The following is a 44441-nucleotide window of genomic DNA, read 5'->3' on the forward strand; positions in this document are numbered from 1 at the left end:
TGTCGATACCGACGGTCGGGACCCGGGGCGCGGTGAGCAGCGAGCGGTCGGGACACCGGCCAGACCTCCCCACGTATCCGCCGCCGGACGAAGGTCCTCCACATCCGGCTTCACATACCAACGCTTCGTGGTCTTGACGTTGGTGTGCCCCCCACCGGGCAAGGAGGTGATCCGGCACCCCGTTGTTCGCGAGGTACGTGAAGCAACTCGCGCGGGCATCGTACAAGCGGACCCGCCGCAGCAAGTTCTCGGCCATGATCTTGTACGCCCGCACACGCAGATGCCGCCCGTTGAGCGCTCTGCCGAGTTCGTCAACAAACACGTACCCGCTGTCCGCATACGCCTCCCCCGCCGCCAGCTTCTCGGCCACCTGCCTACCCCTGAAGCGCTCCAGAGCCTCCCTGACCAGGTCCGGGCAGCACAGCTGCGGAGCGAGACCGTGGGTGGTATTCGACGCTGGTATAGCCGACCTCACGGCGGTTCGGCCAGCGCTCAGCGGTGATCCTCCACTGCGGCAGTCGGCTCCGCGGGCCTGGGGCCCAATAACGGGCGGCCAGTTGAGGTCGTCTCCCCTGACTCCGGCGCCGAAGGTCTCGTAGCGGGCACGGAGACCATGGACGACTCCGTGCCTTTCAAGGAAGCGCCGCACAGCCTCCACGGGGATCGTGTCCCCGCACAGTTCCTCGGGGCCCAGGAGGAGCTGCCCTTCCGTCTCGGTAAGCACAGACGACAACTCCCGGACCCGTTCCAGGAACCGGGTCAGTGTGTCGTCGACGGTGGAGTGCTCGCCGGGCCAGCCCTGCCCGAACATGGCCCGCCCCGCGTCGAACCAGCCCGCCCGGGTCGGCACGCAAAGCTTCTTCAGCGGGGATGTCCTGCGGCCACCGTTTTCCAGTGCCTGGGAGACCACGCACGCGTAGCGCAGGCATGCGAGGCGTACGCCGTCGTCCTCGCCGTCCGCGCTCAGCGCGGAGGCGACGACCTCGAGCACCCGGTCAGCCCCGTAGTCGTGGACGAGGTTCGCGGTCCTGAGCCACTTGCGGCCCTGGGCTCTTCGTTCGCGGCCCTTGCCGGACCAGGCGATGCCCTCGTGCACGAAGTACAGGCGGTCGAACAGCCCGTCGGGCAGGGGTGGAAGGGAGCCGCCCTGCGGGGTTTCACGGTCGAAGAAGACACCTTCCCCGCCGGCCGGTGCCGTCGTCGACCGGGAGCTGATGATGATCCGCTTGCTTGCCAGGGCCGACCCGTCGGGGAACGCCTGGGTGAGGTCGTAGTAGAAGTCCGCCCACCATTCAGGATCGAAAGGGTCGCGTACGGCGGCCTCGGCAAGCCGTTCCCGGCAACTTGCCAAGAGACTGTCGGACCAGCGGCGCGATGCGCCTGATGGCCCATCAGGACGAGCGTCATATGGGCGTCAAGATGCCTCGCAGAGCGTCATTTCAGCGTCAAGATATCGCCCGTAACGCCCACAGTGCGCATAACACACAGCACCTGAACGTGCCGGTCAGGCGCCCTTCGCGACCGGCTCAAGGATCGCCACGCACTCCACGTGGTGCGTCATCGGGAAGAGGTCGAAGGCCCGCAAGGTGCGGGGGCGGTAGGCGGAGTCCCGGAAGTAGGCCAGGTCTCGGGCCAGGGCCGCCGGGTCGCAGGCCACGTGCGCGATGCGGCGGGCGCCCAGGCGGGCGAGTTGGGTGACGGTCTGTTTGCCGGCGCCCGCGCGGGGCGGGTCGAGGACGATCAGGTCCGCCTCGGTGATCCGGGTGCGTGGGAGCACCTGGTCGACCTTGCCCTGTTCGATACGGACGCGGGGGAAGTCCTGGAGGTTGTGCCGGGCGTCCTCCACCGCGCGCTTGCCGGACTCGATGCCCAGGACCGCGCCGGTCTCCCCCACCCGTTCCGCGATCGCCCCGGCGAACAGCCCGACGCCGCAATAGAGATCGAGCGCCGTCTCGCCCTTCCTCGGCATCAGCCCCTGCATCACGGCCTCGACAAGGAGCTGCGGAGCCTGCGGGTGCACCTGCCAGAAGCCGCCCATGCCGACCCGGTACGTACGGCCGTCGGCCCGCTCGCGCACGAAGTCGCGGCCGTGCACCCGGTGCACTCCCCCGTCGCGCTCCTCGACCCGCAGTACGGACACCGGCCGGTCCAGCTCCACCAGCGGCAGCCGGCCGCCCTCGCGCGGGGTGAGGATCACCTGCCGGTCGCCGGAGCCCGACGCGGCGATCGCCTCGACCGTGGCGATCCCCGGCCATTCACGCCGCTCGACGCCCAGTTCACTGACGCCCTCGGTGGCGATCAGGCAGTGCTCGACCGGCTCCACCTCGTGCGAGCGGTGCCGCCGCAGCCCCGCGCGCCCCTGCTCGTCGACCGCGTACTGCACCCGGGAGCGCCACGCGGGCACCTCGCCCGTCGGCAGCTTGTCGCCGGGCGCGGGCACGACCGTACCGTCCCAACCCGCCTCCTCCGGGGTGAGGCCCGCGATCCTGCGGAGCTGCTCGGCGATGACCTCGCCCTTCAAACGCCGCTGCGCTCCCGGCTTGGCGTGCTGCCAGTCGCAGCCGCCGCAGCGGCCGGGACCGGCGTACGGGCACGGCGCCTCGACCCGGTCCTTCGAGGCGTCGAGGATCTCCACCGCGTCGGCGCGGAGATAGCGGGAGTCCGGGCCGCCCTCCGTCACCCGGGCGCGGACCCGCTCGCCGGGCAGGGCGTGCCGTACGAAGAGCACCCGGCCCTCTTCGGTGCGGGCCACGCAGTGGCCGCCGTGTGCGACGGGGCCTACCTCGACCTCGTACTCCTCCCCGACCAGCGAAGCCTGCGGTTCTGTTTGCATGACGGGGTGGCTCCAAAGGATCAAGGTGTCAAGAATTTACGAGTACGCAAGTCAAGCGGTACGGCGGAACGCCAGCCCACCAGTCTACGTGCGTGTCAGCGCCGCGCCGACCGCTCAGCGCTTCGTCCCGCTCCCCGACGCCGAGCCACTGCCCGACGCCTTCGTACCCGCACCGGCACCACCGCCCGCGTCCCCCGGCCGCGCGTCCACAGGTCCCCGCCGGACCGCGCCCGGCGCCACGTACACGCGCCGCTTCTTCGCCCGCTGTTTCGCCAGTTCCGAGGATTCGAGCTGGTACGGCACCGAGGTCACCATGACTCCCGGCGTGAAGAGCAGCCGCCCCTTGAGCCGCAGCGCGCTCTGGTTGTGCAGCAGGTGCTCGTACCACCGGCCGACCACGTACTCCGGGATGTAGACACTGATCGCGTCGCGCGGATTCTCGGTCCGCAGGCCGCGTACGTACTCGATGACCGGCCGGGTGATCTCGCGATAGGGCGAATCGAGGATCTTCAGCGGCACATTGATGCCACGCCGCTCCCACTCGTCCTTGAGCGCCTTCGTCTCGGCCGGATCGACGCTGATGCTGAGGGCCTCCAGGGTGTCCGAGCGCATCAGCTTGGCGTACGCGAGCGCGCGCAGCGTGGGCTTGTGGACCTTGGAGACCAGCACGATGGAGTGCACCCGGGACGGCCGCACGCTGTCGTCGGAGGGGCCCTCGGCGGCGGCGATCTCGTCGGAGACCCGGTCGTAGTGCTTACGGATCGCGGTCATCGTCCCGTAGAAGATCACCATGCCGAGCAGCGCGACCCAGGCGCCGTGCGTGAACTTGGTGGCGAGGACGACGATCAGCACCAGGCCCGTGAAGAAGGCGCCGAAGGTGTTGATCGCCCGGGAGCGGATCATATGGCGGCGCTTGGCCGCGTTGCGCTCGGTCTTGAGATGACGGTTCCAGTGCCGGACCATGCCGGTCTGGCTCAGGGTGAACGAGACGAAGACGCCGACGATGTAGAGCTGGATCAGCCGGGTGGAGTCCGCGCCGTACAGCCCCACCAGCAGGGCGGCGGCCCCGGCCAGCAGCACGATGCCGTTGGAGAAGGCCAGCCGGTCGCCGCGGGTGTGCAACTGCCGTGGCAGATAGCGGTCCTGGGCGAGGATCGAGCCGAGGAGCGGGAAGCCGTTGTAGGCGGTGTTCGCGGCCAGGAAGAGAACGAGCGCGGTGGCCGCGGCGAGCAGGACGAAGAAGAAGGTGCCGTTCCCGAAGACGGCGGCGGCGACCTGGGAGATCACCGGGTTCTGCACATAGTCCGAGCCGACCGGCACACCGTTGCGCAGCAGATCCGTCCCCGGGGACTCCGCCATCTTCACATCGGTGGCCATGGCCAGGCCGATGATGCCGCAGAACATGGTGACGGCGAGGCCGCCCATCAGGGCCAGCGTGGTCGCCGCGTTCTTGCTCTTCGGCTTGCGGAAGGCGGGTACGCCATTGCTGATCGCCTCGACGCCGGTCAGCGCGGCACAGCCGGAGGAGAAGGCGCGTAGCAGCAGGAAGACCAGCGCGAAGCCCGCCAGACCCTGTTCCTCGGGCTTGATCTGGAAGCCGGCCGTCGGCGCCCTCATGGTGTCGCCGAAGGCGAGTCCGCGGACCGCGCCCCAGACGATCATGATGAACACGGCGCCGACGAAGACATACGTCGGAATCGCGAAGAGCTTGCCGGACTCCCGGACACCGCGCAGGTTCATCAGCGTCAGCAGCACGATTATCGCGATGGCGCAGAGGACCTTGTTCTCCACGACGAAGGGGATCGCGGAGCCGAGGTTCTCCACCCCGGAGGAGATCGACACGGCGACGGTGAGCACATAGTCGACCAGCAGGGCGCTGGCGACGGTGAGTCCGGCCTTGGGGCCGAGGTTGGTGGTGGCCACCTCGTAGTCGCCGCCGCCGCTCGGGTACGCGTGCACGTTCTGCCGGTACGAGGCCACGACCGTGAACATCAGGACCACGACGGCCACCGCGATCCACGGGCTGAAGTGGTAGGCCGACACACCCGCGATGGACAGGACGAGGAGGACCTCTCCTGGCGCGTACGCCACCGAGGACAGCGGGTCGGAGGCGAATACGGGCAGCGCGATGCGCTTGGGGAGGAGCGTTTCCCCAAGTCTGTCGCTACGCAGCGCCCGCCCGATGAGAATCCGTTTGGGCACGTCGGTCAGTTTGGACACGACAGGATGCTATGCGCTCGCGCAGTGGCCCGTGAGGGCAGCACCCCCTCTTCTCCTGCCGCTCCCCTTCTTGTCCTGCGCTCTTTTCCGGAGGCTCTCCTGACCGGGTCTTCTGACGCGCTCCCGCCGCGCTCCTGTCGCGCTCCCGCCGGGCCGGGCCCGGCCTCTTGCCGAGCCGGGCCCCCACGTGGATGACTGGATTGTCACCCCTGCCGCATAAGCTCGACTCGGGGGACCGTCGTATACGGTGTCCCGCTGGATGCCCGGCAGGTCGAAAAGGAAGAGTGAACAGGGTGTTTTCGCAGGTCAGCAAGGCGACCAGGAGTGCGGGGTAAGTCCACGTGCACATCGTCATCATGGGCTGCGGCCGGGTGGGAGCCGCACTCGCGCAGACCCTGGAGCAACAGGGGCACACCGTCGCCGTCATCGACCAGGACCCCACCGCGTTCCGTCGGCTCGGCTCGGGTTTCGGCGGCCGCCGCGTCAACGGGGTCGGGTTCGACCAGGACACCCTGCGCGAAGCCGGGATCGAGGAAGCCGGTGCCTTCGCCGCCGTGAGCAGCGGGGACAACTCGAACATCATCGCCGCGCGGGTCGCCCGCGAGATGTTCGGCATAGAGAATGTCGCCGCCCGGATCTATGACCCGCGGCGGGCCGAGGTCTATCAGCGCCTCGGTATCCCGACCGTGGCGACGGTCCGCTGGACCGCCGACCAGATGCTGCGCCGGCTGCTGCCGTCGGGCGCCGAGCCGCTGTGGCGGGACCCGAGCGGCGGGGTGCAACTGGCCGAGGTGCATACGGCACCGAGCTGGATCGGCCACAAGATCAGCACGCTTCAGGAGGAGACCGGGGTGCGCGTCGCGTTCCTCACCCGGCTCGGCGAAGCGATGCTGCCGACGTCCCAGACCGTGCTTCAGGAGGGCGATCTCGTCCACGTGATGATGCGCACGGACGATATCGAGAAGGTCGAGGCGGCATTCGCCGAGGGCCCGGACGGAGGCGGGAACTGATGCGGGTCGCGATTGCCGGGGCAGGCGCGGTGGGCCGTTCCATCGCGGGCGAGCTGCTGGAGAACGGACACGAGGTGCTGCTGATCGACAAGGCGCCGACCGCGATCTCGGTGGAGCGGGTGCCGCTGGCCGAGTGGCTGCTTGCCGATGCCTGTGAGATCACCTCGCTCGACGAGGCGGCGCTCCAGCGCTGCAATGTGGTGATCGCCGCGACCGGGGACGACAAGGTCAATCTGGTCGTCTCGCTGCTCGCCAAGACGGAGTACGGCGTGCCGCGGGTGGTGGCCCGGGTCAACAACCCCAAGAACGAATGGCTGTTCAACGAGGCCTGGGGGGTCGATGTCGCGGTGTCCACGCCACGGCTGATGTCGGCGCTGGTGGAGGAGGCGGTGAGCGTCGGCGATCTGGTGCGTCTGCTGCGCTTCAGCCATGGCGACGCCAACCTGGTCGAGCTGACGCTGCCACCGGAGTCGGCCGTGACGGGCACGCTGGTGGGCGATGTGATCTGGCCCGAGGACACCTCGCTGGTGACGATCATCCGCGGTACGCGCGTACTCACGCCGAGTCCGGAGGAGACGCTGGAGGCGGGCGACGAGCTGCTGTTCGTGGCGGCGCAGGCCCGAGAGGAGCAGTTGGAGGACCTGCTGTCGGTACGCAGGGAGGACGCGGCGGGCTGAGCGCCGGCCGCGCCCGGGGTACGCGCGTACAAGACGCGGCGTACGCGCGCTTACAAAGCCGGCGTACGCGCGCGTACAAGGCCGGCGCACGCACGTACAAGAAAGGGCCCGGCACCTGGGAACGGTGCCGGGCCCTTGCCGCCCTTGAACGGCCGCTGCTCTTGAACGGCCGCTCGTGAATGCCGGGTTGGCCGAACGCCGGCTCAGCGCTCGCGGCGGTGGCTGGTCGGGCCGTCCGGGGTGGTGACGGCGGCGGCCTTACGGGCCCGCTCCGCCTCCTCCTCCGCCTCCATCTCGGCGAAGACATCGATCGGCGGCGGCGCCTTCGCCAGGAACACCCAGGTCAGATAGACCGCCAGCAGGAACGGCGGGATCTTCAGCGTGATCAGCACCCAGCCGAGCTGTGTCGTATCGGCCCACCAGTAGAGCGGGAACAGGATCGCGCACTTGGCGAGCAGGATCAGCCCCCACGCCCAACTCGCCTTCGCGTATGCCGTCTTGCGGCCCGGATTGCGTGTCCGCCAGGAGAGGTTCTCCTTGAAGACCGGGCCCAGGATCAGCCCGATCAGCGGCACGCCCGCCAGCGTCGTGATGATGTACGCGAGCGACAGCCCCAGCGTGTAGAGCATGCCCGGCAGATAGAAGTCCTTGGCGTTGCCGGTCATCATCGCGAAGACCACGCCGAAGGCCACCCCGAAGACCCCGCTGAACGCGTGCTTGACGGTGTCCCGGCGGATCAGCCGGACCACGACGAGCAGCAGCGAGACCGCGAGCGCGGCGACCGCCGAGGTGTGCAGGTCCTGGTTGATGGTGAAGATCGTGACGAAGAGCAGACCCGGCAGTACGGTCTCCACCATGCCGCGCAGGCCCCCGAAGGCCTCGAACAACGCCGCCTCGGTGACGGCTTTCGCGTCACCGTCCGGGCTGTCCGGGCCGTCAGGACCCTCGGGTGAGGCACCGGAGACGGAGGCGCTGGAAACGTTCGAGGCGGCGGGCTTGTCGAATGACGTCACCGGCTACTCCTGTCCGAGCGGTCGGAGTTCGTATTTGGGATTGAACAGCACCCGTCGGCCGTGGCTCAGGGAGATCCGGCCGGAGGCGATCAGTCTGCGGCCCGGCTCTATGCCCACGATGGAGCGCCGGCCCAGCCACACCACGTCCAGCGGCGCGGTGCCGTCGAACAGCTCCGCCTCCAGAGCGGGCACTCCGGCCCGCGGACGCAGGGTGACCGTCCGCAACGTACCAGTCACCCGGACGATCTGGCGGTCGTTGCAGTCGGAGATCTTCGTGCACCCCGACGCCTGCGCGTCCTCCCGCAGCTCCTCGGACTCCAGATCCTCCTGGGAGCTGGACAGCCGGTCGAGCATCCGGCGGAAGCGGCCGGTCGGCTTCTCAGCACTCATGGTTAGAGCGTACCGGGGCGAGGGGCCACCGGATCCAGGGGCGCGGGATCCGGAGCGGGACCGGATCAGCTCCGGAGCGGGACCGGATCGGCTCCCTCCAGATCAGCTCCCTCCGGAGCGGGGTACGGACCGGCGCGCCCCCGGAGCGATCCGGATCAGCGCTCGAAGCGGTAGCCCATGCCCGGCTCGGTGACGAAGTGCCTGGGGTGCGAGGGGTCCGTCTCCAGCTTCCGGCGGAGCTGGGCCATGTAGACCCGCAGGTAGTTGGTCTCCGTGCCGTACGAGGGCCCCCAGACCTCCTGGAGGAGCTGTTTCTGGCTGACCAGCCGCCCCGTGTTGCGTACGAGCACCTCCAGCAGGTGCCACTCGGTCGGGGTGAGCCGTACGTCCCTGCCCTCGCGGTGCACCTTCTTGGCGGCCAGGTCCACGGTGAAGCCCTCGGTCTCGACGACCGCGGTCAGGTCGTCGCCGTCCCCGCCGACCGGCTCGGCCCGCCGGACCGCGGCGCGCAGCCGGGCCAGCAGCTCGTCCATGCCGAAGGGCTTGGTCACGTAGTCGTCGGCGCCGGCGTCCAGCGCCTCGACCTTCTCGTCGGAGGTGTGGCGGGCGGAGAGCACCAGGATCGGGACGCGGGTCCAGCCGCGCAGCCCCTTGATGACCTCGACCCCGTCCATGTCGGGCAGCCCGAGGTCGAGCACGACGACGTCGGGGTGGCGCGCGGCGGCGAGTTCGAGCGCGCCCGCCCCGTCGGAGGCCGCGTCCACCTCGTACTTCCGCGCCCTGAGGTTGATCACCAGGGCGCGTACGATCTGCGGCTCGTCGTCGACCACGAGCACCCGCGTCATAGCGGTCCGCCTTTCTGCTGTCCCGGTCATGAGCTGATCCGGGCCGGTGGTTCGGGGCGTACCGGGGCGATCCCGGCCGCCGCTGTGAGGGTGAGGACCATGGTCAGGCCGCCGCCGGGGGTGTCCTCGGCGGTGAGGGTGCCGCCCATCGCGTCGACGAAGCCGCGCGCGACCGCGAGCCCGAGGCCGACCCCGGCACCGCGCGGCGCGTCGCCGTGGCGCTGGAAGGGCTCGAAGATCCGTTCCTTGGCGTCCTCGGGGACACCGGGGCCGCGGTCGACGACCCGTACCTCCACCCGGTCCCCCAGCGCGCTGGCGGCGACGGTGACCTTCCGGGCGTCGGGGCTGTACTTGACGGCGTTCTCGACGATATTGGCGACCGCGCGCTCCAGCAGGCCCGGGTCGACGGCCACCATGGGCAGCGACTCGGGGATGTCCAGCTCCACGCTGTCCTCCGGTACGCCGCCGAGCGCCATCGGAACCACCTCATCGAGGTCGATCTCCCGGATCAGCGGGGTGACGGTGCCTGTCTGCAGCCGGGACATGTCAAGGAGATTGCCGACGAGATGGTCGAGCCGGTCGGCGCCGTGCTCGATGCCTTCGAGCAGCTCCGCCCGGTCCTCCTCGGACCATTCGACGTCGTCGGAGCGGAGTGAGGAGACGGATGCCTTGATCCCGGCCAGCGGGGTCCGCAGATCGTGGCTGACGGCCGCGAGCAGGGCCGTACGGATACGGTTCCCCTCGGCCAGTTCGCGGGCCTGCGCGGCCTCGCCCACCAGGCGCTGCCGGTCCAGTACGACGGCGGCCTGCGCGGCGAAGGCGGCGAGCACCCGGCGGTCCTCGGCCGGCAGGACCCGGCCGGAGAGCGCCAGCGCCATGTGATCGCCGACCGGCATGTCGACATCGGCTGACTCCGGGCGGTCGACGGGCCGCGGGCCGACACTGCCCGCACGGGTCCAGGGGTCGACATCGCTCTTGCGTTCGAGCAGCGCCACGGACTCCATGGAGAAGGTCTCCCTGACCCGCTCCAGCAGCGCGTCCAGCGTGGTCTCGCCGCGCAGCACACTGCCCGCGAGGAAGGAGAGGATCTCGGACTCGGCTCTGAGCCGGGCCGCCTGATGGGTACGGCGTGCCGCCAGGTCGACCACGGACGCCACCGACACGGCCACCGCGAAGAAGATCACGATGGCGACCAGGTTCTTGGGGTCCGAGATGGTCAGGGTGTGGGTGGGCGGCGTGAAGTAGAAGTTGAGCAGCAGCGAGCCCACCGCGGCGGAGGCGAGCGCCGGCCGCAGCCCGCCCAGCAGCGCCGACATCACGGTCAGGAAGAGGAAGAGCAGGACATCGTTGGCGAGCCCCGGGGAGTTTCCCACCATGGACAGCAGCAGCGAGAGCAGTACGGGCGCGACGACCCCGGCCAGCCAGCCCCAGATGATCCGGGATCGGCCGAGCCTGGCTCCGCGCGCCACCGGCAGCCCGCGGCCCTTGGCGGCCTCCTCGTGCGTGACGATGTGCACGTCCAGATCGGGGCCGGACTCCCGGGCGACGGTGGCGCCGACGCCGGGGCCGAAGATGTACTGCCAGGTCTTGCGGCGGCTGGAGCCCAGCACGATCTGGGTGGCGTTGACCCCGCGCGCGAACTCCAGCAGCGCGGAGGGGACGTCGTCGCCGATGACGTGGTGGAAGGTGCCGCCGAGATCCTCGACCAGGGTGCGCTGGACGGCCAGTTCCTTGGGCGAGGCGGCGGTCAGGCCGTCGCTGCGGGCTATGTAGACGGCGAGGATCTCGCTGCCGGAGCCCTTGGCGGCCATCCTGGCGGCGCGGCGGATGAGCGTACGCCCCTCCGGGCCGCCGGTGAGGCCGACGACGATGCGTTCGCGGGCCGACCAGGTGGTGCGGATGTTGTGCTCGCCCCGGTACTGCTGGAGGTATTCGTCGACCCGGTCGGCGACCCAGAGCAGGGCCAGTTCGCGCAGCGCGGTGAGATTGCCCGGCCTGAAGTAGTGGGAGAGCGCGGCGTCCACCTTGTCGGGTTTGTAGACATTGCCGTGCGCCAGCCGTCGGCGCAGGGCCTGGGGCGACATGTCGACCAGCTCGATCTGGTCGGCCCGCCGGACGATCTCGTCAGGAACGGTCTCCTGCTGCCGCACACCCGTTATGGATTCGACGACGTCACCGAGTGACTCGAGGTGCTGGATGTTGACGCTGGAGACGACCTCGATGCCCGCCTTGAGCAGTTCCTCGACGTCCTGCCAGCGCTTGGCGTTGCGCGAGCCGGGCACATTGGTGTGCGCCAGCTCGTCGACGAGGGCGACGGCCGGGCGGCGCTCCAGTACCGCGTCGACGTCCATCTCGGTGAAGGTCGTGCCGCGGTACTCGATGGACCGGCGGGGCACTTCTTCGAGGCCGTGCAGCATGACCTCCGTACGGGGGCGGTCGTGGTGCTCGACGAAGGCCACGACGCAGTCGGTGCCCCGCTCGACCCGGCGGTGCGCCTCGGAGAGCATCGCGTACGTCTTCCCGACGCCCGGTGCCGCGCCCAGATAGATACGTAGCTTGCCGCGTCCCATGGCCCCATTGTCTTCCAGAAGAGCCACCGCGTCCGACAAGGTGGCGACCTTGGTCCCGGTACGGACGTGTCCGTACCGGGACCGGTGTACGAAGGTCAGCCGACCAGCTCCTTGAGCGCGACGTTGAGCTGAAGGACATTGACCCGGGGCTCGCCCATGAAGCCGAGGACGCGGCCGTCGGTGTTGTCGTCGACGAGCTTCTCCACCTGCTTGACGTCCAGGTTGTTCTTCTCGGCGACGCGGTGCACCTGGAGTTCGGCGTACTCGGGCGAGATGTGCGGATCCAGGCCCGAACCGGAGGAGGTGACGGCGTCCGGGGGCACGTCCTGGGGCATGACCCGGTAACCGGGGGTGGAGTTGTCCTTGACCACGGCGGCCTTGGCGTCCTTGACCCACTGGATCAGATCCTCGTTGTCGCCGGAGCGGTTGGTGGCTCCGGAGAGTATGAGCTCGTACTGGGTGTTGACGCTGTTGGTGCCCAGGCCGTTGGACGGGCGGGGCTGGAACCACTTCAGGTCCGGCTCCGGGGTGTCCTGGCCGTCCTTGAGCGGCAGGTCGTACCGCTGCCCGATGAGCGAGGACCCGACCACCTTGCCGTTCCGGGTGAGCTCGGAGCCGTTGGCCTTGCCCGGGAAGAGCCCCTGGGCGACGCCGGTGACGGCGAGGGGGTAGAGGACGCCGCAGAGGACGGTCAGGACCAGCAGGGCGCGCAGCCCGGCGCCGAGCAGCCGTGCAGTGTTTCCTACGGAGTTGTTCATGGCGTGATCAGCCGATTCCAGGGATGAGGGAGATGAGCAGGTCGATGATCTTGATGCCGATGAACGGGGCGATCAGCCCGCCGAGACCGTAGATCCCGAGGTTTCTGCGGAGCATCCGGTCGGCGCTGGCGGGCCGGTAGCGCACGCCCTTCAGGGCGAGCGGTACGAGCGCGACGATGATCAGCGCGTTGAAGACGACCGCGGAGAGGATCGCGGACTCGGGCGAGGAGAGGTCCATGATGTTGAGCCTGCCGAGGCTGGGATAGACCACGGCGAACATCGCGGGGATGATCGCGAAGTACTTCGCCACGTCGTTGGCGATGGAGAACGTCGTGAGCGCGCCCCTCGTGATGAGGAGCTGTTTGCCGATCTCCACGATCTCGATCAGCTTGGTGGGGTTGGAATCCAGGTCCACCATGTTCCCGGCCTCCTTGGCGGCCGAGGTGCCGGTGTTCATGGCCACCCCGACGTCCGCCTGGGCCAGGGCGGGCGCGTCGTTCGTACCGTCCCCGGTCATGGCGACCAGCTTGCCGCCGGCCTGCTCGCGCTTGATGAGGGCCATTTTGTCCTCGGGCGTGGCCTCGGCGAGGAAGTCGTCGACACCGGCCTCCTGCGCGATGGCCTTCGCGGTCAGCGGGTTGTCACCGGTGATCATGACGGTCTTGATGCCCATCCGGCGCAGCTCGTCGAACCGCTCCCGCATCCCCTCCTTGACCACGTCCTTGAGATGGATCACCCCGAGGGCGCGGGCGCCCCGTTCGTCCTCGACGGCCACCAGGAGCGGTGTGCCGCCGGCCTGCGAGATCCGGTCGGTCAGTCCCTGGCAGTCCCGGGCCACGCTGCCGCCGCGCCCGGCGACCCACGCGGTCACCGCGCCGGTGGCTCCCTTACGGACCTGGCGCCGCGTCCCGTCCTCGGTGAGGTCGACACCGGACATCCGGGTCTGGGCGGTGAAGGCCACCCACTCGGCACCGGCCAACTGCCCCTGGTGGCGCTCCCGGAGCCCGTACTTCTCCTTCGCCAGGACGACGATGGAGCGGCCCTCCGGGGTCTCGTCCGCGAGCGAGGAAAGCTGGGCGGCATCCGCCAGCTCCGCCTCGGTGACGCCCGGGACGGGGAGGAATTCGGCGGCCTGGCGGTTGCCGAGGGTGATGGTGCCGGTCTTGTCGAGCAGCAGTGTCGACACGTCCCCGGCGGCCTCGACGGCGCGCCCGGACATGGCGAGGACATTGCGCTGGACCAGCCGGTCCATGCCTGCGATGCCGATCGCGGAGAGCAGCGCCCCGATGGTCGTCGGTATGAGACACACCAGCAGGGCGATCAGCACGATCATCGACTGCCGCTGCCCGGCGTAGACCGCGAACGGCTGGAGGGTGACCACGGCCAGGAGGAAGACGATGGTGAGGGACGCGAGCAGGATGTTCAGCGCGATCTCGTTGGGTGTCTTCTGCCGGGCCGCACCCTCGACCAGCTTGATCATCCGGTCGATGAACGTCTCGCCCGGCTTCGTCGTGATCCTGATGACGATCCGGTCGGAGAGCACCTTCGTACCGCCGGTGACAGCCGAGCGGTCACCGCCCGACTCCCGGATCACGGGCGCCGATTCGCCGGTGATCGCGGACTCGTCGACGGAGGCGACGCCTTCGACCACATCGCCGTCGCCGGGGATGATGTCCCCGGCCTCGCAGACCACCAGATCACCGACCCGCAGGTCGGTGCCGGGTACGCGCTCCTCGTCCGGGCCGATGACACGCCGGGCGACGGTGTCGGTCCTGGCCCTGCGCAGGGTGTCCGCCTGCGCCTTGCCCCGGCCTTCCGCGACCGCCTCGGCCAGATTGGCGAAGACGGTGGTCAGCCAGAGCCAGGCGGCGATCGCCCAGCCGAACCAGTCGCCCGGATGGATCGCGGCGAAGACCGTGGACAGCACCGAGCCGACCTCGACCACGAACATCACGGGCGACTTGACCATCACCCGCGGATCGAGCTTCCTGACCGCCTGCGGGAACGACGTGATCAGCAGACGGGGATCGAACAAGCCCCCGCCCACCCGCGCCTTCCCGCCCGGACCGTGTCCGGGGGATACCGGCGGGTGCGGCGCACGGGACGGAGTGACTGCGGACATCGTGCCCTCTTGCTTCAGACGAGTGCTCATGACGCCAGCCCTTCGGCCAGCGGGCCCAGCGCGAGGGCCGGGAAGTAGGTCAGCCCGGTGACGATCATGATCGTGCCGACCAGTAGTCCGGTGAACAGCGGCTTGTGGGTACGCAGAGTGCCCGCGGTCTCGGGTACGGGCCGCTGCGCGGCCAGCGCGCCGGCCAGCACCAGGACGAACACCATCGGCAGGAAACGGCCGAGCAGCATGGCCAGGCCGATCGTGGTGTTGAACCACTGGGTGTCCGCGTTCAGCCCGGCGAAGGCCGAGCCGTTGTTGTTGGCGGCCGAGGTGTAGGCGTACAGGATCTCCGAGAACCCGTGCGGCCCGGAGTTGGTCATGGAGTTGCCCGGGGTGGGCAGGGCCATCGCGGCAGCGGTGAAACAGAGCACCAGCGCCGGGGTGATGAGGATGTAGCTCGCGGCCAGCTTGATCTCACGGCTGCCGATCTTCTTGCCCAGATACTCGGGCGTACGGCCGACCATCAGCCCGGCGATGAACACCGCGATGATCGCCATGATCAGCATCCCGTACAGACCCGAGCCGGTCCCGCCGGGCGCGATCTCACCGAGCTGCATCCCCAGCATGGTGATACCGCCCCCGAACCCGGTGAACGAGGAGTGGAACGAGTTCACCGCGCCGGTCGACGTGAGCGTCGTGGCCACCGCGAAGATCGACGAGCCGCCGACCCCGAACCGGGTCTCCTTGCCCTCCATCGCACCACCGGCCAGGTCGAACGCCGGGCCGTGGTGGGCGAACTCGGTCCACATCATCAGCCCGGTGAACCCGATCCAGATGGCGGCCATCGTGGCGAGGATCGCGTACCCCTGCTTCACACTGCCGACCATCGTCCCGAACGTCCGCGTCAGCGCGAACGGGATCACCAGGATCAGGAAGATCTCGAAGAGGTTGGAGAGCGGGGTGGGGTTCTCGAAGGGGTGGGCGGAGTTGGCGTTGAAGTAACCGCCGCCGTTGGTGCCCAGCTCCTTGATCGCCTCCTGCGAGGCCACCGCACCGCCGTTCCACTGCTGTGAACCGCCCAGGAACTGCCCGACCTCATGGATCCCGGCGAAGTTCTGGATCGCGCCACAGGCGACCAGCACGATCGCGCCGATCACGGAGAGGGGCAGCAGGATGCGGACGGTGCCGCGCACCAGATCCGCCCAGAAGTTCCCCAGCTCCCCGGTACGGGAGCGGGCGAAGCCCCGTACCAGCGCCACCGCCACGGCCATGCCGACCGCGGCGGAGACGAAGTTCTGTACGGCCAGGCCACCGGTCTGCACGACATGGCCCATGGCCTGCTCGCCGTAATACGACTGCCAGTTCGTATTCGCGACGAACGACGCGGCGGTGTTGAACGCCTGGTCCGGATCGATCGACGAGAAGCCCAGCGACCCGGGAAGAACCCCCTGCACCCGCTGGAGCAGATACAGGAACAGCACGCTCACCGCGGAGAACGCGAGGACGCCACGGAGATAGGCGGGCCAGCGCATCTCGGTCGCGGGGTTCGCGCCGATCGCGCGGTAGATCCACTTCTCGACCCGCAGATGCTTCGTCGAGGAATAGGTCCGGGCCATGTAGTCGCCCAACGGGCGGTACGCCAGACCCAACGCGACAACCAGCGCCAGCAACTGAAGCACACCGGCGAGGACGGAGCTCATCACTCAGAACCTCTCCGGGAAGAACAGCGCCAGGACGAGATAACCCAGCAGGGCGACCGCCACCAACAGCCCGACCACGTTCTCGGCCGTCATAGCTTCGCCACCCCCCTGGCGATCAGGGCCACCAGCGCGAACACCGCGATCGTGGTGACAACGAAGGCCACATCGGCCACCGCGCACTCCTAGAAGAGTCGGGAAAAACTGACTCCCTGAGGAAACCGGCTGATCCGCCCGGTCAGGCTCGCGTTGACGGGTCCCATACGGCCGGTGCCACGGGCTTGACGGACTTCATATGGCCGCGGCCGTGCCTTGTGATGTGCCGCATACGGCAAGGCATCCGCCATGGCTCGCAGGCGCCACGGCGTTCGGGCAAACGAAAGGCCGGTAGGGGTGCAGACGAAAGGCCGGTGGGCCGCTTCCCCGTCCAGGGATGCGGCCCACCGGCCTTGTCGCTCAGGTCTGTGCCGGTCAGGTCCGTGCCAGTGCGGTCGGTGCCGGTCCGGTCCGTGTCCGGCCGGAGCGCCGACGGAGGCTCAGCGCACCTCGGTGATCTCGGGACCGCGCTGAAGCTGTCCCATTCCACCGGAGAAGCGCGAGCCCTCCTGCTCGTCCTGCTGGACGCCCTCGGCCACCATCTGCGCGTCGTCCGGCAGCTTGAGGACGATCGGGTCCCTGGGCGCCATCGGCCCCTCGCCCCGTACGACCACGGTGTCCCGGAAGATCTGCTCCAGCAGCCCAGCGGCCGCGGGCTGTACCGCGCCCTGCCCGGAGATCACACCGCGCAGGAACCAGCGCGGTCCGTCGACGCCGATGAAGCGCACGAGCTGCACGCCGCCGGTGCCGTCCGGAAGCTGTACGGGAACCTGGGCGCGCAGCTCCCAGCCCAGCGGCCCCTCGACCTCGTCGATGATGCCGCCCTGCCGGGTGATGCCGGAGGCGATCTCCTCGCGGACCTCGCCCCAGATGCCTTCCTTCTTGGGCGCCGCGAACGCCTGGAGCTGTACGGCGCTGTCGCGCACCACGACCGTGGCGGCGACGATCGCGTCACCGGCGACTTCGACGCGCAGCTCCATGCCCTCGACCCCGGGAACGAAGATCCCGCCCAGATCGACCCGGCCCTCCCCGGGCCTGGAGACCTCGGAGATGTCCCAGGGCCCGTCCGGCCTGGGGGCCGGCGGAAGGTTCACCCTGCGGGGCGCGGCCACCCCTTCGGAGGCCGTGTCGGCACCGGCGTCACCGGCATCGTCGGTGAACTGCTCGGCCTCGCCCGCTGCGTCCGCCGCGTCCGCTGCGGAACCACTCTTCTTGCGACGTCCGAACACGTCACTGTCCTTCCCGGTCGGATACGACCGAAGCGTATCGATTCCCGCCCTGTACGCCGCCCACGGCGGCATGACCGCCGGTGGACCCGAAGCCCCCGTCGCCCCGCGCCGACCCGGGAAGCTCCGCCACCTCGTGGAAGCGGACCTTCTCGACCTGCTGGACGACCAACTGGGCAATCCGGTCGAACCGCTCGAACCGAACGCTCTCGCGCGGGTCCAGATTGACCACGATCACTTTGATCTCTCCACGGTACCCGGCATCCACCGTCCCCGGGGCATTCACCATGGCGACGCCGCAGCGGGCCGCCAGTCCGGAGCGCGGGTGCACGAAGGCGGCGTACCCGTCGGGCAGGGCGATGGACACTCCCGTGGGCAGTACGGCCCGCTCCCCGGGGGCCAGTTCGGCGGCCTCGGTGGTGACCAGATCGGCCCCGGCGTCGCCCGGATGCGCATATCCCGGAAGCGGAACCTCCGGATCAAGGCGGCGGATCAGTACGTCCAGGGGGGCAGCGGGGGTACGGCTCATGGGTTCACCTCGACGGCGCGGGCGCGCCCGGCCTGGTCCGGGAGGCGTCCCCGGGGGTGGCGCGCTGCTCACAGGCGCAGACCTTACCCGCGCGGTCGCCCGGCTTCCGCACCATGCCAAGCTTGGCTCCATGGAGCCTTCCGCCGCGAGCTACGACGAACGTCTCACCGCCCCTCCCTCCTGGTGGGCCGTAGCGGCCCTCGTCGCCGTGGCGGGGGGTCTGATCACGCTGCCGCTGGGGCCGTTGCCGCTGCTCGGCGGGGTGATCGGCGCGGGAGCGCTGGCGGCGGCCGGGGTCAGTTCCTACGGCTCGGCGCGGATCAGGGTGGTGGCGGGCTCGCTGGTCGCGGGCGATGCCCGGATCCCGGTCTCGGCGCTGGGCGAGGCCGAGGTGCTCGACGCCGAGGAGGCGCGGGCCTGGCGGCTGCACAAGGCCGACCCCCGGGCGTTCATGCTGCTGCGCAGCTATGTGCCGACGGCGCTGCGGGTGGAGGTCACGGATCCCGAGGACCCGACTCCGTACGTCTATCTGTCGACCAGGAACCCGCAGGGTCTGGCGACGGCGCTGAACGCGGTACGGACGGGCTGAGCGCGACGACAACGCCGAGAGGCGCGGCCCGCCGCGGAAGCGGCTGATGTCACTGCGGGCACGCGCGCCCGGCAGGATCCACAAGACAGGCCCTAGCTCTCCAGTTCCTTCGGCAGCTCCGCGGGGAGTTCCTCCGGCCGCTCCAGCGGGGGCAGCTCCGGAAGCGCGTCCCAGGGGATCTGGCGGGTCCGCAGGTCCTTGCGGACGTGCTCGGCGACCTTCTTGGTGTCCCGCCGGTTCATCATCGCGCCGACGGCCGCCCCGATCATGAAGGGGACCAGGTTGGGCAGGCTGCGGACCGTGCGCTTCATGATCTGCTGGCGCAGCTCGCGCTTCATGCGCCCGCCCAGCGCGCCGTTGAAGGTCGACGGCTTGGTGACATCGACCCCGCGCTCCTCCGTCCAGGAGGTCAGATAGGCGGCGCTGCGCTGCTTGAGCGCGCCCGGCGGGCGCAGTCCGTAGACCTCGTGCAGCTCGGCTATGAGCTTCAGCTCGATCGCGGCGACCGCCGTGATCTCGGCCGCCAGCTCGGCGGGCATCGCGGGCGGTACGGGCAGCATCGCGGCCGCGCCTACACCCGCGCCGACCGTGGCACTGCTGTTCGCCGCGCCGGCGACCAGTTTGTCGGCCAGTTCCTCGGGGCCGAGGCCGGGGAACTGGCCGCGCAGGGTCGCGAGGTCACGGACGGGTATCCGGGGCGCGTTCTCGATGATCCGGTCGGCGACATATCCCAGCGCCGCCTTGGCACCCGCGCCGCCCTTCCGCACACCCCGTTTGACGGCGTCCAGCCGCCGGCCCCCGGTCACGGGGCCGCCGTGGTCCTCCTGGGCTGCTTCGAGCGAGGCCGGGAGGCCTCGCTCGTCGTCATGTGCGCCGTGCTGGGGCAGGAGAGCGGAGTGCTCGGCAGCGGGCTGAACGCCTTCTGCCGGGCCCGAGCCGCCCCGATACGCCTCCGGTGCCCTCTCGCGCCGGAAGCGTCGTTTCCGAAACGGTGTGTCGCCTGCCACGGCCGACCCGACCTCAGTCGCAGTCGCGGCAGATCGGCTGACCGTTCTTCTCCCTGGCGAGCTGGCTCCTGTGGTGCACCAGGAAGCAGCTCATGCAGGTGAACTCATCGGCCTGCCGGGGCAGCACCCGGACGGACAGCTCCTCGTTGGAGAGATCCGCGCCGGGCAGTTCGAGCCCTTCGGCCTGCTCGAACTCGTCGACGTCGACCGCCGAAGTCGACTTGTCGTTCCGACGGGCCTTCAGTTCCTCAAGGCTGTCCTGATCGACGTCGTCATCGGTCTTGCGTGGGGTGTCGTAATCCGTTGCCATGTCGCTCTCCCCCTCTGGGTGTCTGTGGTGTCTCCAGCGCACGTAACGCGTGAGAGGCCGGACTTGTGCCCGACCTGAGGCGGAGATTTTGCCTCACATCAAGGTCTGTTACTCAATCGACACCCAACCGGACCCCTGTGGAGTGATCGGCTTCGGGTGGCGAAGGGGACCGTACACGGTCCCGCTGTTGTGCCTCACGGGCGCCACCCCGTGTACTTCCCGTGATCCCGGCCCCCGGAAACCCGGACGATACCGGCTTTCCGATGAAGGCCTGATCACGCAGAGTGGATAGGCGTGAATTCGCCCTTGTGATCGATCACACACGGATTCGCCGGAAATCCGTCCCGGAAATTCCGCGCAAAGCGAACAAAGGCAGCTGCTCCCCGGATACCGCGCGCAGCATCTCAGACCGGGAGAGTGACACGCATCACCAGTCCCCCGCCCTCGCGGGGTTCCGCGAAGATCCTGCCGCCATGGGCGCGCGCCACGGACCGCGCGATCGAGAGACCGAGGCCGACCCCCTTGTCGCTGCCCGTACGCTCCGTACGCAGCCGCCGGAACGGCTCGAAGAGGTTGTCGATCTCGTACCCCGGGACCACCGGGCCCGTATTGGACACCACCAGGACCGCCTGGCCCTGCTGGACCTCCGTGGAGACCTCCACCCAGCCGCCCTCGGGGATGTTGTACCGCACGGCGTTCTGCACCAGGTTCAGCGCGATCCGCTCCAGCAGCACCCCGTTCCCCTGGACGACCGCCGGCGAGCACTCCGTACGGATCTCGACGCCCTTCGCCTCCGCCTCGCCGAGACACTGGTCCACACCGCGGGTGGCGACCTCCGCGAGGTCGACGGGTTTTCGCTCGACGATCTGGTTGTCGCTGCGGGCGAGCAGCAGCAGGCCCTCCACGAGCTGCTCGCTCCGCTCATTGGTGGCCAGCAGCGTTCTGCCGAGCTGCTGGAGTTCCGCGGGCGCCCCCGGATCGGAGAGATGGACCTCCAGCAGGGTGCGGTTGATCGCGAGCGGTGTGCGCAGCTCGTGCGAGGCGTTCGCGACGAACCGCTGCTGCGCGCTGAACGCCCGCTCCAGCCGGTCCAGCATCTCGTCGAAGGTGTCCGCCAGCTCCTTCAGCTCGTCGTCGGGACCGTCCAGCTCGATCCGGCGCGACAGGTCGGAGCCGACCACCCGGCGCGCGGTACGGGTGATCCGGCCCAGCGGCGACAGCACCCGCCCGGCCATCGCGTAACCGAACGCGAAGGCGATGACGCTCAGGCCGACCAGCGCGAACAGCGAGCGGCTGAGCAGATCGTCGAGCGCCTGCTTGCGCTGGTGGTTGACGCAACTGTTCATGGCCGCGTTGAACTGCTCCGGTGGCGCCTGGTCCGGGAAGTTGCAGACATCGCTGCTCACCTTGCCGGTCACGATCTTGAAGGGCAGCTCACTGCCCACGTGCAGCGCCTGCGCGGCCAGCAGATAGATGATCGAGAGCAGCAGGATGCCGGCGATCAGGAACATCCCGCCGTACAGCAGCGTCAGACGTATCCGGATGGTGGGGCGCACCCAGGGCAGCGCCTGGTCGGGCCTTCTGGGGTCCCAGGTGGGCTTGGGCGGTGCCGCGGGCGGCATCGGGGTCGCGGCCACGGGCATCAGATCCGGTACCCGGAGCCGGGCACCGTGACGATCACGGGCGGCTCGCCGAGCTTGCGGCGCAGGGTCATCACCGTGACCCGTACGACATTGGTGAACGGGTCGGTGTTCTCGTCCCAGGCCTTCTCCAGGAGCTGCTCGGCCGAGACGACCGCGCCCTCGCTGCGCATCAGGACCTCCAGCACCGCGAACTCCTTGGGCGCGAGCTGGATCTCCCTGCCCTCGCGGACGACCTCGCGGCGGTTGGGATCGAGCTTGATGCCCGAGCGCTCCAGGACGGGCGGCAGCGGTACGGTCGTACGCCGGCCGAGGGCCCGCACCCTGGCGATCAGCTCGGTGAACGCGAAGGGCTTGGGCAGATAGTCGTCCGCGCCCAGTTCGAGGCCCTCGACCCGGTCGCTGACATCGCCCGAGGCGGTGAGCATCAGGACCCGGGTGGGCATCCCCAACTCGACGATCCTGCGGCAGACGTCGTCGCCGTGGACGAGGGGGAGGTCCCGGTCGAGCACCACCACGTCGTAGTCGTTGACCCCGACCCGTTCCAGGGCGGCGGCGCCGTCGTACACCACGTCGACGGCCATGGCCTCCCGGCGCAGTCCGGTGGCCACCGCATCGGCGAGCAGTTGCTCGTCCTCGACGACGAGTACACGCACGTCGCAGTCCTTCCTCTGGGCCCGTCACCCCGGAGCGGGGCAGGTTGTAGCACTGGCTGTGCGGCCCCATCCTGCCCGTTACGGCCATAAACCGGCGGTAAGACGATGCCGGGTGACCTGGGACATCCGGGAATGGAACGGATTGTTTGACGCGTTGAGGTTTCTCGGAGTCGGCCCCTGGGGAAGACGACTTCACACCCGAGATCACGCCCTGTTTGTGGCACGCCACACCCTTTCTGTCATCCAGAGGCAGTGGGTGCGTGATCTACCCGCCGTCGGCACACCCCCGTGCCACTGACCCACGACGAGGGGGCGCAATGGACGCGTTCACCGCCGGGCTTCTGCAGCGTATAAAGGCCACGGAAACGGATCTCAACCGAGCCCGGGAGACGGGCGACGACTTCCTCGTGGATGTCGATCAGGAAGAGCTGGAAGACCTTCGCCGGCTTGCGGCCGAGCACGGTGTGGAGGTCGGCGCGGCAAGCGCCTGACCGCATGCCTTGGCCCTATTCAAATATCAGAGCTGTGACAACGACCTAGTGAGAAGGGCCCCGGCGCCGAGGGGACGGCGCCGGGGCCCTTCCGTACGACCGGCCGCGCCGCCGGACCGTACCCGGCGGGGCCTACGGCTCCCTAGTCGTGCCAGGCGCCGTACTCGTCCAGCAGGCCCTGGAGGGGCTCGAAGACACCCGGGGTGGCCGCCACCGTGAGTTCGAAGCTCGGGCGGGCGCCGGGGCGTCCGCCGGTGAGCGCGCCCGCCTCGCGGGCGATGAGATCGCCGGCCGCGAAGTCCCAGGGGTGCAGCCCGCGCTCGTAGTAGCCGTCCAGCCGGCCCGCCGCCACATCGCAGAGGTCGGTGGCCGCGGAGCCGCCCCGCCGGATGTCGCGCAACTGCGGGATCAGCCGCTGGGCGATCCCGGCCTGGTGGGCGCGGACGGCGGTGACGTAGTTGAAGCCGGTCGAGACCAGGGCGCGGTCCAGCGGGGGCGCGGGGCGGCAGTGGACAGGCCGGTCGTTGAGGAAGGCGCCGCCACCGCGCACGGCACGGAAGGTCTCGCTGCGCATCGGGATCGCGACGACTCCCGCGAGGGTCTCGCCGTCGCGTTCCGCGGCGATGGAGACGGCCCAGGTGGGCAGTCCGTACAGATAGTTGACGGTGCCGTCCAGCGGGTCGATGACCCAACGGATGCCGCTGCTGCCCGTCGAGCTGGCGCCCTCCTCGCCGAGGAAACCGTCGTCGGGGCGGCGATCGGAGAGAAGGCCGGTGATCAGCTTCTCGGCGGCGATGTCCATCTCGGTGACGACATCGATGGGGCTGGACTTGGTGGCGGCGACGGCCAGATCGTCGGGGCGGCCGTCGCGCAGCAGCTCGCCCGCGCGGCGGGCGGCTTCCAGCGCGAGGGCGAGCAGCTCGGCGGTCAGGGCCTCATCGGGCCGGCCGGTGACAGGCCGGTCGGTCACAGCGGGCGGGGCGTCGGTGGCGGCGGGTCGGGTGTCGGTCACGTCGGGGCTCCTTCAGGCGTACGGGCTGTCGGCGCCCGCGGCGGCGGGCCTGGGGGCACGGGCCGGGCAGCAGCCGACCGGGCAGAGGTCATGGCTCGGGCCGAGCGCGCCCAGCGCGCAGCGCTCCGGCGACTGCCCCCGCTCGGTGGCGGCACGCTCCAGCACCAGGTCGCGGACGGCGGCGGCGAAGCGCGGGTCGGCGCCCACCGTGGGCGAGCGGCGGACGGGCAGCCCCAGCTCCGCGGCCTTGGCGGTGGCCTCGGTGTCGAGGTCGTACAGGACTTCCATATGGTCCGAGACAAAGCCGATGGGGGCCATCACGACCGCCGGGACGCCCTCGCCGTGCAGCGTCTCCAGGTGGTCGCAGATGTCCGGCTCCAGCCAGGGGATGTGCGGGGCGCCGCTGCGGGACTGGTAGACCAGCCGCCAGGGGTGCTCCACGCCCGTCTCCTCCCGTACCGCCTCGACGATCAGCCGGGCGGTGTCGAGGTGCTCGGCCACATACGCGCCGCCCTCGCCGTGGTCCTCGGCCGGTCCCGAGGTGTCGGCCGACGCGACCGGGATGGAGTGGGTGGTGAAGGCGAGGTGGGCGCCCGCCCGTACCGGCTCCGGCAGATCGGCGAGCGAGGCCAGCACGCCGTCGATCATGGGGCGCAGAAAACCGGGGTGGTTGAAGTAGTGCCGCAGCTTGTCCACGCGCGGCGGTTCGAGCCCCTCGGCGGCCAGGGCGGCTAGCGCCTCGGCGAGGTTCTCGCGGTACTGGCGGCAGCCCGAGTACGAGGCGTACGCGCTGGTCGCGAGGACGGCGATCCGGCGCCGGCCGTCCAGGGTCATCCGGCGCAGGGTGTCGGTCAGATACGGCGCCCAGTTGCGGTTGCCCCAGTAGACGGGCAGATCGACACCGTGCTCGGCGAAGTCCTTGCGCAGGGCGTCGAGCAGCGCGCGGTTCTGTTCGTTGATCGGGCTGACCCCGCCGAACAGGAAGTAGTGCCGGCCCACTTCCTTGAGCCGCTCCTCGGGGATCCCTCGCCCCCTGGTCACGTTCGCCAGGAACGGAATCACATCGTCCGGGCCTTCGGGGCCGCCGAAGGACAGCAGGAGCAGCGCGTCATAGGGGGAAGTCTCAAGCTGTTGGGGCATGTTTCGATCCTGCCATCCGCTCCGCCCGTGATGTGCGGCGGCGGTGGCCGGCGGACATACGCACGGTGGCCGTGAGTATGATCCCCCTCCAACTGCTCGGGGGACGGAGTGGCGTATGACCGGGACGCACACGAACGGGCCGACCGTGGACGCGTGGCGCAACTGGGCGGGGAACGTGACCGCCCGCCCGGCCCGCGCGGTCTCCCCCGCCTCCGTCGAGGAGCTGACCGAGGCGGTACGAAGGGCCGCCGAGGACGGGCTGAAGGTCAAGGCGGTCGGCACCGGCCACTCCTTCACCGCCACCGCCGCCACCGACGGGCTGCTCGTACGGCCCGATCTGCTCACCGGCATCCGGGACGTCGACCGGACGGCGGGCACCGTGACCGTGGCGGCCGGCACCCCGCTGAAGCGGCTCAACGCGGCACTGGCGCGCGAGGGTCTGTCGCTGGCCAATATGGGCGACATCATGGAGCAGACCGTCGCGGGCGCCGCCTCCACCGGCACCCATGGCACCGGCCGTGACTCGGCCTCCATAGCCGCCCAGATCCGCGCCCTGGAACTGGTCACCGCGGACGGCTCGCTGCTGCGCTGCTCCGCGGAGGAGAATCCGGAGGTCTTCGCCGCCGCCAGGATCGGGCTGGGCGCGCTGGGGGTGATCACCTCGGTGACCCTCGCGGTGGAGCCGGTCTTTCTGCTGACGGCCCGTGAGCAGCCCATGGCCTTCGACCGGGTCACAGCCGAGTTCGATCAGCTCGTGGCCGAGAATGAGCACTTCGAGTTCTACTGGTTCCCGCACACCGGCAACTGCACCACCAAGCGCAACAACCGCAGCGCGGGTCCGGCGGCCCCGCCCGGCCGGTTCGGCGGCTGGATCGATGACGAGTTCCTCTCCAACGGGCTGTTCCAGGTGGCCTGTTCGGTCGGCCGGGCCGTGCCCGCGACCATCCCCGCCATCGCCAGGATCTCCAGCCGCGCCCTCTCCGCACGCACCTACACGGACATCCCTTACAAGGTCTTCACTTCCCCGCGTCGCGTGCGCTTTGTCGAGATGGAGTACGCGCTGCCCCGCGAGGCGGCGGTAGAGGCGCTGCGCGAGGTCAAGGCGATGGTCGAGCGCTCACCGCTGCGGGTGAGTTTTCCGGTGGAGATACGCACGGCGCCCGCGGACGACATCACGCTCTCGACCGCCTCGGGCCAGGACAGCGCGTACATCGCGGTGCACCTGTACCGGGGCACGCCCTACCACGCGTACTTCACCGCGGTGGAACGGATCATGACCGCGCACGACGGCCGGCCGCACTGGGGCAAGATCCACACCAGGGACGCGGAGTACCTCTCGCGGGCGTATCCGCGCTTCGGGGAGTTCACGGCGCTCCGGGACCGGCTGGATCCGGACCGGCTGTTCGGCAATGACTATCTGCGGCGGATTCTCGGGGACTGAGCGGAAACTCGTGGGGACCGACCGGGGACTGATGGGAGCCGGCGGGGACCGGTTCCCGGGGGCCGAGGCGGCCCGAGGCGCTATGCCCCGTCTTCCGCCCCCGCTCACCCATCTGCCCCATCTCGTACCGGGAAAGGGCGACTGAGCGAAGCCGATCATTCCGATGTAGCGGATTCTGTGAAGCAGCGGGCCTGGTCAGGCGTGTTGCCGGTGCTCAACTCCGCGCCCCGGCGAGAACTTGGGCGGCGTGCCGGTCCACCCGGATGGCCCGAATGGAGTACTGTGGCGAGCCCTGGGGCCGGACTCCCTCATGGGTGTCCGGAACCTTCGGGAAGGGGGCCGAACGTGGCACTCGATCCGGCGGCGCCGCGGCACCGCACGGGCGCCTGCTGCACGGAGTGACCGGGTCTGTCACTCTGCGTCGCAAAGAGGTAACCGTGCCATAACGGCGATCCAGGGCCACTGCCCGACACGCCGGGCAGCACGGCAAGGTTGTGGCAGGCTGCACCCGGGCAGGCCACACTCGACTAGCGGAAGCAGCGACGCACGTGACGTCGGCAGGCACCACCCGGGAGGTCCCCATGCCCGAACTGCGTGTCGTGGCCGTCTCCAACGACGGCACACGACTGGTGCTCAAGGCTGCGGACAGCACGGAATACACGCTTCCGATTGATGAGCGCCTCCGCGCCGCCGTGCGCAATGACCGCGCCCGCCTCGGTCAGATCGAGATCGAGGTCGAGAGCCACCTCAGACCGCGTGACATCCAGGCGCGTATACGAGCCGGCGCCTCCGCCGAGGAGGTCGCCCACCACGCCGGTATCCCGGTGGACCGGGTCCGCCGGTTCGAGGGTCCGGTGCTGGCCGAGCGCGCCTTCATGGCCGAGCGGGCCAGGAAGACGGCCGTGCGCCGCCCCGGCGAGAACGCGGGACCCCAGCTCGGTGAGGCCGTGCAGGAGCGGCTGACGCTGCGCGGCGCCGAGAAGGACACCGTGCAGTGGGACTCCTGGCGCCGTGACGACGGCACCTGGGAGGTGCTGCTCGTCTACCGGGTCGCGGGTGAGCCGCACTCGGCGAGCTGGACGTATGACCCGCCCCGGCGGCTCGTCCAGGCGGTGGACGACGAGGCCCGCGCCCTGATCGGCGACACCGACGACACGGTCACCGCGCAGGAGCCGAGCTTCCCGTTCGTACCGCGGATCGCGCGGCTGCCGCGCGACCGCGACCGGCCGATGGACCGCGCGCTCGACCGGCAGTCGGAGCGGCCCGGGGCGCCGGAGCCGGACGAGATGAGCGAACGCGACTCGCTGACCAGCCTGCTGGAGGCGGTGCCGAGCTTCCGAGGCGACATGGTGGTGCCCGAGCGGCCCGCTCCGGAGCCGCCCGCCACGGATCCGGAGGAGGAGCCGGAGGCCGAGGAGCCGCCGGCGCCCGCGGCCTCGGCCGGTTCGGCGTACGCGGATGTGCTGATGCCGCGCTCGGTGTCCGGGCACCGGGACCGGCTCACGGGCACGACGGACCGCCAGGCGGAAGCGGATGGGGTCCGTCCGGGCCGCAGGGCCGCGGTGCCGAGCTGGGACGAGATCGTGTTCGGCACGCGGCGCAAGAAGCAGGAGTAGCGCGAAGACGGCCACGGCCACGGCGAGTTGTCGGCCGCGGCACATCGCCGAGGAGGCCTCCGCGAAGGGGGCCCGTACACGGTGTGCGTGTACGGGCCCCCTTCGTATGCGTGTGCGTGTACGGCAGGCGGTACGGCGAGACCGCGGGCTCGGGCTACTGGGGGTCGGGGCCCTTGGCGACCGGACGGGTCTCGTCCGCCGACCACTCGGACCAGGAGCCCGCGTACAGCGCCGCAGGGATGCCCGCGATCTCCAGCGCCAGCACCTCATGGGCCCCCGAGACACCGGACCCGCAGTAGACACCCACCTCGGTTCCGGCTGTGGCACCGAGTGCCGTGAATCGTGCGGCCAGATCTCGCGCCGACAGGAAGGTGCCATTTTCGGCCACATTCGCCATCGTGGGCGCCGACAGCGCGCCGGGAATATGGCCGCCGATCCGGTCGACGGGTTCGACGTCGCCGCGGTAGCGCTCGGCGGCCCGCGCGTCCAGCAGCAGCCCCCTGCGCGCCAGGGCCGCCGCACCATCCGCGTCCAGCAGCGGGAGCGAGCCCGGCACCGGGCTGAAGTCGCCCTCGACGGGGTCCGGGACCTCGGTGGAGAGCGGGCCGGTCCAGGCGGCCAGGCCGCCGTCCAGCACCCGCACATCGGAGTGACCCGCCCAGCGCAGCAGCCACCAGGCGCGTGCCGCCGCCCAGCCCTGGCCGCCGTCGTACACCACCACCGGCCTGTCCTGCGACACTCCGGCCCGCCGCATCACCGCGCCGAAGGCCGCCGCCTCGGGCAGCGGATGCCGGCCGCGTGCCCCGGGCGGGTCCGCCAGCTCCGTATCGAGATCGACATAGACTGCGCCCGGCAGATGCCCCGCCTCATAGGCCGGGCGGCCGGGAGGTCCGCCGAGCTGCCAGCGGACGTCGAGCAGGACGGGCGGACGAGGTCCGGCCGACTCGCCCTGAAGTTCCGCCGCGGTGATGATGGCTGTCATGGAGCCATCCTCGCGCACGGGCGGCCCTACCCGGAAACGGCGGAGAAACGGCCGGTAAACACCCCATCGAGATCGCGCCAAGGTCGGCGCAGTCGGGAAGCGGCACCCGGTGACAGGTGCGAGCATCTGCACGGGCGTACGGCCGTTCCCGTACGGCGGCCGGAGAGCGGCCCGCGCCCGGTCCCCGCACGGCCACGACGGTCCGAGGAGAGAGTGACGATGACCGAGGCAGCGATCCGGCGCACACCCGGCACACCCTGCTGGGTGAGCCTGATGGTGCACGGCCTTGCCGCGACCGAGGAGTTCTACCGGGAGTTGTTCGGCTGGGAGTTCCGGCCGGGACCGCAGCAGCTCGGACCGTATGTCCGCGGCATGCTGGACGGCAGGGCGATCGCGGGCATCGGCCAGTTGCCGCCCGACCGGCAGTTGCCCATCTCATGGATGACCTATCTGGCGACGGACGACGCGGATCTGACGGCCGACACGATCAGAAGCTGTGGCGGAACGGTCGGTGTCGGTCCGCTCGACGCGGCGGAGGCGGGCCGGATGGCCATCGCAGCGGACCCCGCCGGCTCGGTCTTCGGGATCTGGCAGGCGGCGGCGCACATCGGGACGGCGGTGGCCGGGGCCCATGGCACCCCGGTCTGGAACGAACTGATCACACGCGAGACATCAGCGGTCGGAAAGTTCTACGAAGCGCTCTTCAACTACGACGTGGAGTCGGTCGAGTCGACCGACTTTGACTTCCTGACCCTGCGTCTGGAGGGACGGCCGGTGGCCTCCCTGCACGGGGTGGGGCGCGCGCTCGCCCGGGATCTGGGCTCGCACTGGATGACGTATTTCGAGGTGGACGACACCGACGCCGCCGCGCGGCTGGTGACGGAGCTGGGCGGGCGGGTGATCAAGCCGCCGCACGAAGGCACGCACGGCAGGCTGGCGACGGTCGCGGACCCGGAGGGCGCGGTCTTCTCGATCGTACGGTCGGCCGGGCACCGGCAGCTCGCGGACCTCTGACCGCCCGGCGCCGACCGCGAAGCACCGGCGCCGGTCCGAGGCATCGTCCTGTCGGGCTCAGCGGAGTGCCGCCTGCCCGTCGGTCAACGGCCCGCCGTCCAGGGGCACTTCGCCGTTCCCGACCGGCAGGACATCCGGTGAGAGCGTGGCCGCCCGCGCGGTCGCCGCGGTCATCCGCCGCCGGTGATGGCGCCGGCACAGCACCTCGTACCCGATCTGGTCGCCGGACTGGTGCACATCGCCAACGACGACCTGGGCGCCCTCGACGACCATGGCACCGCCGACCGTCCGCGCGTTGTGCGTGGCCCGCGCGCCGCACCAGCAGAGCGCCTCGACCTGGAGGACCTCGATCCGGTCGGCCAGTTCCACCAGCCGCTGCGAGCCGGGGAAGAGCTTGGAGCGGAAGTCGGTGGTGATGCCGAAGGTGAAGACGTCCAGCTCCAGGTCGTCCACCACCCGGGCGAGCTGGTCGACCTGCTCGGGGGCGAGGAACTGCGCCTCGTCGGCGATGACGTAGTCGCAACGGCCGCCCTGGGAGAGGCGGTTGACCAGATAGGCGTAGAAGTCGAAGCCCTCGGCGGCCTCGACGGCGTCGGTGACCAGGCCCAGCCGGGAGGAGAGCTTGCCCTCGCCCGCGCGGTCGTCACGGGTGAAGATCATGCCCTGGAGTCCGCGCGCGGAGCGGTTGTGCTCGATCTGAAGAGCGAGGGTGCTCTTTCCGCAGTCCATCGTTCCGGAGAAGAACACCAGCTCTGGCATGAGGGAGTGACGGCCTTTCGGTTCTCGGGCGTGACATCCGCGGGCCCTGGGGCGTGCGGGGGCTCTCGGGTCTGTGTGGGCTCTGGGGCTTGCGTGGCTTACGGGAGCCGCGAAGCGTATGGGCCACGGCCTGGGCTGTTCTAGGAGCGTACTTCGAGGAGCGGGACGAGCTGCTCGACGGGGGTCATCGAGCCGTGCATCCCGACCATCGCCGACTCGTGCGGCTCCTGGACGGAGGCGGTGATCACCACATCGTCGTGGGCCGCCGCGACGACATCGCCGATCCGTCCGTACACCCGCTCGTCCATCGCGCCGGGCCGTCCGAACCAGCCCCCGGCGATCACCTCTTCGCGGCTCGCCACCCAGAACCGCTCGCCGAGCACCTCGCGCCAGACGGCGAGGACATCGGCCTCGGCCCCCGGCACGGCGTAGACATGGCGGGCCCGGCCCTCGCCCCCGAGCAGGGCGACCCCGGCGCGCAGCTCCCAGTCCTCGTCGAAGTCGATGCGCGACTCCTCGTCGAAGGGGATGTCGATCATGCCGTGGTCGGCGGTCACATAGAGCGCGGTACGGGGCGGCAGCCGCTCGGCGAGGCGCTGGGCGAGCCGGTCGACGTACATGAGCTGGCCGCGCCAGGCGTCGGAGTCGACACCGAAGCGATGGCCCTTGCCGTCGACCTCGCTGTAGTACGTGTAGACGAGCGAGCGGTCGCCCGCGGCGAGCTGCTCGGCGGCGAGGTCCATCCGCTCCTCGCCGGTGAGACGGCCGTGGAAGCTGCCGCCGCTGAGCGCGATCTTGGTGAGCGGGGTGGTCTCGAAGGTCGGCGAGGACACCTGGGCGGTATGGACCCCGGCCTCGGCGGCGAGCTGGAAGACCGTGGGGTACGGCTGCCAGACCGCCGGCTCGGTCCAGGGCTTCCAGCGGAGCTGGTTCATCAGCGCGCCGGTGGCCGGATCGCGGACGGTGTACCCGGGCAGTCCGTGCGTGGCCGGTGCCAGGCCCGTACCGAAGGAGGCGAGGGAGGTCGCCGTGGTGGCGGGGAAGCAGGTGGTGAGGGGGCGGCCGGTGCGACCGCGCGAGCTGCCGAGCAGTGAGTTCAGATAGGGCGCCTCGTCCGGGTGGGCCCTGAGCTGTTCCCAGCCGAGGCCGTCGATCAGAAAGACACAGTTCCGGTCGGCGGGGGTCAGTTCGGAAATGGCCGCGGTCAGACCCGGTACGCCCTGGCCTGCCGCGAGCGTGGGCAGCAAGTCGGCGAGCGAGCCGGTGCCGTACTCGGGCAGCGGAGCGGAGTCCGGGGCGAGCGGGACGGGGTCCTGCCAGAGTGCCTCGGCGGCCATCAGCGGCCGGTGACCGGGCTGGCGGGTGCGGCGGCGGGGGCCGCGGTCGCCGCTGTGGCTTCTGAAAGGGCCTGGGCGAACGCGAGCGTCTGGCGGACGGTGTCGGGTCCGTCGCCCGCCTCGCTGACTCTGAGGCTCAGATCGTCGGCGGTGGAGCTGCCGGTGTAGCCGTGGTCCGCCTCGCAGTTGGGGTCGCCGCAGGCGGCGGGCTCCAGATCGATCCGCGAGACCGCGCCCCAGCCGATGGTCAGGACGACCTCGCGCGGCAGGGAGCCGGGGGTGTACGACTCCGGGTTGGCGACGACCCTGCTGACCACGACGGACGAGATGCGGTCGAGCTTGACCGACTCGGTGGAGGTGGTGGCGTACGGGGTCGGGGAGCTGGTGTCGGCGTTCTGCTCGTCGGTGTGGCTGACGATGAAGCGGTGGGCGGTCAGGACGAGGACGGTGACATGCCGGCGCACCTCGTTGGCGTCGAAGGTGGTCTCCTGGTGCACCACGTACGACGCGATCTGCTCACCGCCGACAGCGGCCTCCACCGCTTCGGCCACGAGAGCCGGGTAGTAGCCGCTGCGCTCGATCGCCGTGCGCAGCCCCTGGGTCGTCGTACCGGTCTTCGCCATGGGCTCCATCCTACGGTGGCCGGATGGCTGCCGAGGACGCCCCGGAGGGCCCTTCCGTCCCGGTGACCCGTCAGTAACTGGGGAGGCGGCGCGGGCCCAGATCGTCGCGGGCGGGCGGCGGTGCGAGCCGTACGCCCGCGTCGAGGACGGAGAGCCCACGGGTGGCGACGACGACCGGTTCCAGGGTGACGGAGACGATCTCGGGGTGGTCGTCGGCCAGCCGGGACACCCGGAGGAGCAGTTCCTCCAGGGCAGGGGTGTCGACGGGCGCGGAGCCGCGCCAGCCGAAGAGGAGAGGGGCCGTTCTGATGGACCTGATCTGTCCGGCCACATCGCGGTCGGTGGCGGGTACGAGCCGGTGGGCGAGGTCGCCGAGCAGCTCGGAGGGCGGGCCCGCGAGACCGAAGGAGAGCACGGCCCCGGCGGCCGCGTCGATGGCGGCCCGTACGACGGTGTCCACCCCGCGCGGGACCATCGACTGGACCACGGGCCGCAGTTCGCCGGGGCCGCCGAGCGATTCGGTCAGCTCGCGGTAGGCGAGCCGCAGTTGGGCCTCGTCGGCGAGATCGAGCCGTACGCCCCCGAGGTCGGCGCGGTGGCGGAGATGGGGCGCGGTCGTCTTCAGCGCGACGGGGTATCCGAGCCGGGCGGCGGCGCCGACGGCCGCTGCCGGGTCGGGCGCGGGGAGGGTCGGGCGCACGGGGATGCCGTACAGGGCGAGCAGCGCGTGCGCGTCGGCGGGGCCGAGCCGTACCCCGCGCGGATCGGTGTGCTCGCCGAGCGTCCGGGCGATCAGCGCGGCGGCACCGCTCTCGTCGATGGTGTCGTCGATGGACTCGGGCACCTTGCCGGGCTCGCCGCACTCGCGCCGCCACTGCGCGTACCGGACTGCCTCGGCGAGCGCCCTCACGGCCCGCTCGGCGGCGGGGTAGGCGGGGATACGGGCGGCGGACCCGGCGGACTGCGGCGTCGAGGGCCCGGCGGACTCTGCGGACTCCGGCGTCACGGGTCCGGCGGACTGCGGCGCCGCGGGACCGGCGGGCTGCGGCGCCGCCAGGGCTTCGGTCAGGCCCGCGATCTCGACGTGCACCACGGCGACCGGCTTGGGCGGGCCCGCGGTGAGCGCTTCGCGGAGCGCGCCGGCCAGGGCGGTGCCGGGTGCGGCGGGTGCGGCGGGCGTCGCGTCAGCCTCGCCGACGTGCGGGATCGCGGTCACCACGACGGCGTCGCAGGCCTGGTCGGACAGGGCCTCGCCGAGCGCCGTACGGAAGTCCGCGGGCGTCGCCGCGGTAGTGAGGTCACGGGGGCGCAGCGGGCGGAGCCCCTCGGTGAGGCAGGCGTCGTAGGCGAGCAGACCGAGGGACTCCGAGTTGCCGAGGATCGCGACGCGTGGCCCGGCGGGGAGGGGCTGCGAGGCCAGCAGCAGGCCCGCGTCGACCAGTTCGGTGACCGTGTCGACACGGATCACACCGGCCTGCCGCATCAGCGCCGAGACCGTCGCGTCCGGGATCCGGGTGACCGGGACCGCGTGGCCCGGGGGCGTACTGCCGCTGTGGCGCGCGCCTTTGACCACCACGACCGGCTTGACCGCCGCCGTACGCCGGGCGAGCCGGGTGAACTTCCGTGGGTTGCCGATCGATTCGAGGTAGAGCAGGGCGACATCGGTGTCCGGGTCCTCGTACCAGTACTGGAGGATGTCGTTGCCCGAGACGTCCGCGCGGTTGCCCGCGGAGATGAAGGACGAGAGACCCGCGCCGCGCCGGTGGAGCCCGGAGAGCAGCGCGATCCCGATGGCCCCGGACTGGGTGAACAGGCCGATGCGTCCACGGGCGGGTGGCTCGGGTGCGAGCGAGGCGTTCAGCCGGACGGCATCGGCGGTGTTGATGATCCCGAAGGCGTTCGGTCCGATGATCCGCATTCCGTACGAACGGGCCTGGCGCACCAGAGCGCGCTGCCGCTCCCTGCCTTCCGGGCCGCTCTCCGCGTAACCGGCCGAGAGGACCACCAGCCCCCGGACACCGTGCTCGCCGCACTCCGCGACCGCTTCGGGCACCCGGCCGGCCGGTACGGCGACGATCGCGAGGTCGACGGGCTCCTTGATCAGTGCGACCGAGCGGACGGCCGGGACGCCGTCGATCTCGGTGCGGTCCTCGTCGAAGGCCCGGTTCACCGCGTACGTACGTCCGGTGAACCCGGCGTCGAGCAGATTGCGCAGGACCGTTCTGCCGACCCCGCCGGGTGCCCGGCCGGTGCCGACGACGGCGACCGAGCCCGGCGCGAGCAGTCGCTGGACCGAGCGGGCCTCGGCCCGCTGCTCCCGTCCGCGCTGGACCGCCAGGGACTCCGCGGTCGGTTCGAGGTCGAGCGTGAGGCGTACGGCACCGTCCTCGAAGTTGCGCCTCTGGGTGTACCCGGCGTCCCTGAACACCTTGATCATCTTGCTGTTGGCTGGCAGCACCTCGGCGGTGAAGCGCCGGATTCCTCGCTCACGTGCGACCGCCGCGATGTGTTCGAGCAGGGCGGACGCGACCCCGCGCCCCTGATGCGCGTCCTGGACGAGGAACGCGACCTCGGCCTCGTCGGCGGGCGCGGACGCGGACCGCCCCCGCGCGTCGACGCGGTCGTACCGTACGGTCGCGATGAACTCCCCGCCCACCGTGACCGCGAGGCCCACCCGGTCCACATAGTCGTGGTGGGTGAACCGGTGGACGTCCTTCGCGGAGAGGCGCGGGTAGGGCGCGAAGAAGCGGTAGTACTTCGACTCGTCGGAGACCTGTTCGTAGAAGCTGACCAGCCGCCCGGCGTCGGCGGTGGTGATGGGCCTGATACGGGCGGTGGCTCCGTCGCGCAGCACCACGTCCGCTTCCCAGTGATCGGGGTACGCGTGGTCCGGCGGCGTCTCCATGCCGAAAGCCTACGGGGGGCGGCGCCGCCGAGGGGGCCCTCAGGGGTCGCGAAGGGGGTATTCCCCGGCACATGAGATTCTGGGCCGGACATCGTTTTTCAGACTTTTGAGACTTGAAGGGCAACACCATGGCTGAGCGCCGCGTCAATGTCGGCTGGGCCGAGGGGCTGCACGCCCGTCCCGCTTCCATCTTCGTCCGTGCCGCCACGGCCGCCGGAGTCCCCGTGACGATCGCGAAGGCCGGTGGCACCCCCGTCAACGCCGGGTCGATGCTCGCGGTGCTCGGTCTGGGCGCGCAGGGCGGCGAGGAGATCGTGCTGACCTCCGACGCGGACGGCGCGGAGGCGGCTCTGGACCGGCTGGCGAAACTGGTCGCCGAGGGCCTGGACGAACTGCCCGAGACGGTCTGAACGAGCTGTACGAGAGCTGTCCGGTGGCGGGACCCGGTCCGGTGGCGGGAGTCCGTCCTGCGCCCGGCCGGAATTACGCACGACGGAGCCGCGGTGCGCGAATTCGGCGCACCGCGGCTCCGTATTTCCGTGCGGGCAGCGAAGAATAGGCCGCGCTTTTCAATTCTTTGTATACGGCGAGATTGTTAAGTGCGGGCACTCGCGGTGTTTACACCATGTTGCGAAACCCTCACCTTTTCCCGGTCGCGCTCGGTCCGCCGCAGCCGGTGCACCGCCGCCGTACGCTCCGCGTGCAGGGCGGTCAGCGACCGCGCGCGCTCCGCGTCGCCGCGCGCCACCGCGTCCACGATCGCGCCGTGCTCGGCCCAGGAGTCCACCGGGTGCGCGGGCTGGTCGATCACATACATCCAGGCGATCTTGTGCCGGAGCTGGGTGAGCGGGGCGGTGAGCGCCGGGCTTCCGGACGCCTGGGCGAGGGTCTCGTGGAACCAGGTGCCGAGCGAGCGCAGATCCTCGCCCTGTCCCCGTCTGGCCCGCTCCTGCCCCAGTCTGACCAGGCCCCGGAGCACCTTGAGATGGGCTTCCGTACGGCGCTGGGCCGCGCGCGCCGCGCCCAGCGGCTCCAGGAGCTGCCGCACCTCCAGCAGATCGGCCGCCTCCTGGTCCGTGGGCTCGGCCACACACGCGCCGACATGGCGGCGGGTGGTCACGAAGCCCTCCGACTCCAGGGTGCGCAGGGCTTCGCGCACCGGGACGCGGGAGACGCCGTAGCGCCGCGCGAGCTGCTCCTCGGTGAGCCGGCTGCCCCGTTCGAATACACCGGAGACAATGTCGTCGCGGATCGCCGTGCATACCGAGTGCGCGGGAATGCGCATGTCCGAACCTCCGCCTTAATCCGCGCGAAACGCTGCCGATCGGCCCCTGTTCCGTGACTCTATTGCAATCAACGCGGATTTCCGATGGGTGCCCGGAATCGATGGATATCTTTTGGCCAGCACGGAGCGGCCATCGCGGAGCAGACGGGCAGCCTCGTAGCGAAAGCGGACATTTAAGAAACCCCGGCGACAGTTGTCGCCGGGGTTTATCACGGAGTCGGTTTTCTCAGCCGCTGACGACCGTGACGTCGCCGATACCCAGCGCCGTCACCGGCTCCTTGATCTGCTCGGCGTCCCCGACGAGCACGGTGACGAGCCGGTCCACCGGGAAGGCGCTGACGGCCGCGGCCGTCGCCTCCACCGTGCCGGTCTCTGCCAGGCGCGCGTAGAGCTGGGCCTGGAAGTCGTCGGGGAGGTGCTGCTCGACCTGGTCGGCCAGGGTCGCCGCGACGGACGCGGCCGTCTCGTACTTGAGCGGTGCCACCCCGACCAGGTTCTGGACGGCCACATCGCGCTCGGCGTCGGTGAGGCCCTCCGCCGCTAGGGTGCGCAGCACCTTCCAGAGGTCGTCCAGCGCCGGGCCCGTGGACGCGGTGTCCACGGAACCGCTGATGGCGAGCATCGCGGCGCCCGTCGCCCCGCCCGGCTCCGAGGGGGCCGAGGAGCGCAGCACCTGCCCGAAGGCCCGCACTCCGTAGGTGTAGCCCTTCTCCTCGCGCAGCACCCGGTCGAGCCGGGAGGTGAGCGTGCCGCCCAGGCAGTACGTGCCGAGCACCTGGGCGGGCCAGACCCGGTCGTGCCGGTCGGCGCCGATCCGGCCGATCAGCAGCTGGGTCTGGACGGCGCCCGGCCGGTCCACGATCACCACCCGGCCCGTGTCGTCGGCCGTGATGGGCGGTACGGGGCGGGGCCTGGCGGTGTCACCAGTCCAGGTGCCGAGGGTGTCCGCCAGCACTCCGTCCAGGTCGACCCCGGTGAGATCGCCGACGATCACGGCGGTGGCCGTGGCGGGCCGTACATGCGCTTCGTAGAAGGCCCGCACACCCGAGGCGTCGATGCGCGCGACCGTCTCCTCGGTGCCCTGGCGCGGCCTGGACATCCGGGAGGAAGCGGGGAACAGCTCCTTGGAGAGCTGCTTGGCGGCGCGGCGGCCCGGGTTGGCGCTCTCGTGCGGGATCTCGTCCAGCCGGTTCCGCACCAGCCGCTCCACCTCGCTGTCGGCGAAGGCCGGCGCGCGCAGCGCCTCGGCGAGCAGGCCGAGGGCCTTGGGCAGCCGGGAGACCGGGACCTCCAGGGAGATCCGTACGCCCGGGTGGTCCGCGTGCGCGTCGAGGGTGGCGCCGCAGCGCTCCAGCTCGGCGGCGAACTCCTCGGCGCTGTGCTTGTCGGTGCCCTCGGAGAACGCCCGCGCCATGATCGTGGCGACCCCGTCGAGCCCCTCGGGCTCGGCCTCCAGCGGGGCGTCGAGATTGATCTCGACCGCCACCACCTGCTGTCCCGGGCGGTCGCAGCGCAGCACCGTCAGCCCGTTGCCGAGGGCGCCGCGCTCGGGCGCGGGGAAGGCCCAGGGCCTGGCCTCGCCGGCGGTCGGCTGCGGGTGGAAGTCCATGGTCACGGCAGCGTCGCTCACTGGTCCGCCCCTTCGTGCTCGTCGGTCTCGTCGGCGGCCGTCCCCGCCGCGTCGGCGGTGTCCTCGGAGGCCAGCGGTTCGTACACCAGCACCGCCCTGTTGTCGGGGCGCAGCCGGGCCGCGGCGACGGCCCGTACCTCCTCGGCGGTGATGTCCAGCACGCGGGTGACGGCGGTCAGCGCGAGCTGCGGGTCGCCGAAGAGCACGGCGAACCTGCACAGTTCGTCCGCGCGGCCCGCGACCGTGCCGAGCCGGTCCAGCCATTCGCGTTCGAGCTGGGCCTGGGCCCGCTCCATCTCCTCGGCCGTCGGGCCCTCGGCGGCGAGCCTGGCCAGCTCCTCGTCGACGGCGGCCTCGATCTGCGGGACCTCGACCCCGCCGGAGGTCTTCACATCCAGCCAGCCCAGCGAGGGGGCGCCGGCCAGCCGCAGCAGTCCGAAGCCCGCGGCGACCGCGGTCTGGTCCCTGCGCACCAGCCTGTTGTGCAGCCGCGAGGACTCGCCGCCGCCGAGGACGGTGAGCGCCAGATCGGCGGCGTCGCACTCGCGGGTGCCGTCGTGCGGCAGCCGGTAGGCGGCCATCAGCGCGCGCGCCGGGACCTCCTCGTGGATCTCCTCGCGCAGCTCCTCGCCGATGATGTCGGGCAGGGTCCCGTCGCGGGGCGGCTGCTTGCCGTCGTGGGACGGGATGGAGCCGAAGTACTTCTCGACCCAGGCGAGGGTCTGCTCGGGGTCGATGTCGCCGACGACCGACAGGACCGCGTTGTTCGGCGCGTAGTTCGTACGGAAGAACGCGCGGGCGTCCTCCAGGGTCGCGGCGTCCAGGTCGGCCATCGAGCCGATCGGGGTGTGGTGGTACGGATGGCCCTCGGGGTAGGCGAGCGCGGTGAGCCGCTCGAACGCCGTGCCGTACGGCACGTTGTCGTACCGCTGGCGGCGCTCGTTCTTGACGACGTCCCGCTGGTTCTCCATGGACTCCTCGTCGAGCGCGGCGAGCAGCGAGCCCATCCGGTCGGCTTCCAGCCAGAGTGCCAGTTCGAGCTGGTGGGTGGGCATGGTCTCGAAATAGTTGGTGCGCTCGAAGCTGGTGGTGCCGTTCAGCGAACCGCCGGCCCCCTGCACCAGCTCGAAGTGGCCGTTCCCCTTCACCTGGGCCGAGCCCTGGAACATCAGGTGCTCGAAGAGGTGGGCGAGGCCCGTACGGCCTTTGACTTCATGGCGTGACCCGACGTCGTACCAGAGGCAGACAGCGGCGACCGGGGTCAGATGGTCCTCGGAGAGCACCACGCGCAGGCCGTTGGCCAGTCGGTGCTCAGTCGCTGTCAGGCCGCCGGAACCGGCCTGCGCTGTGGCCGTGTGACCCATGGGCATGTACGTCCCTTCGATCGCGATATGGAGAAGTCCTGCCACTGTATGCAAGCGTGCTGACACCTGGCGAAGTTCCGGCGTGGCAGACGCCCGCCACGCGCCCCGCGCACCACCTGCTCCGTACCCCTCGCCCGGCGCTCCGGCTTACCCCCCGGCCGTATGCCGGTGACGGGTCGAGGTCCGGGTTGTCGGCGGCTCGGTCCACAATGGTCCGCGTCAGCTAGAGAAGTTGCCGTACAAGGACCTGTGAAGGAGCCGCAGCAGCGATGGCCCGCCGCAGCACGAAGACCCCGCCGCCGGAGGACTTCGAGGAGAAGATCCTCGACATCGACGTGGTCGATGAAATGCAGGGCTCCTTCCTCGAGTACGCGTACTCGGTGATCTACTCCCGGGCCCTGCCGGACGCCCGGGACGGCATGAAGCCGGTGCACCGCCGCATCGTCTACCAGATGAACGAGATGGGCCTGCGCCCCGACCGCGGGTATGTGAAGTGCGCCCGCGTCGTCGGCGAGGTGATGGGCAAGCTGCACCCGCACGGCGACGCGTCGATCTACGACGCGCTGGTCCGTATGGCACAGCCCTTCTCGATGAGGCTGCCCCTCGTCGACGGACATGGCAACTTCGGCTCGCTCGGCAATGACGATCCGCCGGCCGCCATGCGCTACACCGAGTGCCGGATGGCCGACGCCACGTCATTGATGACGGAATCGATCGACGAGGACACCGTCGATTTCGAGCCGAATTACGACGGCCAGGAGCGAGAACCGGCCACGCTTCCGGCCGCCTATCCCAATCTCCTCGTCAATGGCGCCTCCGGTATCGCGGTCGGTATGGCGACGAACATGCCGCCGCACAATCTGGGCGAAGTCGTGGCGGCCGCACGTCATCTCATCAAGCACCCGGGCGCGGACCTGGAGACGCTGATGCGGTTCGTCCCCGGCCCCGATCTGCCGACCGGCGGCCGGATCGTCGGGCTGGCGGGCATCAAGGACGCGTACGAGAACGGCCGGGGCACGTTCAAGATCCGGGCGACCGCGACGGTGGAGGACGTCACCGCGCGCCGCAAGGGCCTGGTCGTCACCGAACTGCCCTTCACGGTCGGCCCCGAGAAGGTCATCGCGAAGATCAAGGACCTGGTCTCCGCCAAGAAGCTGCTGGGCATCGCGGATGTCAAGGACCTCACGGACCGCTCGCACGGACTGCGTCTGGTCATCGAGATCAAGAACGGTTTCGTGCCCGAGGCGGTGCTCGAACAGCTCTACAAGCTGACGCCCATGGAGGAGTCCTTCGGCATCAACAATGTGGCGCTGGTGGACGGGCAGCCGCTGACGCTGGGGCTGAAGGAGCTGCTGGAGGTCTATCTGGACCACCGGTTCACGGTGGTGCGCCGCAGGAGCGAGTTCCGCAGGACCAAGCGGCGCGACCGGCTGCATCTCGTCGAGGGCCTGCTCGTGGCACTCATCGACATCGACGAGGTCATCCGGCTGATCCGGTCCAGCGACAATTCGGCGCAGGCCAAGGAGCGGCTGATCGAGCACTTCTCGCTGAGCGACGTCCAGACGCAATACATCCTGGACACACCGCTGCGCCGGCTCACCCGCTTCGACCGGATCGAGCTGGAGAGCGAGCGCGACCGGCTCAACGGCGAGATCGACGAGCTGACCGGAATCCTCGAGTCGGACACCGAGCTGCGCAAGCTGGTCTCCTCCGAACTGGCCGCGGTGGCGAAGAAGTTCGGCACCCCACGGCGCACGGTGCTGCTGGAGTCGGCCGGTTCTTCGGTGGCCGCGGTGCCGCTGGAGGTGGCGGACGATCCGTGCCGGGTGCTGCTCTCCTCGACCGGTCTGCTGGCCCGTACGGTCAACGGCGAGCCGCTGGAGGGCGGCGACGGCAAGCGCGTCAAGCACGACGTGATCATCTCGGCGGTGCCCGCGACGGCGCGCGGCGACATCGGCGCGGTGACCTCGACGGGACGGCTGCTGCGGATCGCGGTGATCGATCTGCCGCAGCTCCCGGACACCGCCTCGGCCCCGAATCTGGCGGGCGGGGCGCCGGTCTCGGAGTTCCTGGCGCTGGAGGGCGACGAGACGCTGGTCTGTCTGACCACCCTCGACGAGTCGTCCCCGGGGCTGGCGCTGGGCACGCTCCAGGGCGTGGTCAAGCGGGTGGTCCCGGACTATCCGGCCAACAAGGACGAGCTGGAGGTCATCTCCCTCAAGGAGGGCGACCGGATCGTGGGCGGCGCGGAGCTGCGCACGGGCGAGGAGGACCTGGTCTTCATCACCTCGGACGCGCAGCTTCTGCGGTATCAAGCCTCGCAGGTACGGCCGCAGGGCCGGCCGGCGGGCGGGATGGCGGGGATCAAGCTGACCGAGGGGGCGACGGTGATCTCGTTCACAGCGGTCGATCCGGCAGCGGACGCGGTGGTGTTCACGGTCACGGGTTCGCACGGCACGCTGGACGACTCGGTGCGTACGGCGAAGCTCACACCGTTCGACCAGTATCCGCGCAAGGGCCGGGCCACGGGCGGGGTGCGCTGCCAGCGGTTCCTGAAGGGCGAGGACATGCTGGTGCTGGCGTGGGCGGGCGCGAGCCCGGCGCGCGCGGCGCAGAAGAACGGCGCGCCGGTGGGGCTGCCGGATCCGGACCCGCGCCGGGACGGTTCGGGTACGCCGTTCGCGGCGCAGGTCGATGCACTGGCCGGGCCCGCGCACTGATCCGGCGTCACGGATCACGCCCCGTCCGGGGCTGAGTCCGGGTCCGGGTCGTCGCGCTCGGATCCGGCCGGGTCGGGTACGTACCGCAGGACGCCCCACATGCCGCGCTCGTCGGCGGGGGCGTCCCGCGGCCCGGTCCCCTCGCAGGCCGCCAGCTCCTTGAGCAGCGCCTCGCGGCCGATGCCGGAGCCGATCAGGACCAGTTCGGTGCGGCGCTCCTCGCCGCGCGGCCAGGGCGCGGGGTAGAAGCGCAGAAACCGGCCGACCGCGTGCACGGCATAGCGGTTGGCAGGGTCGTACGCCCCGAAGTCGACGAATCCCTTGATCCGGTAGAGGCCTTCGGGCCGGGAGTCGAGGAACGCCATCAGCCTTCGCGGGTCCATCGGGGCCCGCGCGGTGTACGAGACGCTCTCGTAGGCGGCATGGAGATGGCCGTCGTGTCCCCCGTGTCCTCCGAGGCCGTCGCCGCCTTCGGAGCCGTCGCCTCCGCCGGGACCGTGGGCGTGCGCGTCCTCCGCCTCCGCCTCCGCGTAAAGGTCCTCGAAGGTGAGCTGCCGGACCTTCTCCTCCTCGGCCGGTGCGACGGCCGGGTCGAACAGCAGCTCAGGGTCTATCCGTCCGTACGAGGCGGAGACCACCGGCGTCCCGGGCGCGAGTCCGCCGACGGCGGCCAGAACGCGCCGCCGCTCCGGCTCCGAAACCCGATCGGTCTTGTTGAGGACCACCAGATCGGCGATCGCGAGATGCCGGTCGGTCTCGGGATGGCGCTCCCGGGTGGCGTCGAACTCGGCCGCGTCGACGACCTGGACGAGTCCCCCGTACACCGTGCCCGGATGGTTCCCGGCGAGCAGCATCCGGACGAGTTCCCGGGGCTCGGCCAGCCCGCTCGCCTCGATGACGATGACGTCGATGCGGGCGGCCGGCCGGGTCAACTGCTCCAGATAGCCGTCAAGTTCGCTCGCGTCGACGGCGCAGCACAGACAGCCGTCGCCGAGCGAGACCGTGGAGCCGACCTGCCCGGCGACCGTCATGGCGTCGATCTCGATGGCTCCGAAGTCATTGACGACCACCGCGATGCGCCGGCCCGCGCGGCGGCGCAGGAGATGGTTGAGCAAGGTCGTCTTGCCCGATCCCAGAAAGCCCGTCAGGACCACCACCGGAATCTGCTTCCCGCTCACGAACACCCCTCCATACCGCGCCGTACGTCTGCCCGGGCGGATGATCTCGGAGCTCTCCGCCCGCTCCAGAATATGGGCGCTTCGCCCCACCACCCACGCCGAGGCGAAGCCCGACGGCGAGCACCGGCGCTGCTCAGCCCGGGCTCAGTCCGCGCTCAGTCCGGTACGAAGGTGCCGCCTGCGGCTGTCGCCAGGCCGGGTCCGAGGGTGGCTGCCGGTGTCCAGGCGCCGGGGTCGGCGACACCGCGGGCCAGCAGTTCGGTGACCGTGGCGGTGAGTGCGCCTGGGCTCTGGGTTCGCCGCTCCGCATGCTCGCGAGATCAGTTGTGTGGCGGAAACTCCTGGTCCAGAAGCTGGAGTGCCTCCTGCTGCCGCCGATGGAATCCGGGCAGCAAGGGCTGCACGCGGGCGAGATGCTCCGCGATCGGCAAACCCCGGTCAGTGGGCAGCCGCGCCGGGTGGTTCCGGTCAAGGGCCTTGTTCACCGAAGCACAGAACAGGTACACCGTCCCCAGAGCCTCCGAGTCGAAGACGATCTGCCCGACCGCCACCGAAGCGACCGGACCGCAAACGCCTTCGGCCAAGGCGCCCAGCACATCAGCGGCGACCGCCGGATCACCGTTTGGATCCCACTGAGCACGCATGAGCGCAGCGCGCATGATCTCTGCCAACTCCGGAGCCGACGGTCGTGCCGGATCGCTCACCATCCGCGCATCGTCCCGACCCGGCCCGCCGAAAGCCACCCGCATGCGGACCCACCAGTCC

General features: G+C 70.5%; 37 protein-coding genes and 1 pseudogene. 9 read left to right on the forward strand and 29 right to left on the reverse strand.

All coding sequences use genetic code 11. From position 1 onward, the window contains the following. The 3 genes and pseudogenes from WH07_RS01480 to WH07_RS01490 form a co-directional block, all read right to left on the reverse strand. Nucleotides 1-1351 (reverse strand): annotated as a pseudogene (locus WH07_RS01480) (hypothetical protein); the annotation flags it as partial. 153 nt (nucleotides 1352-1504) lie between these two features. Next, the gene (locus WH07_RS01485) at nucleotides 1505-2833 is read right to left on the reverse strand and encodes a class I SAM-dependent RNA methyltransferase (RefSeq protein WP_046494397.1); all 1329 of its coding nucleotides are present in this window, start codon (nucleotides 2831-2833) and stop codon (nucleotides 1505-1507) included. Between the two features lie 114 nt (nucleotides 2834-2947). Then, on the reverse strand, nucleotides 2948-5053 hold the full coding sequence (locus tag WH07_RS01490) for an APC family permease (protein ID WP_046494398.1): 2106 nt from the start codon (nucleotides 5051-5053) through the stop codon (nucleotides 2948-2950). 341 nt (nucleotides 5054-5394) lie between these two features. On the opposite strand from WH07_RS01490, the gene WH07_RS01495 reads away from it, so the two are divergent. Then, complete coding sequence (locus tag WH07_RS01495) at nucleotides 5395-6063, forward strand: potassium channel family protein (protein ID WP_046494400.1); 669 nt, start codon at nucleotides 5395-5397, stop codon at nucleotides 6061-6063. After that, nucleotides 6063-6740, forward strand: a complete 678-nt coding sequence (locus WH07_RS01500; protein ID WP_046494402.1) for a potassium channel family protein — start codon at nucleotides 6063-6065, stop codon at nucleotides 6738-6740. Before WH07_RS01495 ends, WH07_RS01500 begins: the two co-directional genes overlap by 1 nt. A 203-nt stretch (nucleotides 6741-6943) precedes the next feature. Here the strand turns inward: WH07_RS01500 and WH07_RS01505 are convergent, their stop codons facing one another. The 10 genes from WH07_RS01505 to dut form a co-directional block, all read right to left on the reverse strand. Further along, entirely contained in the window at nucleotides 6944-7753 is an 810-nt protein-coding gene (locus WH07_RS01505; RefSeq protein ID WP_046494404.1) for a DUF3159 domain-containing protein, read from the reverse strand. Nucleotides 7754-7756: 3 nt separating this feature from the next. Then, nucleotides 7757-8143, reverse strand: a complete 387-nt coding sequence (locus WH07_RS01510) for an OB-fold nucleic acid binding domain-containing protein (RefSeq protein ID WP_079022867.1) — start codon at nucleotides 8141-8143, stop codon at nucleotides 7757-7759. Nucleotides 8144-8298: 155 nt separating this feature from the next. Beyond that, complete coding sequence (locus WH07_RS01515; protein ID WP_046494406.1) at nucleotides 8299-8988, reverse strand: response regulator; 690 nt, start codon at nucleotides 8986-8988, stop codon at nucleotides 8299-8301. A gap of 26 nt (nucleotides 8989-9014) precedes the next feature. Next, nucleotides 9015-11558 carry a sensor histidine kinase gene (locus tag WH07_RS01520; RefSeq protein WP_046494407.1) on the reverse strand — a complete coding sequence of 848 codons (2544 nt, stop codon included), beginning with the start codon at nucleotides 11556-11558 and terminating at the stop codon, nucleotides 9015-9017. Nucleotides 11559-11653: 95 nt separating this feature from the next. Next, nucleotides 11654-12316: a potassium-transporting ATPase subunit C gene (locus WH07_RS01525; RefSeq protein WP_046494409.1), complete on the reverse strand. Its 663-nt coding sequence runs from the start codon at nucleotides 12314-12316 to the stop codon at nucleotides 11654-11656. A gap of 7 nt (nucleotides 12317-12323) precedes the next feature. Further along, the gene (kdpB, locus tag WH07_RS01530; protein WP_046494411.1) at nucleotides 12324-14438 is read right to left on the reverse strand and encodes a potassium-transporting ATPase subunit KdpB; all 2115 of its coding nucleotides are present in this window, start codon (nucleotides 14436-14438) and stop codon (nucleotides 12324-12326) included. A 26-nt stretch (nucleotides 14439-14464) separates the two neighbouring features. After that, the gene (kdpA, locus tag WH07_RS01535) at nucleotides 14465-16129 is read right to left on the reverse strand and encodes a potassium-transporting ATPase subunit KdpA (protein WP_046494448.1); all 1665 of its coding nucleotides are present in this window, start codon (nucleotides 16127-16129) and stop codon (nucleotides 14465-14467) included. Between the two features lie 3 nt (nucleotides 16130-16132). Further along, on the reverse strand, nucleotides 16133-16222 hold the full coding sequence (gene kdpF / locus WH07_RS36555) for a K(+)-transporting ATPase subunit F (RefSeq protein WP_046494413.1): 90 nt from the start codon (nucleotides 16220-16222) through the stop codon (nucleotides 16133-16135). A gap of 440 nt (nucleotides 16223-16662) precedes the next feature. Next, complete coding sequence (locus tag WH07_RS01545; RefSeq protein WP_046494415.1) at nucleotides 16663-17451, reverse strand: DUF3710 domain-containing protein; 789 nt, start codon at nucleotides 17449-17451, stop codon at nucleotides 16663-16665. Between the two features lies 1 nt (nucleotide 17452). After that, nucleotides 17453-17977, reverse strand: a complete 525-nt coding sequence (gene dut / locus WH07_RS01550; RefSeq protein ID WP_046494417.1) for a dUTP diphosphatase — start codon at nucleotides 17975-17977, stop codon at nucleotides 17453-17455. A gap of 130 nt (nucleotides 17978-18107) precedes the next feature. On the opposite strand from dut, the gene WH07_RS01555 reads away from it, so the two are divergent. Then, nucleotides 18108-18566, forward strand: coding sequence for a DUF3093 domain-containing protein (locus tag WH07_RS01555; RefSeq protein WP_046494419.1), 459 nt, complete (start codon nucleotides 18108-18110; stop codon nucleotides 18564-18566). 92 nt (nucleotides 18567-18658) lie between these two features. Here the strand turns inward: WH07_RS01555 and WH07_RS01560 are convergent, their stop codons facing one another. From WH07_RS01560 to WH07_RS01575, 4 genes are all read right to left on the reverse strand, one after another. Beyond that, the gene (locus WH07_RS01560; protein ID WP_046494420.1) at nucleotides 18659-19573 is read right to left on the reverse strand and encodes a hypothetical protein; all 915 of its coding nucleotides are present in this window, start codon (nucleotides 19571-19573) and stop codon (nucleotides 18659-18661) included. A 13-nt stretch (nucleotides 19574-19586) separates the two neighbouring features. Then, complete coding sequence (locus WH07_RS01565; protein ID WP_030350183.1) at nucleotides 19587-19883, reverse strand: DUF4193 domain-containing protein; 297 nt, start codon at nucleotides 19881-19883, stop codon at nucleotides 19587-19589. A gap of 404 nt (nucleotides 19884-20287) precedes the next feature. Next, the gene (locus WH07_RS01570) at nucleotides 20288-21520 is read right to left on the reverse strand and encodes a sensor histidine kinase (RefSeq protein WP_046494450.1); all 1233 of its coding nucleotides are present in this window, start codon (nucleotides 21518-21520) and stop codon (nucleotides 20288-20290) included. 5 nt (nucleotides 21521-21525) lie between these two features. Beyond that, nucleotides 21526-22179 carry a response regulator transcription factor gene (locus tag WH07_RS01575; RefSeq protein ID WP_046494423.1) on the reverse strand — a complete coding sequence of 218 codons (654 nt, stop codon included), beginning with the start codon at nucleotides 22177-22179 and terminating at the stop codon, nucleotides 21526-21528. A 317-nt stretch (nucleotides 22180-22496) separates the two neighbouring features. Here WH07_RS01575 and WH07_RS40180 point away from each other — a divergent pair, with 317 nt between their 5' ends. Beyond that, nucleotides 22497-22670: a hypothetical protein gene (locus tag WH07_RS40180; RefSeq protein WP_169922638.1), complete on the forward strand. Its 174-nt coding sequence runs from the start codon at nucleotides 22497-22499 to the stop codon at nucleotides 22668-22670. Between the two features lie 142 nt (nucleotides 22671-22812). Here the strand turns inward: WH07_RS40180 and WH07_RS01580 are convergent, their stop codons facing one another. Next, nucleotides 22813-23640: an inositol monophosphatase family protein gene (locus tag WH07_RS01580; RefSeq protein WP_046494451.1), complete on the reverse strand. Its 828-nt coding sequence runs from the start codon at nucleotides 23638-23640 to the stop codon at nucleotides 22813-22815. Nucleotides 23641-23694: 54 nt separating this feature from the next. Continuing rightward, the gene (locus tag WH07_RS01585; protein WP_046494424.1) at nucleotides 23695-24822 is read right to left on the reverse strand and encodes a ferrochelatase; all 1128 of its coding nucleotides are present in this window, start codon (nucleotides 24820-24822) and stop codon (nucleotides 23695-23697) included. A 115-nt stretch (nucleotides 24823-24937) separates the two neighbouring features. Here WH07_RS01585 and WH07_RS01590 point away from each other — a divergent pair, with 115 nt between their 5' ends. Both WH07_RS01590 and sepH read left to right on the forward strand, forming a co-directional pair. Beyond that, entirely contained in the window at nucleotides 24938-26263 is a 1326-nt protein-coding gene (locus WH07_RS01590) for a D-arabinono-1,4-lactone oxidase (RefSeq protein ID WP_046494426.1), read from the forward strand. 581 nt (nucleotides 26264-26844) lie between these two features. Then, nucleotides 26845-27879, forward strand: a complete 1035-nt coding sequence (gene sepH / locus WH07_RS01595) for a septation protein SepH (protein WP_046494427.1) — start codon at nucleotides 26845-26847, stop codon at nucleotides 27877-27879. 154 nt (nucleotides 27880-28033) lie between these two features. Here the strand turns inward: sepH and WH07_RS01600 are convergent, their stop codons facing one another. Beyond that, the gene (locus tag WH07_RS01600) at nucleotides 28034-28861 is read right to left on the reverse strand and encodes a sulfurtransferase (protein ID WP_046494429.1); all 828 of its coding nucleotides are present in this window, start codon (nucleotides 28859-28861) and stop codon (nucleotides 28034-28036) included. A gap of 219 nt (nucleotides 28862-29080) precedes the next feature. On the opposite strand from WH07_RS01600, the gene WH07_RS01605 reads away from it, so the two are divergent. Next, nucleotides 29081-29875, forward strand: coding sequence for a VOC family protein (locus tag WH07_RS01605; protein WP_046494430.1), 795 nt, complete (start codon nucleotides 29081-29083; stop codon nucleotides 29873-29875). 57 nt (nucleotides 29876-29932) lie between these two features. On the opposite strand, the gene WH07_RS01610 is transcribed toward WH07_RS01605, so the two are convergent. From WH07_RS01610 to WH07_RS01625, 4 genes are all read right to left on the reverse strand, one after another. Further along, nucleotides 29933-30634, reverse strand: a complete 702-nt coding sequence (locus tag WH07_RS01610; RefSeq protein WP_046494431.1) for a thymidine kinase — start codon at nucleotides 30632-30634, stop codon at nucleotides 29933-29935. Nucleotides 30635-30774: 140 nt separating this feature from the next. Further along, nucleotides 30775-31971 (reverse strand): alkaline phosphatase family protein, encoded by a 1197-nt coding sequence (locus WH07_RS01615; protein WP_046494433.1) that lies wholly within the window; start codon nucleotides 31969-31971, stop codon nucleotides 30775-30777. Then, nucleotides 31971-32594 (reverse strand): DUF5998 family protein, encoded by a 624-nt coding sequence (locus WH07_RS01620; protein ID WP_046494434.1) that lies wholly within the window; start codon nucleotides 32592-32594, stop codon nucleotides 31971-31973. The genes WH07_RS01615 and WH07_RS01620 overlap by 1 nt, the downstream gene beginning before the upstream one ends. Before the next feature lie 70 nt (nucleotides 32595-32664). Next, entirely contained in the window at nucleotides 32665-35499 is a 2835-nt protein-coding gene (locus WH07_RS01625; RefSeq protein ID WP_046494436.1) for a bifunctional acetate--CoA ligase family protein/GNAT family N-acetyltransferase, read from the reverse strand. Nucleotides 35500-35627: 128 nt separating this feature from the next. Between WH07_RS01625 and WH07_RS01630 the strand changes: the two genes are divergently transcribed. Then, nucleotides 35628-35909: an HPr family phosphocarrier protein gene (locus tag WH07_RS01630; protein ID WP_046494437.1), complete on the forward strand. Its 282-nt coding sequence runs from the start codon at nucleotides 35628-35630 to the stop codon at nucleotides 35907-35909. Nucleotides 35910-36094: 185 nt separating this feature from the next. Here the strand turns inward: WH07_RS01630 and WH07_RS01635 are convergent, their stop codons facing one another. The 3 genes from WH07_RS01635 to WH07_RS01645 form a co-directional block, all read right to left on the reverse strand. Further along, the gene (locus WH07_RS01635) at nucleotides 36095-36784 is read right to left on the reverse strand and encodes a GntR family transcriptional regulator (protein ID WP_046494438.1); all 690 of its coding nucleotides are present in this window, start codon (nucleotides 36782-36784) and stop codon (nucleotides 36095-36097) included. Nucleotides 36785-37010: 226 nt separating this feature from the next. After that, on the reverse strand, nucleotides 37011-38393 hold the full coding sequence (locus WH07_RS01640; protein ID WP_046494453.1) for a M16 family metallopeptidase: 1383 nt from the start codon (nucleotides 38391-38393) through the stop codon (nucleotides 37011-37013). Nucleotides 38394-38410: 17 nt separating this feature from the next. Then, entirely contained in the window at nucleotides 38411-39784 is a 1374-nt protein-coding gene (locus WH07_RS01645) for a M16 family metallopeptidase (protein ID WP_198533697.1), read from the reverse strand. A 263-nt stretch (nucleotides 39785-40047) separates the two neighbouring features. On the opposite strand from WH07_RS01645, the gene WH07_RS01650 reads away from it, so the two are divergent. Beyond that, complete coding sequence (locus tag WH07_RS01650) at nucleotides 40048-42498, forward strand: DNA gyrase/topoisomerase IV subunit A (RefSeq protein ID WP_046494441.1); 2451 nt, start codon at nucleotides 40048-40050, stop codon at nucleotides 42496-42498. Between the two features lie 14 nt (nucleotides 42499-42512). On the opposite strand, the gene WH07_RS01655 is transcribed toward WH07_RS01650, so the two are convergent. Both WH07_RS01655 and WH07_RS01660 read right to left on the reverse strand, forming a co-directional pair. Next, nucleotides 42513-43676 carry a CobW family GTP-binding protein gene (locus tag WH07_RS01655; RefSeq protein ID WP_232788666.1) on the reverse strand — a complete coding sequence of 388 codons (1164 nt, stop codon included), beginning with the start codon at nucleotides 43674-43676 and terminating at the stop codon, nucleotides 42513-42515. A gap of 320 nt (nucleotides 43677-43996) precedes the next feature. Then, the coding region (locus tag WH07_RS01660; RefSeq protein ID WP_232788667.1) for a hypothetical protein at nucleotides 43997-44441 on the reverse strand (445 nt) is incomplete at its 5' end.

The sequence above is a fragment of the Streptomyces odonnellii genome (assembly GCF_000981895.1).
GTDB classification, from domain to species: Bacteria; Actinomycetota; Actinomycetes; order Streptomycetales; family Streptomycetaceae; genus Streptomyces; species Streptomyces odonnellii.

Excerpts from the sequence above, each read along its gene's own strand:
- WH07_RS01485 (WP_046494397.1), bottom strand. The coding sequence starts at position 2,833 with ATGCAAACAGAACCGCAGGCTTCGCTGGTCGGGGAGGAGTACGAGGTC.
- WH07_RS01500 (WP_046494402.1), top strand. The coding sequence starts at position 6,063 with ATGCGGGTCGCGATTGCCGGGGCAGGCGCGGTGGGCCGTTCCATCGCG.
- WH07_RS01510 (WP_079022867.1), bottom strand. The coding sequence starts at position 8,143 with ATGAGTGCTGAGAAGCCGACCGGCCGCTTCCGCCGGATGCTCGACCGG.
- WH07_RS01515 (WP_046494406.1), bottom strand. The coding sequence starts at position 8,988 with ATGACGCGGGTGCTCGTGGTCGACGACGAGCCGCAGATCGTACGCGCC.
- WH07_RS01520 (WP_046494407.1), bottom strand. The coding sequence starts at position 11,558 with ATGGGACGCGGCAAGCTACGTATCTATCTGGGCGCGGCACCGGGCGTC.
- WH07_RS01525 (WP_046494409.1), bottom strand. The coding sequence starts at position 12,316 with ATGAACAACTCCGTAGGAAACACTGCACGGCTGCTCGGCGCCGGGCTG.
- kdpB (WP_046494411.1), bottom strand. The coding sequence starts at position 14,438 with ATGTCCGCAGTCACTCCGTCCCGTGCGCCGCACCCGCCGGTATCCCCC.
- kdpA (WP_046494448.1), bottom strand. The coding sequence starts at position 16,129 with ATGAGCTCCGTCCTCGCCGGTGTGCTTCAGTTGCTGGCGCTGGTTGTC.
- kdpF (WP_046494413.1), bottom strand. The coding sequence starts at position 16,222 with ATGACGGCCGAGAACGTGGTCGGGCTGTTGGTGGCGGTCGCCCTGCTG.
- dut (WP_046494417.1), bottom strand. The coding sequence starts at position 17,977 with ATGAGCCGTACCCCCGCTGCCCCCCTGGACGTACTGATCCGCCGCCTT.
- WH07_RS01555 (WP_046494419.1), top strand. The coding sequence starts at position 18,108 with ATGGAGCCTTCCGCCGCGAGCTACGACGAACGTCTCACCGCCCCTCCC.
- WH07_RS01565 (WP_030350183.1), bottom strand. The coding sequence starts at position 19,883 with ATGGCAACGGATTACGACACCCCACGCAAGACCGATGACGACGTCGAT.
- WH07_RS40180 (WP_169922638.1), top strand. The coding sequence starts at position 22,497 with ATGGACGCGTTCACCGCCGGGCTTCTGCAGCGTATAAAGGCCACGGAA.
- WH07_RS01585 (WP_046494424.1), bottom strand. The coding sequence starts at position 24,822 with ATGCCCCAACAGCTTGAGACTTCCCCCTATGACGCGCTGCTCCTGCTG.
- WH07_RS01590 (WP_046494426.1), top strand. The coding sequence starts at position 24,938 with ATGACCGGGACGCACACGAACGGGCCGACCGTGGACGCGTGGCGCAAC.
- sepH (WP_046494427.1), top strand. The coding sequence starts at position 26,845 with ATGCCCGAACTGCGTGTCGTGGCCGTCTCCAACGACGGCACACGACTG.
- WH07_RS01600 (WP_046494429.1), bottom strand. The coding sequence starts at position 28,861 with ATGACAGCCATCATCACCGCGGCGGAACTTCAGGGCGAGTCGGCCGGA.
- WH07_RS01605 (WP_046494430.1), top strand. The coding sequence starts at position 29,081 with ATGACCGAGGCAGCGATCCGGCGCACACCCGGCACACCCTGCTGGGTG.
- WH07_RS01610 (WP_046494431.1), bottom strand. The coding sequence starts at position 30,634 with ATGCCAGAGCTGGTGTTCTTCTCCGGAACGATGGACTGCGGAAAGAGC.
- WH07_RS01615 (WP_046494433.1), bottom strand. The coding sequence starts at position 31,971 with ATGGCCGCCGAGGCACTCTGGCAGGACCCCGTCCCGCTCGCCCCGGAC.
- WH07_RS01620 (WP_046494434.1), bottom strand. The coding sequence starts at position 32,594 with ATGGCGAAGACCGGTACGACGACCCAGGGGCTGCGCACGGCGATCGAG.
- WH07_RS01625 (WP_046494436.1), bottom strand. The coding sequence starts at position 35,499 with ATGGAGACGCCGCCGGACCACGCGTACCCCGATCACTGGGAAGCGGAC.
- WH07_RS01630 (WP_046494437.1), top strand. The coding sequence starts at position 35,628 with ATGGCTGAGCGCCGCGTCAATGTCGGCTGGGCCGAGGGGCTGCACGCC.
- WH07_RS01635 (WP_046494438.1), bottom strand. The coding sequence starts at position 36,784 with ATGCGCATTCCCGCGCACTCGGTATGCACGGCGATCCGCGACGACATT.
- WH07_RS01640 (WP_046494453.1), bottom strand. The coding sequence starts at position 38,393 with ATGGACTTCCACCCGCAGCCGACCGCCGGCGAGGCCAGGCCCTGGGCC.
- WH07_RS01645 (WP_198533697.1), bottom strand. The coding sequence starts at position 39,784 with ATGCCCATGGGTCACACGGCCACAGCGCAGGCCGGTTCCGGCGGCCTG.
- WH07_RS01650 (WP_046494441.1), top strand. The coding sequence starts at position 40,048 with ATGGCCCGCCGCAGCACGAAGACCCCGCCGCCGGAGGACTTCGAGGAG.